We start from the raw sequence: 56,184 nt of genomic DNA on the forward strand, positions 1-56,184 counted from the left end.
TGTCGCGCGCCGCGCTCCACAGGGCCAGCGTCAGCAGCCCCAGGGCACGGACGGCCGCGTACCCCAGGAGGGCGGGGGCCGCCCGGCGCAGGGCCGTGGCGCGGGGCGTCGCGCGCGTCTCAAGATCGGTCACGGGCCCGATTATCGACCGCGGGGTGCACCGCCGGACCCGGCGGGGCGGGTCGGCGGGGGAGCGGAGTGGCGTACGCCACACGTGTTCCGTCGGAAGTCTGAGAGGTCCGCCACTCGGCTTTGGCGCGAACTCGCGTACGCTGACGTGTCACTCGCGTTTGCTGCGCGGGCCGGAGACCACCGCTCCTCTCCGGCCGAGTCGCGGGGAGTCCCCACCCCGTGAGCCCGCCGAACGCGAGGGAACATCTGGGAGGTACGTACATGTCCGGGACGACCACGGCCGCCGTCGGGCTGCGCCGTCGGGCGGCCGGGGCCGGTGCCAACCGCTGGGTCGTCCTCGTCGTCCTCTGTGTCAGCCTGCTCCTGGTCGCCGTGGACGCGACCGTGCTGCACGTCGCGGTGCCCGCCGTCACCGAGGACCTCAGGCCCGGCGCGATAGAGCTGCTCTGGATCGTCGACGTCTACCCCCTCGTCTGCGCCTCGCTGCTGATCCTGTTCGGCACGCTCGGCGACCGCGTCGGCCGCAGGCGCGTCCTGCTGCTGGGCTACGGCCTGTTCGGCGTCGCCTCCGCCCTGGCGGCGCTCGCCGAGACCGCCCAGGTGCTGATCGTGGCGCGGGCGCTGCTCGGTGTCGGCGGCGCGATGATCATGCCCGCGACGCTGTCCATCCTCCGCCAGGTCTTTCCCGACCGGCGTGAGCGGGCGCTCGCGATAGGCATCTGGAGCGCGGTGGCCGCGGTCGGCGCGGCCGTCGGACCACTGCTCGGCGGCTTCCTGCTGGAGCACTTCTGGTGGGGTGCGGTCTTCCTCGTCAACATCCCGCTCATGATCGTCAGCCTCCCCGTCGGGCGACTTCTGCTGCCCGAGTCGAAGGGTGACCGCAACGGCCCGTGGGACGTGGTCGGGGCGCTGCTGGCGGCGGCCGGCCTGTTCGCCCTGGTGCTGGGCGTGAAGCGGCTCGGCAGCGGCGACCTGGACGTGTACTCCGTGGTGCCGCTGCTGGCGGGCGCGCTGCTGGTCGTCCTCTTCGTACGGCGTCAGCGGCGGCTGAAGCATCCCCTGGTGGACCTGCGGATGTTCGCCCGGCCGGCCTTCAGTACCTCGGTGGGCTGCATCGTGCTGGCGATGCTCGCGCTGGTGGGCCTGGAGCTGATCGCGGCGCAGTACCTCCAGCTGGTGCTGGGACTGTCCCCGCTGGAGACCGGGCTGCGGCTGCTGCCGCTGACCGTCGCGGCGATGGCCGCCGGACTGGCGGGCGCGCGGATGCTGCGGCGGTTCGGGCCGCGCCGGATGGTGAGCCTCGGCTTCTGCCTGACCGCGGTGGCGGTGGTGCTGCTGACCGCGATGGGCGGCGAGGACAACACGGGCCTGCTGCTGTTCGGCTTCGTCCTGCTGGGCTTCGGCCTGGAGACGACCCTGTTCGGGGCCTACGAGTCGATGCTCAGCGAGGCCCCGCCGGAGCAGGCGGGCGGCGCGGCCGCGATCGGCGAGACCTCCTACCAGCTCGGTGCGGGCATCGGCATCGCCCTGCTCGGCAGCGTGATGAACGCGGCCTACGCGCCCGGACTCAGCTCCGTGCCCGGGGTGCCCGCGTCCGCGTCCGCGGCGGCGGGGCACTCACTGGGGGAGGCCTACGAGATCGCCGACCGGCTCGGCGGACCCGCCGGTGTCGCCCTGCGCCGCACCGCCCAGGAGTGCTTCGTGCACGGGCTGCACGTGACCCTGCTGGTGAGCGCGGGCCTGCTGCTCCTGGGCGCGGCGATGGCGCTGCGCCTGCCGCGCACCATGCAGTGCGGCGACGAGGAGCCCGGGACCGTGGAGCTGCCCTCGCCCAGGGAAGTCAGCGAATCCCGCGAATCGCGCGTCACCGCCTGACGCCCGGGACGGCCGGGTTCTTCGGGCGGCCGGGTCCTCTGGTGGACGGCCGGGTCCTCTGGACGTGCGGAGGACCGCGCCGTAACGTCGGCCCCAGAGTCGTAACTAGCGCTGCTAGTTTTGAGTTTCCTGCCGGAGGGTGCCCCATGTCCGCGTCCACCAAGCTGCCCCCCTTCGACCCCGCCGACCCCCTCGGGATCGACGACCTGCTGGAGCCGGAGGACCTGGCGATCCGGCAGACCGTGCGGGACTGGGCCGCGGACCGGGTCCTGCCGTATGTCGCCGAGTGGTACGAGCAGGGGGAGTTGCCCGGCATCGGGGAACTCGCCCGCGAACTCGGCGGGATCGGCGCGCTCGGCATGTCGCTCACCGGCTACGGCTGTGCCGGCGCCAGCGCGGTGCAGTACGGGCTGGCCTGTCTGGAGTTGGAGGCCGCCGACTCCGGGATCCGCTCGCTGGTCTCCGTGCAGGGCTCGCTCGCGATGTACGCCATCCACCGGTTCGGGAGCGAGGAGCAGAAGCAGACCTGGCTGCCCCGCATGGCCGCCGGTGAGGTCATCGGCTGCTTCGGGCTGACCGAGCCGGACCACGGCTCCGACCCCGCCGCCATGCGGACGTACGCCAAGAAGGACGGCACGGACTGGGTCCTGAACGGGCGCAAGATGTGGATCACCAACGGCTCCGTCGCCGGGGTGGCCGTCGTGTGGGCGCAGACCGACGAGGGCATCCGCGGCTTCGTCGTCCCCACCGACAGCCCCGGCTTCTCCGCACCGGAGATCAAGCACAAGTGGTCGCTGCGCGCGAGCGTCACCAGCGAGCTCGTGCTCGACGACGTACGGCTGCCCGCCGACGCGGTGCTGCCGGAGGTCGTCGGACTGAAGGGGCCGCTCAGCTGTCTCTCCCACGCCCGCTACGGAATCGTCTGGGGTGCGATGGGGGCGGCGCGGGCCTGTTTCGAGGCGGCGGTCGACTACGCGAAGTCGCGGGAGCAGTTCGGCCGGCCGATCGGCGGCTTCCAGCTCACCCAGGCCAAGCTCGCCGACATGGCGGTCGAGCTGCACAAGGGGATTCTGCTCGCCCACCATCTGGGGCGGCGCATGGACGCCGGCCGCCTGCGTCCCGAGCAGGTCAGCTTCGGCAAGCTCAACAACGTCCGCGAGGCCATCGACATCTGCCGCACGGCCCGGACGATCCTCGGTGCCAACGGGATCTCGCTCGAATACCCCGTGATGCGGCACGCGACCAACCTCGAATCGGTGCTCACCTACGAAGGCACCGTCGAGATGCACCAGCTGGTGCTGGGCAAGGCGCTCACCGGACTCGACGCGTTCCGGTAAAGCCTCTCGGTGGACCCTGCGTGCGGGGGCAGGGCCGGTGAGCGGCCCTGCCTCAGCTCTGGTTGAAGAAGCCGTCCGAGCGGTGCGCGGCCGGGTCGCCGTTCACGATCTCCGTGTTGGCGGGGGTCAGCAGGAACACCCGGGTGGAGACCCGCTCGATCGAACCGCGCAGGCCGAAGATCAGCCCGGCCGCGAAGTCGACGACCCGCTTGGCGTCGCCGGCCTCCATGGCCGTGAGGTTCATGATGACCGGGACACCGTCCCGGAACAGCTCGCCGATGGCACGGGCGTCCCGGAAGCTGTCCGGCGTGACCGTGCCGATCCGACGGCCCTTCTCCTCCGCCACGTCCGACGCCACCTTGACCCGCGGGTCGGTGACCCAGGCCTCCCCGGGCTCGGCCCCTTCGGAGTAGTCGTCGTCGTAGTAACGCTCGTCATCGTTGTCGTCAACGAGGCCCAGCCAGGCACTCGCCTTGCGCACCGATCCCATGGACGCCTCCTCTCACAGCGGTCTTTCTTGCTTTCCGCATCCCTATGGTCATCCATGATGCGGACGTCGCGCCAAGTGGATAGACGCCGCGCGGGGGGTTTGTGACGGTACTGGTGCACAGCGGATTCGTACAGAGTCCATGTGTCCCAAGGGTCGTGTCGTAAACGGCTGCTGACTGTGAGTGAAATATGATTCTTCACGGCGTATGGGTGAGGGACGGTGCGTATGGGTGAACCGAGCACCGGTACGATGCCGCAGCTCAGCGCGGTTCAACGTCGCACGCACCACGGGGGGATGTCGTGTTCGGAATGGTCAGACCCTGCTCGCACCGGCTGGGCCGGAGCCTGAAGGACCAGTGGATGGCGCATTTGTGCGGGCTGTGCCTCGCGCTGCGCACGGACCACGGGCAGTTCGCTCGGCTCGTGACGAACTATGACGGGCTGCTGATATCGGTTTTGACGGAGGCTCAGGCGGAGAAATCCGCCGGCGGACGTCGTACGGCGGGACCCTGCCCGTTGCGGGGAATGCGCACCGCCTCCGTCGCGCACGGCGAGGGGGCGCGGCTCGCGGCGGCCGTCTCGCTGGTGCTCGCCTCGGCCAAGGTGCGCGACCATGTCGCCGACGGGGACGGGCTGCTGGCCCGCAGGCCGGTGGCGGTCGCCGCCCGCCGGATCGCCACCAGCTGGGGGCGGGCAGGGGAGGCTTCCGGTCTCGGCGTCGGGTTCGACACCGCCGTCCTGGTCGACGCCGTGGACCGGCAGCTCGGCATCGAGACGCTCGCCGGGCCCGGAACGCCTCTGCTGACGGTCACCGAGCCGACCGAGACCGCGACCGCCGCGGCCTTCGCGCACACCGCGCTGCTGGCCGGGCGGCCGGGCAACGTCCAGCCGCTCGCTGAGGCCGGACGCCTCTTCGGGCGACTCGCGCACCTCCTGGACGCCGTGGAGGACCGGGAGGCCGACGCCGTGTCGGGTGCCTGGAACCCCCTCGCGGCGACCGGGACGTCCTTGGCGCAGGCCCGACGGCTCGCCGACGACGCCCTGCACGGGATCCGGCTCGCGCTGCGCGAGGTCGCGTTCACGGACGCGGGGCTCGCGCACCTGCTGCTCGTGCACGAGCTGCGGCGCTCGGTGGACCGGGCGTTCGGCACCGTGCCCGTGTGCGCCTCCCATCAGCACGGGCCGTCCGGGTCGTCCGGTCAGTCCGGCCCGCACGATCCGTACGGGCAGCGGTCGTCCGAGGGCGGGAATCCGTATGCCGGTGGGAACCCCTTCGCGGGCGGTGGGGGAGCGCCGGGCGATGGCGGGGGTGGAGGCTTCGGCGGGTTCGGGGGCGGGCCCGCGCCTCAGCCCCCGAGGGGGCGGCGCGGGTTCTGGGCCGGCTGCGGGATGTTCTGGCTGCTGTGCTGCACCTGCAAACTGTGCTGCGCCAAGGAGTACGAGGGCCCGTGGTCCCGCAAGAAGCGCGAGGGCGTCTGCCGTGACTGCGACGACGGGTGCGACTGCTGCTGCGACTGCTGTTAGGGCGGCCGGACGTCACTGGTCCTTCCGTTCCGGCAGTTCCGGCGGGGAGATCTCGGACTTGGTGAGGGCCGAGCCTGTCGTGTTCCACTTCTTCAGGATGTCGGCGTACGTGCCGTCCGCGATGAGTCTGTTCACGGCGGCCTGGAAGGCGGGGGCCAGCTTCGTGCCCTTCTTGAAGGCGAAGCCGACGTCGAGGCGGTGGAATTCGTTGAGGAACTTCAGGCCCTGCTGGTGGGCGACGGCGTAGCGCAGGCCGTTGATCGTGGACATCACGATGTCGCTGCGGCCCTGTTGGAGCGAGGACCAGATGGCGCTCTGCTCGCTGTAGGTCTGCACCTCGTAGGCCTTCTCGCCGGCGTCGGCGCACAGGTGCCTGTTCTTCTCCAGGGTGGCCTCGAAGGTGGTGCCCGCGCCGGTCGCCACCTTCAGGCCGCACAGCTGCTGGAGGTCGGTCACCGGGGAGAGCCTGCTGTCCCGGCGGGTGGCGAAGCCCTGGCCGTCGTTGATGTACGTGACGAAGTCGATCGCCCTGCGGCGCTCGTCGGTGACGCCGAAGTTGCCGACGCCGACGTCGTACTTGCCGCTGTCCAGGGCGGGCAGGATCGCCTCGAAGCTCGCCTGTTCCGTCCTGAGGCGGAGGCCGAGGACCTTGGCGACGGCGCGCGCGAAGTCGACGTCCTGGCCGGCCAGGGTCGTGCCGTCGTCCAGGATCGAGGTACCGGGCGGCTGGCCGGAGACGCTGACCGCGAGGGTGAGGGTTCTGGTGCCGGAGGGCAGCAGTCTCGCCGCCGCCCGGTCCTCCTTGACGGCGGAGACGACGTCCGTGGTGGGGATCGCCTCGGACCGCGCCGAGGCGTTGACGGCGTCGTCCGTGCCGGCACCGCACCCGGTCAGCAGCAGAGTGCCCGCGGTGATGAGAGCGAAGGGGATGAAGAGGGCGTTTCGGGCACGCGTGGGCGTACGCATGGCGTGGCGGTCTCCTGGGAGCGAGAAAGCGCTGAGTGAGGGGAGGGCGCTGAGTGAGGGGAGGGCGAGGGCGCGTGTGAAGGCGAAGCAGAAAGAGGTGCTGGAGAAAGCGAATGCGAAAGGCGCCCTACGGAATCAGGGCGCGCAGCGGGGTCGGCTCAACAGGAGGAGGACCACACGCGACCGAAGTCGATGTGGGAGCGCTTGACCAGCCACTGCTGTGGATGCATGGGCCAAGTGGAACAGGCATCCGGTGGTGCGTCAACCGAGTTGAGACGTACGGCTCACAGTTCGGACAGCCTTGACAGGCCCGGCGAACACACCCGTAGTCTCGAAGGGCGGCCCTGCTGAGGGGCTCGGCCGCATCCGTGTGAAGGCACCCGTCCGAGTTCTTCTTCTGACTCGATGTCACGGAGCCCCCGCATGTCCTCCGACACCCTCGCCAAAGCCTCCGCCGTACCGGATACACCGGAACACGCGGAGTCCCTGCGGATCGTCCCGCACCGCCGCCCCGGTCAGTGGGCGGCGGCCGTCGCCGTCCTGGCGCTCCTCGCTCTCGCCCTCACCTCCGTGCTGCGCAACGAGGCGTTCCAGTGGGACGTCGTCGCCGACTACTTCACCTCGGGCGCCGTCCTGCGCGGCCTGTGGCTCACCCTGTGGCTGACCGCGGTCGTGATGGTGCTCGGCTTCGCGCTGGGCACCCTCCTCGCGGCGGCCCGGCTCTCCTCCAACCCGGTGCTCAGAAGCGTCAGTTGGGGGTACGTCTGGCTGTTCCGGTCGATCCCGGTCCTGGTGCAGCTGCTGCTCTGGTTCAACATCGGGGCGCTGTACCCGCAGATCCTCGGGGTGCGGACGGTCGACCTGCTCGGGCCGGTCACCGTCGCGATCATCGGCCTGACCCTGCACGAGGCCGCGTACGCCGCCGAGGTCGTGCGCGGCGGGATCCTCTCCGTCGACCGGGGGCAGATCGAGGCCGCGCAGGCGCTGGGTCTGAGCCGGTGGCGGCGCTGGCGGCGGATCGTGCTGCCGCAGGCGATGCGCTCCATCGTGCCGCCCGCCGGGAACATGCTGGTCGGCACCCTGAAGGGCACCTCCATCGTCAGTGTCATCGCCGTGCAGGACCTGCTCTACTCGGTGCAACTGGTGTACCACCGCACCTACCAGGTCATCCCGCTGCTGATGGTGGCCACCGTCTGGTACACCGTCGTGACCTCGGTGCTCAGCGCCGGCCAGTACTACGTGGAGAAGCACTACGCGCGTGGCTTCGGGAGCACCCGATGAGGCCCTCCGTCGTCATCGTCGGGGCCGGCCCCCGGGGGACCGGACTGATCGAGCGGATCGCCGCCAACGCGCCGGAGCTGTACACCGGTTCGGGGCTCGACGTGCATCTGGTGGACCCGCACCGGCCCGGCTCCGGACGGATCTGGCGGCAGGCGCAGTCACCGCTGCTGTGGATGAACTCGCACGCCGAGGACGTCACCATGTTCACCGACGAGACCGTGGAGATGGCGGGGCCGGTGCGCGAAGGTCCCACGTTGCACGAGTGGGCCGGCATCGACGGCACCGCCTTCGCCGACCGGCAGCTCCAGGGCGCATATCTGCGCTGGGTGCACGAGCAGGCGGTGGCCGCGCTTCCGCCCGACGTGCGCGTGCACCATCACCCCCGCCGCGCCCTGCGCGTCAGCGGTCCCCGTGAGGGCCGCCAGCAGGTGTGGCTGGAGGGCCGTCCGCGTCCGCTCCTCGCCGACCTCGTCGTCCTCGCCCTCGGCCACCTGGACGCCGAACTCGACGAGCAGCAGACCCGGTTGGCCGCGTACGCCCGTGAGCACGGTCTCGTCCACCTGCCGCCGGACTTCACCGCCGACAGCGACCTGTCCGCGCTCGCTCCCGGCGAACCCGTCCTGGTCCGCGGCTTCGGGCTGGCCTTCGTGGACCTGATGGTGCTGCTCACCGAGGGGCGCGGCGGGCGGTACGAGGGGGACACCTATGTGCCCTCCGGCCGGGAACCGGTGCTGTACGTCGGATCGCGGCGCGGAGTGCCGTACCACTCGAAGATCGGCTACGACTGGACCGGTGAACGGCCGCCGCTGCCGCGGTACTTCGGGCCCGCCGAGGTCGACGCGCTGCTCGCCCGCGCGGAGGGGTTCGGTGGAGCCGGAGCCGGAGCCGGAGCCGGAGCCGGAGCCGGAGCCGGTGCCGGACTCGGGCGGCGGGACGTGTGGCCGCTGGTGGAGAAGGAGCTGGGGTTCGCGCACTACCACCGGCTGTTCACGGTCCACCCCGAGCGGACGACCCTGTCCTGGAGCGCCTTCGAGGAGAAGTACGCGGCCGTCGGGGATCCGGCCGGGCGGGCCGCCCTGGTCGCGTCCGCCGTGCCCGACCCCGCCGACCGGCTCGACCTCACCGCGCTCGACCGACCGCTGGACGGGGTGCGGTACGGCTCCTTCGAGGCGTTCCAGGAGGGGCTGCGCGGCTACATCGAACGGGATCTGGACCGACGCCATGATCCGTCCCACAGCCCTGACCTGGCGGTCTTCTTCGGGCTGCTGTCCGTCTACGGCCAGCTGGTCCGGCTCGGGGACGTCGGCCCCTGGTGGCACGGCTTCTTCAGCCATCTCGCCTCCGGGCCGCCCGGGCCCCGGCTGCGGCAGATGGCGGCGCTGTCCCGGGCGGGTCTGCTGAAGTTCGTCGGCGCCGACATGACCGTCACCGCCGAGGACGGCGTGTTCCGGGCGACGAGCGCCACCGTGCCGGGGTCGGTGATCGAGGCTCGGGCGCTGGTCGAGGCGCGGCTGCCGGAGCCCGCGGTCGGGCGGGCCCGCGACCCCCTGCTGCGGCGGCTGCACACCGAAGGGGCCGCCGAGACACCCGAGGGGCTGCTCAGGGTGGATCCCGGCGACGGGCGGATCCTCGACCGGTCGGGCCGGCCGCATCCCCGGCGGTTCGCGCTCGGGCCCTACACCGACGGCCGTACACCCGGCGCCTTCACCCGGCCGCGTACCGGCGGGCCCGCCTTCCGGCAGAACGACGCGACGGCACGGGCCGCGCTGGTCCTCATCAGCGCGCTCGCCGGTCGCGCGGCAGCCTGACCCCCCGCGCGGTCTCTACGGCCTTTACGGCCTCTACGGCAAGGAAGTCCATCGATGACTGTCATGGTCGACATCAGGTCCGTCCACAAGAGCTTCGGCTCACTGGAGGTGCTCAAGGGCATCGACCTCGCCGTCCGCACCGGCGAGGTCACCGTGATCCTCGGTCCCTCCGGCTCCGGCAAGTCCACCCTGCTGCGCACCGTCAACCACCTGGAGAAGGTGGACCGGGGCGCGATCAGTGTGGACGGCACGCTGATCGGCTACCGGCGCTCCGGCGACAAGCTGTACGAGCTGCCCGAGCGCGAGGTGCTCCGGCAGCGCACGCGGATCGGCTTCGTCTTCCAGAACTTCCACCTGTTCCCGCACCTCACCGTGCTGGACAACGTCATCGAGGCGCCGGTGTCCGCGCTCGGGCGGCCACGCCGGGAGGCCGTCGAGAGCGCGCGGCGGCTGCTGGCCCGGGTGGGGCTCGCCGACAAGGCCGACTCCCATCCGCGGCAGCTCTCCGGCGGACAGCAGCAACGGGTCGCGATCGCACGGGCGTTGGCGCTGGAGCCCCGCCTGCTGCTGTTCGACGAACCGACCTCCGCGCTCGACCCCGAGCTGGTGGGGGAGGTCCTCGACGTCATCAAGGACCTGGCCCACCAGGGCACCACGATGATCGTCGTCACCCACGAGATCGGCTTCGCCCGCGAGGTCGCCGACACCGTCGTGTTCATGGACGACGGGCGCATCGTCGAACAGGGCCCGCCGGCCGACGTACTGGACCGTCCGCGGCACGAGCGCACCCGGGCGTTTCTCTCGAAGGTGCTGTGATGCTGCATCTGGCCGCCGCCCTCGACCAGCCGTCCGCTCACGACGAGCCGTCCGCCCTCGACCAGCCGTCCGTCCACGACGCCTACACGGCCCTCGCGCGGCTCGCCGAACGCGGCGGCCTCGACTTCGTGACCCTGGACGACACCTTCGCCCGCCCGGGGCCCGACGCGCTGTCGGTGCTGTCGCGGATCGCGCCCGTCACCGGCCGGATCGGCCTGGTCCCCACCGTCACCACCACCCACACCGAGCCCTGCCACGCGCAGGCCGCCGTCGAGACCCTCGACCGGGTCAGCCGCGGCCGGGCCGGCTGGCGGATCGAGGTGTCGGGCACCGAGGGCGAGGCCCGCCTCTCCGACGTGGTCCGGGTGGTCGACGCCACCGACGGGCCCGCCCGGCGGACCGCGGGCCGTTACGCCGACGTGGTGCTCGTGCGGGCCGTGAGCCCCGCGCAGGTCATCGCCGTACGGGACCAACTGCGGCGGTACGCCGTCGAGTTCGGCCGGGACCCGGACGCGCTGCGCGTCCTCGCGAGCCTGGCTGTCGACCTCGGCGACGGGGAGTACGCGGCCGAGCCGGGTCACGGCGGGGGCGGCCCCCGGCCGACCGCGCGGGGCCCGCTGTACCGGGGCGGGCCCGTCGATCTCGCCGAGCTGATCACCGCCTGGTACCGGGACGGCACGGTCGACGGCTTCCATCTCGTCCCCACCGAACCCCGCCGTGACCTGGAACGCCTCGTCAACGGCACGGTGGCGCTGCTGCAACACCGGGGACTGTTCCGCACCTTCTACCCGGGCAGCACCCTCCGGGAGCATCTGGGCCTCACCCGGCCCGCCAACCGGTACGAGACGACCGAGGGGGCCTCATGACCGTAGGGGAAGCGTCCGACGCGTGGGAGCAGTGGAAGCGGTGGCACGAACACCGCGTGGAGGCGGTGTCCGCGCCCTACGGACCGCTCGCGCTCACCGGCACGCACTGGATCGAGGACCACCCGGACGGCCTACTGCCGGGCGTCCCCGGGACCTGGGACACGGACGGTGAGGCGGTCCTGCTCACGGCCGCCGCCGGGGACGGGCTGAGCGTGGACGGTCTGCCCTTCGCCGGGAAGGCGAGGCTGTCGGCCGATCCGGGGCCGGCGAGCGCGTCCCGGGTGGCGTACGGGGAGCGGCGGCTGGTGGTGCTGGTCCGCGAGGGCGTGTGGGGCGTGCGCGACTTCGACCCCGGCGCCGGGGCGCGCCGGGAGTTCCGGGGCATCGAGGCCACACCGTACGACCCGCGCTGGTCGGTGCCGGGGCGCTTCACGCCGTACGACGAGGACCGCACCGTACGCGTGGAGAACGCGGACGGACGGGCGCGCGGCCTCGGTCTCGGCGGGGAGCTGGCGTTCACCCTGGACGGGAAGGAACGCACCCTCCAGGTGGCGGTGCGGGGGGACGGCTCGCTGTGGGCGGTTTTCGGCGACCTCACGAGCGGCGACAGCAGTTACCGCTTCCGCTTCCTGCGGCCCGCCGCGCCCGACGGCGAAGGGCGCACCACGGTCGACCTCAACCGCGCGCTGCTGCCGCCGTGCGCGTTCGCCGACCATTTCGTCTGCCCCTTCCCGCCGCCGGGCAATACGCTGGGCATCGCGGTCGAGGCGGGGGAGCGGAACCTGCTCTGAGGGGACGTCACCTCGCCCGGACCGCAAGAACCGTGCACGGGCCGACGGCCGAAAGGCGCTCTTGCGCCGACCGGTCGTTCGGCCGAATACTCCCCCACAGCGCTTGTCAGGAACACGGCGTGTTCGGAATCCGGGCACCCGGGCCCCTGGCTGCGCCTCACGGGCCCCACCCCACGAGGGCCCCCTACTTCCCCTGTGGAGGAACGAAAAGTGAGGATCAAGCGCACCACTCCCCGTAGCGGCATTTCGAGACGGACCCGGCTGATCGCCGTTTCCACCGGCCTCGTGGCCGCCGCCGCGATCGCAGTCCCCCACGCGAACGCGGCCGACACCCCCAGCACCTTCAGCGCCGCCGAGCTCAAGAGCGTCAACGGCTCCGTGCTGAAGGCGGACGTCCCGGGTACCGCCTGGGCCGTCGACAGCAAGACCAACCGGGTCGTCGTGACCGCCGACAGCACGGTCTCCCAGGCCGAGATCGCGAAGATCAAGGAGCAGGCCGGCGCCAACGCCGACGCGCTCACGATCAAGCGCACGCCCGGCACGTTCCAGAAGTTCATCCAAGGCGGCGACGCCATCTATGCGAGTAGCTGGCGCTGCTCGCTCGGCTTCAACGTCCAGGACAGCAGCGGCAACCAGTACTTCCTGACCGCCGGTCACTGCACAGACGGCGCGGGTACCTGGTACTCCAACTCCGGCCGCACCACGGTCATCGGCTCGACGGCCGGCTCCAGCTTCCCGGGCAACGACTACGGCATCGTGCGCTACTCCGGCTCCGTCAGCCGGCCCGGCACCGCGAACGGCGTGGACATCACCCGCGCGGCCACGCCCAGCGTGGGCACCACCGTCATCCGCGACGGCTCCACCACCGGCACGCACAGCGGCCGGGTCACCGCTCTCAACGTGAGCGTCAACTACGGCGGCGGCGACGTCGTCGGCGGTCTGATCCAGACCACCGTCTGCGCCGAGCCCGGCGACTCCGGCGGTTCGCTCTACGGCAGCAACGGCACCGCCTACGGTCTGACCTCCGGCGGCAGCGGCAACTGCTCCTCCGGCGGTACGACCTTCTTCCAGCCGGTCACCGAGGCCCTGAGCGCCTACGGCGTCAGCGTCTACTGAGACCCGAGCCCAGGGCCGTATCCGCCCCACACGGACGGCCCGATCGGCCGGGCAGGCCCTGACCGCCGATGAACACGAGCCCCCGCACACAACCGTCGTGCGGGGGCTCGCCCTTGTCCGGACCACGGAGTTACCGTCATAAGAGGCCTTGATGCACCTCTGATGCGCCCACTTCGGACCCTGGGGGCCGTGATGGTCGAGGAGCTGGTGGCGGCGGGAGTGACGCTCGTGTCCGCCGGAGCGGTCTATGTGATGGCGGCGGCGCGGGTCGTCAAACAGTACGAACGGGGCGTGGTGTTCCGGCTCGGCAGGCTGCGGGACGACGTGCGCGGGCCGGGCTTCACGATGATCGTTCCGGGCATCGACAAGCTCCGCAAGGTGAACATGCAGATCGTCACGATGCCGGTGCCGGCCCAGGAGGGCATCACCCGGGACAACGTGACCGTGCGCGTGGACGCCGTCGTCTACTTCAAGGTGACCGCGCCGGCCGAGGCGGTCGTACGGGTGGAGGACTACCGGTTCGCTGTCTCGCAGATGGCCCAGACCTCGCTGCGGTCCATCATCGGCAAGAGCGACCTGGACGATCTGCTCTCCGACCGCGAGAAGCTCAACCAGGGCCTGGAGCTGATGATCGACAGCCCGGCCGTGGAGTGGGGCGTCACCATCGACCGCGTCGAGATCAAGGACGTGTCGCTGCCCGAGACGATGAAGCGTTCGATGGCCCGGCAGGCCGAGGCCGACCGGGAGCGGCGGGCCCGGGTCATCAACGCCGACGCCGAGCTCCAGGCGTCGAAGAAGCTCGCCGAGGCCGCCAAGGAGATGTCCGAGCAGCCCGCCGCGCTCCAGCTGCGGTTGCTCCAGACGGTGGTGGCGGTGGCCGCCGAGAAGAACTCGACGCTCGTTCTGCCGTTCCCGGTGGAGCTGCTGCGGTTCCTCGAGAAGGCGCAGCAGGGGTATCCAGCGGCACCACAGGGGCGCGCGGTGGCGCAGCAACCGGTGCAGGAGCAACTGTCTCCCGCCGAACCCCGGCCGGATCCGGACCCCGAAGGGTCGATTTCAAGACAGGACTAGACCGCTCGGGCTGACGGCCTGTTACTCGTGCGTAATGTTTGCAGCGCGAATGGCCTGGTGTGACCGTGGTCTGTCAAAAAGAAGGGGGAGTGCAACCGCGTTCTACGCGCGTCCGGAAGTCGACCTTGTGCGCCCCCTGTGGGTGAGGGAAGAGTGGTCCCTCGTCAACCAGCCTTCCGGTCCGTGAGGTCCCCACAACCGAACGGACCGACCCCCCACAGGAGGACGCGAGTTGAAGCACCGACGCATACCCAGGCGACGGGCGGCCATGGCAGGTGCGGGTGTCGCCGCACTGATCGCCGGGGCAGTCACTTTGCAGACTGCGAACGCGAGTGAGCCGGCCGCGACCCCGGCACTCAAGACTCTGTCGGTACAGGCGGCCGGAAACCTCGCCTCGACGCTCGGCAAGGAACTCGGCGCGGACGCGGCGGGTACGTTCTACGACGCGAAGGCCCGGAGTCTCGTGGTCAACGTGCTCGACGAGAGCGCGGCGAAGACCGTCGAGGCGGCCGGCGCCAAGGCCAGAATCGTCGAGAACTCCCTCGCCGAGCTGAAGAGCACCCGCGGCACGCTCAAGCAGGACGCCAGCATCCCGGGCACCGCCTGGGCGACCGACCCGACGACCAACAAGGTCGTCGTCACCGCCGACCGCACGGTCTCCGACGCCGAGTGGGCCAAGCTCACCAAGGTCGTCGACGGGCTCGGTGCCACGGCCGAACTCCAGCGCACCAAGGGGGAGTTCAAGCCCTTCGTGGCCGGCGGTGACGCGATCACCGGTGGCAGCGGGCGCTGCTCGCTCGGCTTCAACGTGGTCAAGGGCGGCGAGCCGTTCTTCCTGACCGCGGGCCACTGCACCGAGTCGATCTCCACCTGGTCGGCCGGCGGCACGGAGATCGGCACCAACGAGGTCTCCAGCTTCCCGGACAACGACTACGGGCTGGTCAAGTACACCGCGGACGTGGCCCACCCGAGCGAGGTGAACCTCTACAACGGGTCCACCCAGAAGATCACGGGCGCGGCGGCGGCCACCGTCGGTATGAAGGTGACCCGCAGTGGGTCCACGACCCAGGTGCACAGCGGGACGGTCACCGGCCTCGACGCCACCGTGAACTACGGCAACGGCGACATCGTCAACGGCCTGATCCAGACCGACGTCTGCGCCGAGCCCGGTGACAGTGGCGGGTCGCTCTTCTCGGGCAGCAGCGCGATCGGACTCACGTCCGGTGGTAGCGGTGACTGCACCTCCGGTGGGGAGACCTTCTTCCAGCCGGTGACCGAGGCGCTGTCGGCGACCGGTACGCAGATCGGCTGACGCGAGTACGGCTTTTGGGTTCTGCGAGATCCCGCCCCGCGCGCGAGGGGCGGGATTTTCGTTTTTTGCCCACCCGCCCACCCGTGCGGGTCTCGTGGTCGGGTGCGGGTGGCCCTGGTGGGGGGTTGGGGGGTCGTTGTGTGTCTGCGGGGCGGTGGGGGCTGGTGTTCTGCGCAGTTCCCCGCGCCCCTGGATGCCTGCGGCGCGCTGTGCGGCTTCGGTGGGGGCGGATGTAGCGCCTACGGTTGTGTGGTGGGTCGGGGACGGGGCGGGGGGTGTCCGTCCTCGGTCCGGCGGTGCTGTGGCTTTTGGCTGTGCTGCGTGTCGGACGCCGGCCGCTGCGGGCGGACACCCCCCGCCCCGTCCCCTCACCGCCGTCGGCGGCTATTCGCCCACGGTCCGGATCTGCTTGGCGCCTTGGGCGGCTGTCCGTCCAAGGGCCGGACGGTGCCTCATGTCCTACGGCGGCTGCGGGCCGGCAGGAGGGCGGCGCCGGTGACCAGGAGGATGGCGGAGGTTACGGGGTTCGGGGCGGTGGGGGCTCGTCCCGCTCCCCGTGGCGCGTGCGTAGTGTCGCCGCCAGCAGGGTGAGGGTGACGCCCGCGATCGCCCAGGCGGACAGGACCAGTAGGGAGCCGGTGATGTCGTTGCCCTTGAAGTAGGCGATGGAGCGGGCGGACCAGGTGCCGGCGCCGGGGGGCAGGGCGGGGCCGATGTCCTTCCAGAAGGTGGGGAGGAGGGGTGGGGGGAGGGCGCCGCCGGCGCTGGGGTTGCCGAGGATGACGACGAGCAGGATGACCAGGCCGATGCCGGCGAGTCCGAAGACGCCCTGGAAGGCGAGGGTGGCCGCGCCGACGGAGAAGACGATGAGGGCGCCCAGGCCCCAGTGGGCCAGGAGGCTGCCGGGGAGGGCGCCGAGGATCGGGCCGACGATCAGCGCGCCGCCGAGCCCGCCGACGACCGCGACGAGGGCCATGGCGATCAGGCGGATCACCGCGCGGCGGGGAGTGGAGCGGCCGGCGCCCGAGCTGATCGTCATGATCGAGGCGCAGAGATAGCCGCCGACGCACCAGCCCACGGTCACGTAGAAGGAGGAGAGGCCGTTGGCGTCGTGGGGGTCGGCCGGGACCACGTCGACGGTCCGTACCGTGCGCCCCTCGGACTTCTCCAGGGTGGTGGTGAGTGTCTCCAGCGTGGTGGCCAGCACCTTCCCGCCGCCGGTGGCGACCAGGAGCGTGTCGGTCGTGCCGGTCGGATCGATGACCAGGGCACCGTCGATCTCCCGGTCCATGATCTGCTTCCGCGCCGTGGCCGGGTCGGCCACCGCCCGCGGGTCCAGCGGCTCCCCGGGCAGCTTCTCCAGCCGGGCCACCGCCTGCTGGGCGGCGGCCTGGGGCGCGACCACCCCGAAGGGCACGTCCTTCGGCTTCGGATCGTGCAGCGCCCCCACATAGGAGGCGATGAAGAGCAGATGGAGGGCGATCACGCCGATGACCAGCAACGTGGCCCGCGGGGTGACGGCATCCTTCACCTCGTCGCGGAAGGAGGTCGGTGCCATGCCCTCACGGTCCGGGGCGGTGGACGTTTCCGCAGGTGGGAGGCGGCCGAATGGATGTCGTACAGAGGTTCGAAAATTGGTCTATGGTGGGGGTGGGGACGTTGGGAACTGATGTTCGATAATGGCGACGGCGGGAGGTGCGATGCCTGGCTTCACCCATCTGCACGCCGTCTCCGGGTTCTCCCTGCGCTACGGCGCCTCCCACCCGGAACGCCTCGCCGAGCGCGCCTCCGAGCGGGGCATGGACGCCCTCGCCCTCACCGACCGCGACACCCTCGCGGGTACCGTCCGCTTCGCCAAGGCCTGCGCGAAGGCGGGCGTCCGCCCGCTGTTCGGCGTGGACCTCGCGGTGGAGGTGCCCGGGGCGCCACGACAGGAGCGCCGCCGCACCCCCGTACGCGGCGGTGCCTTCATCGATGAGTCGACACCCCGGGTCACCTTCCTCGCCCGGGACGGGGCCCGCGGCTGGGCCGACCTGTGCCGGCTGGTCACCGCCGCCCACACCGCCGACGGCACCCCGCTGCTGCCCCGGTCCGACAACCACGCCGACGGTCTGACCGTCCTGCTCGGCCCCGCCTCCGACGTGGGCCGCGCCCTCGCCGCCGGCCGCCCCGACCGCGCCGCGAAACTCCTCGCCCCCTGGCGCGAGGTCTACGGCGACGCCCTGCGCCTGGAGGCCGTCTGGCACGGCCGTGAGGGCACCGGCCCCGGCTCGCTGCGCCTGGCCGCCCGTACCGTCGGCTTCGCCGCCGAGCAGCGGATCCGGCCCGTGCTCAGCAACGCCGTCCGGTACGCCGACCCCGGCCTCGGCCCGGTCGCCGACGTCCTGGACGCCGCCCGCCGCCTGGTCCCGATCGACGGGAGCGGGGAACTGGACTCCGGCGAGGCCTGGCTCAAGGACGCCGGCGCCATGCTGGGGGCCGCCGAGCGGATCGTCGAGGCCGCGGGCTACCGGCGCGAGGCCGCCCTCCGGCTGCTGGAGCAGACCCGGGCCACGGCCGCCGAGTGCCTGGTCGACCCCGAGGACGACCTCGGCATCGGCACCGTCCACTTCCCCGAACCGCACCTCGTCGGCGCCGGCCGTCGCACCGCTCAGCGGGTGCTGGCCTCACGGGCGGCGGCGGGGATGGTGCGCAAGGGGTACGCGGACAGGCGTACGTACTGGGAGCGGATGCACCGGGAGCTGGACATCATCGCCCACCACGGCTTCGCCTCCTACTTCCTGACGGTGGCTCACGTGGTGGACGACGTACGGGACATGGGCATCCGGGTCGCCGCCCGCGGCTCCGGCGCCGGCTCGCTGGTGAACCATCTGCTCGGCATCGCGCACGCCGACCCGGTCGAGCACGGGCTGCTGATGGAGCGGTTCCTGTCCAAGGAGCGGGTCGTGCTGCCCGACATCGACATCGACGTGGAGTCGGCACGCCGGCTGGAGGTCTACCGCGCGATCATCGGCCGGTTCGGCACCGAGCGGGTCGCCACGGTCGCGATGCCGGAGACCTACCGGGTGCGCCACGCGGTCCGTGACGTCGGCGCGGCCCTGTCCATGGACCCGGCCGACATCGACCGTATCGCCAAGTCCTTCCCGCACATCCGGGCCCGCGACGCCCGCGCGGCGCTGGCGGAACTGCCCGAACTCAGGCAGCTGGCGGGGGAGTTCCAGCGGGAGGGGAAGCGGTACGGCAGGTTCTGGGAGCTGGTCGAATCCCTCGACGCCCTGCCGCGCGGAGTCGCCATGCACCCCTGCGGAGTGCTCCTGTCGGACGCGTCCCTGCTGAGTCGTACGCCGGTCATGCCGACCAGTGGCGAGGGGTTCCCCATGGCGCAGTTCGACAAGGACGACGTCGAGGAGCTCGGGCTGCTCAAGCTCGACGTCCTGGGCGTGCGGATGCAGTCGGCGATGGCACACGCGGTCGCGGAGGTGGAGCGGGCGACGGGGGAGCGGATCGACCTGGACGCGCTGCAGGACGGCGATCCGGCGACGTACGAACTCATCCGGTCCACCGAGACCCTGGGCTGCTTCCAGATCGAGTCGCCGGGGCAGCGGGACCTGGTCGGGCGGCTCCAGCCGGCCACCTTCCACGACCTGGTCGTCGACATCTCGCTCTTCAGGCCGGGACCGGTCGCCGCCGACATGGTGCGGCCGTTCATCGAGGCGCGGCACGGGCGGGCGCCCGTCAGGTATCCGCACCGGGATCTGGAGCGGCCGTTGCGGGAGACGTACGGGGTCGTCGTCTTCCACGAGCAGATCATCGACATCGTCGCCGTCATGACCGGCTGCGGGCGGGGCGAGGCGGACCGGGTGCGGCGCGGGTTGTCCGACCCGGAGTCGCAGGGGCGGATCAAGGTCTGGTTCGCGCAGCGCGCGGCGGCGAACGGCTATCGCGCAGAAACGATTCAGCGGACCTGGGAGATCGTCGAGGCCTTCGGGTCGTACGGCTTCTGCAAGGCCCACGCGGTCGCCTTCGCCGTACCGACGTACCAGTCGGCGTGGCTCAAGGCACATCACCCGGCGGCCTTCTACGCGGGGCTGCTCACGCACGACCCGGGGATGTATCCGAAGCGGCTGCTGCTGGCGGACGCGCGGCGGCGCGGGGTGCCGATCCTGCCGTTGGACGTGAACGAGTCGGGAGTCGCCCACCGTATCGAACTGGTGTCTGATTCAGCTGAATCGGAAGGACCAAAGGAGTGGGGGCTTCGGCTGGCGCTCTCCGACGTGCACGGGATCAGCGAGGCCGAGGCGGCGCGGATCGCGGACGGGCAGCCGTACGCCTCGCTGGTCGACTTCTGGGAGCGGGCCCGGCCGAGCAGGCCGCTCGCCCAACGGCTGGCGCAGGTGGGGGCGTTGGACGCCTTTGGGGCCAACCGGCGTGATCTGCAACTGCACTTGACCGAGCTGCATCGCGGTGCCAGGGGCGCCGGGGGTGGCCAACTGCCGCTGAGCGGTGGGCGGAGGACCGCGCCCGCCGGGCTGCCCGACCTGTCCTCCGCCGAGCGGCTCAGCGCCGAGCTGGGCGTGCTGTCCATGGACGCCTCGCGCAACCTGATGGACGACCACCGGGCGTTCCTCGACGAACTGGGCGTGGTGTCGGCGCGGCGGCTGCGGGAGGCGCGGCACGGGGAGACGGTGCTGGTGGCGGGGGCCAAGGCGGCCACCCAGACCCCGCCGATCCGGTCCGGTAAACGGGTCATCTTCACCACCCTGGACGACGGCACCGGCCTGGTCGACCTCGCCTTCTTCGACGACTCGCACGACGCCTGCGCCCACACCGTCTTCCACTCCTGGCTGCTGCTGGTGCGCGGGGTGGTGCAGCGGCGCGGCCCGCGCAGCCTCAGCGTGGTCGGTGCCGCGGCCTGGAACCTCGCCGAACTGGTCGAACTGCGCGTCGAGGGCGGCCTGGACGAGGTGTCCGCACGGCTGGCGAGGCCTTCGCCGGAAGGGACCGGTGATTCCACCGGGGGCCGGCGAATCCAAATGCCGACGGGATACGAACTGCATCCGTGGGCCGATCTGCGGCCGGCGGGCCAAGAGCCTTCACAGGTACGGAAGTTGTGGCACCAGAGTCCGGGGAGTGCGGGATGACCATTCTGTGCGTACGTTTCCAGCTGCCGCCGACGGGCGAGACGGCCCTGCCGGGGCTGCTCGGGTTGCTGGGGGAGTTCACACCGGTTGTCGAGGCCTTGCCGCCGGACGGGGCGCTGGCCGATCTCCGGGGCGCCGAGCGCTACTTCGGGCGCGACGCGGTGGAGCTGGCGTCGGTGATCCGGGTCCGCGCCCTCGCGCTGTACGGGGTCGACTGTGTGATCGGCGCCGGGCCGGGCACGATGCTGGCCCGGATGGCGCTGCGGGACGCCGCTCCGGGGGCGACCTGCGCGGTGTCCGAGGAGGCCGCGGGGGAGTTCCTCGCCGGCAAGCCCGTCGCCGCGCTCCCCGGCGTCGGCGCCGCCACCGCCCGCACCCTGTGCGAGTACGGCCTCGACACCCTCGGCCGGGTCGCCGCCGCGCCCCTGTCCACGCTCCAGCGCCTGGTCGGCGCGAAGACCGGGCGGGAGGTGCACGAGAAGGCCGCCGGTGTGGACCGCGGCCGGGTGGTCCCCAACGGCGTCTCCCGTTCCCTGGCCACCGAACGCCCCTTCACCCGCGACGAGTTGGACCCGGCCCGGCACCGCAGGGCGCTCCTCTCCGCCGCCGAGGAGCTGGGCGCCCGGCTGCGCGCCCTCGACAAGGTCTGCCGCACCCTGACCCTCACCGTCCGCTATGCCGACCTCCCCCACTCTCGAACAGGCTCGAGCGGGGGGACCCCCACCTCCACGACCCGCACCCGCACCCTGGAGGAGCCGACCGCCCACTCCGCGGCCCTGACGCGGGTGGCCTACGGCATGTACGAGGCGCTCAGCCTCCAGCGCGCCCGGGTCCGCTCCCTCGCCCTGCGCGCCGAGGGGCTCGACCCCGCCGAGCACTCCTCCCACCAGCTCACCTTCGACCCCGCCGACGACAAGCTCCGCCGTATCGAGGAGGTCGCCGACCGTGCCCGGGAGAAGTTCGGCCCCCGAGCGGTGATGCCGGGGGCCCTGGCGGCGTGACTCCCTTCTTCCGAACTCCCTTCTTCCGAAGTTCAGTTGGCCCACGGCGGAGTGATCCTGGTGCCGTCGGCGAGTACCGCCTCCAGGCCGATGGAGGTGGTGACCCAGGTGAGCGCGGTGTGGTCGGTCGGGTTCTCGACGGCGAAGGCGGTGCCGGGATTGACGATCACGGTGTCGCCCGCTCTGATCCGCTCGGTGTGGCCGTCGAGGGTGACGATCAGTTCACCGACGAGCAGGAGGAGGATCTCCTCCCGGTTCACGGTGTGCACCGGGGCCTTGGTCCCCGCGGGGATCTCGCCGCGCCAGGCGCACAGCTCCTTGCTTCCGGTGAGGGGAGTGGCGTACGAGACGAAGCGGGCGCCGTGGATCTCGTGGGTGCGGGCGTCGGACGCGTGGATGACTGGCATGTGAGGACCCCTTCGATTTCGATAAATGGTCAAGTTGCTTGACTATGTGGCTCTATAGTCAAGCAGCTTGACCAACCCGTCAAGGGTGTTTCAATGCCCTCGTGCACACCTCCGAGGCCATGGCCCTGTCCGCAGCCCTGCTCTCCGTTGCCGGCGAGCTCACACACCGCATCAACGAGGGCGTGGTCGCCCGTGGCTTCGAGGGGGTCAGGCCCGCCCACGGCTTCGCCTTCGCGCGGCTCGCCCCGGACGGCGCCACCGTCACCGATCTCGCGGCCCACCTCGGGGTCACCAAGCAGGCCGCCAGCCAGCTCGTCGAGGAGATCGTGCGCAAGGGCTACGCCGAGCGGCGGCCGCACCCCGAGGACGCGCGGGCGCGACTGGTCGTGCTGACCGAGCGGGGATGGGCCTGTACGCGTGCGGCGGAGGAGGCGGCCGCGGAGGCGGTCGGCGCGTGGGTCGAGTTGCTCGGTGAGGGTGAAGTGCGGGTGTTGCGCCAGCAATTGGGACGCATTGCCCCCTATGGTCCCCTCAGGCCCGCCTGGTGATCCCCTATCAGATGCCGCAGTTGTCGGCAGTTACCACTGGAAGTTTTTACTGACACGTAACTTCACATGTGAACTACTCGTCCGTAACTTGACGAGTGAAACAGCATCCTCGTGATCCGGATCACAGGGCGTAGAGCCGTCGCACCTCCCTTGAGCCGCAAGGAGATCACACGATGCTGCCCTGGAAACGAGCGCTCAGACCGCTGGCCGCGCTGCTGCTGACCGCGACCGTCGCCGTCGTCCCCGCCACCACCGCTCAGGCCGCGCAGGCGCCCAGCAGTGGCTGGAACGACTACTCCTGCAAGCCGTCCGCCGCCCATCCCCGCCCCGTCGTCCTCGTGCACGGCACCTTCGCGAACTCCGTCGACAACTGGCTGGGCCTCGCCCCCTACCTGAAGAACCGCGACTACTGCGTCTTCTCCCTCGACTACGGGCAGCTCCCCGGCGTGCCCTTCTTCCACGGCCTCGGACCCATCGACAAGTCGGCGGAGCAGCTCAAGGCCTACGTCGACAAGGTGCTCTCCGCGACCGGCGCGGCCGAAGCCGATCTGGTCGGCCACTCGCAGGGCGGCATGATGCCCCGCTACTACCTGAAGTTCCTCGGCGGAGCCGCCAAGGTGAACGCCCTCGTGGGCATCGCGCCCAGCAACCACGGCACCACCCTGAACGGCCTCACCCACCTGCTGGCGTACTTCCCGGGCGCCGCCGACCTGCTCTCCACGAACACCCCCGCCCTCGCCGACCAGGTCGCCGGCTCCGCCTTCCTCACCAAGCTCAACGAGGGCGGCGACACCGTGCCCGGCGTCACGTACACGGTCCTCGCCACCCAGTACGACGAGGTGGTCACGCCGTACCGCAGCCAGTTCCTCGGCGGACCCGGCGTACGCAACGTCCTGATCCAGGACCTGTGTCCGCTCGACCTCTCCGAGCACGCGGCGATCGGGCTTCTCGACCGGATCGCCTTCCACGAGGTGACCAACGCGCTCGATCCGGTCCACGCCAGGCCCACCACCTGCGCGTCGGCGGCCGGCTGAGCCGCCGACGCGCCGCCGGGGCCTGTCCGGCCTGAGCCGCCGGTCAGGCCCCGGAGCGTCGGGGCGGCCTCAGCGACCGTGCCGGCCGCCGCTCGCCGCACGGCGGCGGACCGAGGCGAACAGCGCCGCCGAGCCCAGCGCCAGGGCGGCCGCCCCGCCCATGGCGAGGTACGCGGTGCCGCCGCTCCCGCCCGTCTCGGCGAGGTTCTCGGCGGCACCGGCCGCCTTCGGCGCGTGGGCCGCGGGGGCCGGTGACTTCACGGCGGCCCCCGCCACCGGTTCCGCCACCGGCTTTGCCGTCGGTTCCGCCGACGTACCGGCGTCCTGGTCGCCGTGCCCGCCGTGCTCGATCGTCGACTTGTCGGTACCGTTCTCTATCTGCTCCTTGGAAGGCGCGGAGGCACTGGGAGCCGGAGCCGAACCATCTCCGGCGCTGCCGAACGTGACGTCCGAGCAGGAGTAGAACGCCTCCGGGCTGTCCGAGCGCTGCCACACCGCGTACAGCAGCTGCCTGCCGGAGCGCTCGGGGAAGGTGCCGGAGAACGTGTAGAAGCCGCCCGAGGCGACCGGGTCGGTGGCCGTCGCCACCGGGTGCGCCAGGTCCAGGTCGTCCCAGGCCAGCGGCTGCGTCGGGTCGTAGCCGGCCTTGGTGACGTAGACCTTGAAGGTGCCCTTGTGCGGGGCCGTCACGCGGTACTTGAAGGTGTACGACCCCTGGCGCACGGCGGTCGCGGGCCAGTCGGCGCGGGCGAGGTCGAGGCCCTTGAACGCGTCGTTGTTCGCGCTGCACAGCTTCCCGTCCGGGATCAGCTCCTGATGCCGGCCGTTCGCGTCGCCGATGCGGACGCCGTTCCAGTCGTAGAGCGCCTGGGTGCCGCCGGCCGCGACCGCCGCCCGGCACGCGTTGGATCTCGGACTCTCCGGGCCCTCCGCGTAGCACTGCGCGACCCGGCTGACCGGATCGCCCATCGAGCCGTGGGCGGCGGCGGGCGCGCCGGCCAGGACGGTCAGGGCGAGCGGGGCCAGGCCGACGGCGGCGACGGTGGCGGCCTTGCGGCGTGCGGGCATGGGGGATCTCCTCGGAACCGGTGCTGATGGGTGCCGGGTCCAAGAAACCGTGAAAACCCCTGCTTGTGGCGGTCGCCGGCGATCTTTATGGCCCGCTTAAGGGAGTGCTGAGCCTGAGATCAGGTAGGTAGCGTGCGGACATGACGAACGAGGAGATCCGGCTTGCCGGCGCGGCAGATGTCCCGGCCGTGAAGGCCGTGACCGACGCGGCTTACCAGCACTACGTCGAGCGCATCGGACAGGTGCCGCAGCCCATGGAGCGGGACCACGCGGCGACCGTGGCGGAGGGGCGCGTGTTCGTCACCGGGGATCCCGTGGTCGGGCTGGTGGTGGTCGAGGTGCGCGCGGACCATCTCTACGTCGACAACATCGCCGTCCGTCCCGACGCCCAGGGCACCGGCGTGGGACGGCGGCTGCTGCACTTCGTGGACGCACACACCCGTGCGCTCGGCCTGCCCGAGATCAGGCTCTACACGAACGCGATGATGTGGGAGAACCAGAAGATCTACCCGAAGTACGGGTACGAGGTCGTGGAGCGGCGTGTCGACGGGCCGTACGACCGGGTTCACTATCGCAAGCGGCTGGAGTGAGGGCGGTGGGCGTCAGCCGTCCGGCCACCACGTGCGCGCGATGTCCTTTCGTACCTCCGGACGTCCCGCGGGGCGCTCGTCGGCCTCCTTGAGGACCTTGCGGGAGTCCGTCTTCTTCAGGGGCTTCTGCACGGTCACACGGCGCATGGCTGCCTCCTTGAGGATCTATCGAGTTCCGCGTTCTCACGGAGATAGACCCGTTGAGGGAGAGTTCCTCATCGGTTGCCGGTCTGTCAGTGGCCGCTGTCACGATTCGACTGTCAGTGGCGGGTGTCACTCTTGGGCGCATGACGAACGAAAGTGACGCCACGACCGCGCCGCGTGTCGACTGGGACGCCGAGGCCGCCTCCTTCGACGACGAGCCGGACCACGGGCTGCGCGACCCACGGGTGCGCCACGCCTGGGCCGAGCGGCTGGGCGACTGGCTGCCGGGGCCCGCGGCCGACGTCCTCGACCTCGGCTGCGGCACCGGCAGCCTGTCGCTCCTCGCCGCCGAACAGGGACACCGGGTCACCGGCGTGGACGCTTCCCCGGCCATGGTGAACCTCGCGCGTGCGAAGCTCGCCGGGCGTGACGCGGTGTTCCTCGTCGGTGACGCGGCGGAGCCCCCGGTGGGCGAGGAGCGCTTCGACGTCGTCCTCGTACGCCATGTGCTGTGGGCGCTGCCCGATCCCGGCCGCGCGCTGCGGCACTGGTGGCGGTTGCTGCGTCCCGGGGGACGGCTGGTGCTCGTCGAGGGGGTGTGGGGCACGGTCACCCCGGTCGGCATACCCGCCGACCGGCTGGCGGCGCTCCTGGCACCCCTCACCGAGCACGTGCGGGTGGTCCCGCTGTCGCGGGACGCGCTGCTGTGGGGCAAGGAAGTGACCGACGAGCGGTACGCGGTCGTGGCGTCCGCCGAGGGCTAGCCGAACAGCTCGGCGACTCCGCCCCCGCGGGCCCGGCTCTCCAACTCGTCGAGGGCGGCCACTGCCGCGGCCGCCGCCTCGGGGTCCCGCTCCGCCAGACCGCTCTCGGCGAACTCGTCCTCGTCCAGGCGCAGGACCTCCGTGCCGTCGCCCGAGACCCACAGGTCCAGGTCGAGGTCCTCCACGACCAGGTCCGTGCCGGAGAGCGTGGCCGGCCGGGTGACGTCGCAGTACCAGCCCTTCAGCGCGCCCGTGGCGTCGCGGACCTCCTTCACCGCGTACCAGCGGTCCCGCCAGTAGTACTCGGTGAAGACGTCGCCCGGCTCGAAGCGGACGAAGCCGAAGTCGCGGACGCCCTCGCCGGCCCAGGGGGCGCGGACGGCGACCCGTGTGCCGTCGTCGGCGAGCAGCTCGGCCGCGTAACGGATCTTCGTACGGCCCGCCTTGACGAGGACGACGTCCACCTGACGTGCCTGATCGGCCGAGTCCTGCCGTGCCTGTTCAGCCCAGTTCGCGGACATAACGCATCTCCGTCGCGCAGATCTCGTAGCCGAACCACTTGTTGATCGCGATCATCGGGCCGTTGCCGGTGTCGTTGCCCGTGAACGCCTCGGTGAGTCCGGCGGCGCGGGCGCGGTGCAGGGAGTCGTTCTTGGCGAGCTTGGCCAGGCCCCGGCCGCGGAAGGCGCGGGCGGTGCCGGTCATGACGGTGCCGTAGCGGGTGCCGCCGTCCGTACGGGCCGCGCTGAAGGCGGCGGGGCGGCCGTCGACCAGCGCGATCGTGGTCAGTTCGGCGCTGAAGAGAGGGTGGTTCCAGGTCTCCTGCAGCCAGGCCTCGTAGTCGGTGAACTCGTAGGCGATGTCGCTCGGCTCGTCCGACATCGTCTCCGAGTCCAGCTCGAAGAAGGGGCGCGGGTCGTCCGCGAAGTCGGCGCCGGTGCGCAGTTCGACGCCCGGGGGCGGGTCCTGGAGCGCGGGCAGCTCGCCGCCGGCCAGGTCCAGGCGGAGGAAGTGGGCGGAACGGCTGCCGCGGTAGCCGTGCCGTTCGGCGAAGGCGCGGTTGCCGGGACTGTCCAGCACCCAGGCGTAGAGCTTGGTCGCGCCCTTGGCGGCGAGGTACTCCTCGGCCGCCCGCACCAGGCCCGAGCCGGCGCCGCGGCCCGTGCGCTCCGGGTGCACGTACACGTTGAGGTAGCCCTGCCCGGGGTCCGGGCTGTCGTGGACGAGTCCCACCTGGGCGGTGCCGATCACCTCGCCGTCCTCCTCCGCCACCAGGGGGCGGTAGTGGGAGTCGGGGTGGGCGTGGGAGGCGTCGTAGGCCAGGGAGTCGGCGGTGACGAGATAGAAGGGCAGCGCGAGGTGGCGGACGCGGGCGAAACCCTCGACGTCGGCTCGTACCTCGGGGCGGAGATCGCGCACAGTCATGGTCATATGGGCGCACGTTATGCGGGAGATGCCTCCCGGTGCCTCTCATTTTCGCGCGGGTGCGGGACAATCGCCTGCGTGACCTTGAAGATCCACATCGACGAGAGCGCCCCGCCGTACGAGCAGGTGCGGGCGCAGATCTCCGAGCAGGCGCGGTCGGGAGTGCTGCCGGTGGGATACCGGCTGCCCACGGTGCGGGGGCTGGCCGAGTCGCTGGGGCTCGCCGCGAACACCGTCGCCAAGGCGTACCGGGCGCTGGAGGCGGACGGGGTGATCGAGACGCGGGGGCGCAACGGCACGTACGTGGCGGCCGCCGGCTCGGCCGCGGAGCGGGAATTGGCATCGGCCGCCCAGGCGTACGTGGAGCGGGCTCGCCGGTTGGGCGTGGGCGAGGACGTGGCGCTCGGCGCCGTGCGGGACGCGGTGCGGGCTGCCTACGGGGCGGGCTGAGCGAAGTTCGGCACCGCCGGAACCCACCGCCGCGGCTGAGCGCCGTCGCGGCGGAAGAAGAAGGTGCCGGAAGGAGAAGGGCGCCGACAGGGAAAGGGCGCCGGAGACAGGGGTGCTGGAAGCGGCGGGGCCGAAGTCTCACGGTGTGCGCGTCGGGCTCAGGCCCGCCCTGTCCGCCGCCCTCGCGAACACCGCCGCGTCCTGCACCGCCGCCGCGTTCGGGTCGTTGTTGAAGTACGCGTACACGGTCTCGTCGTCGGACCAGGTGTCGGCGAGCCGCTTCGCCCAGGTGCGCAGGGACTGCCGGCCGTAGTGCGGCCAGGCCCTGGCGCGGCCGACGTGGAAGCGGACGTAACCCCAGTCGGTGGTGCGCCACAGAGGTGTCGCGGGGCGGGAGTGGGCGTCGGCCCAGCACAGGGCGGCGCCGCGGGACTGAAGGACCTCGCGGACCTCGGGTGTCCACCAGCTGTCGTGGCGGGGCTCGACCGTGACCCTGGTGCCGGACGGGAAGCGGGCCAGGCAGGCGTCCAGGAGACCGGGGTCGGCGCGCAGGGTGGGAGGCAGCTGGAGCAGGACCGGGCCCAGGCGGTCCCCGAGGCCCTCCGCGTGGGTCATCAGGCGGTGCACCGGTTCCTCGGGGTCGCGCAGCCGCTTGATGTGGGTCAGGAAGCGGCTGGCCTTGACCGCGACGACGAAGTCCGGCGGAACCCGCTCCCGCCACGCCTCGAAGGTCTCCCGGGACGGCAGACGGTAGAACGCGTTGTTGATCTCGACCGTCCGGAAGCGCGTCGCGTACTCCTCCAGCCACAACCGGGTGGGGCACCCCTCCGGGTAGAAGGCGCCGCGCCAGTCCTTGTACTGCCACCCCGACGTACCGACGAACAGGGTCATACCTCCATCAAAGCATCACAGGTACAGCGCATCACAGGTACAGCCCCGCGTCCGCCCCCGTCCGCGGCTCCGGCAGTGCCGTCGGAGAGGTGCCCCGGCGCAGTGCGTACAGCTCGGCCAGGGTGGCGCCCTCGCGGCCGACGCCCTCCTCCGTGCCCAGCCAGGTCACCGCCTCCCCGCGGGTCAGGGGACCCACCTCGATACGGGCCAGGCAGCGGCCGGGGCGGACGACGGCGGGGTGCAGGCGCTCCAGGTCCTCGTTGGTCGTCACGCCGACCAGGACGTTGCGGCCCTGGCCCAGCAGGCCGTCGGTCAGGTTCAGCAGCCGCGACAGGGCCTGCCCCGCCGTGTGCTTGGCCTCGCCGCGGATCAGTTCGTCACAGTCCTCCAGGAGCAGCAGCCGCCAGCGGTCCTGGCCGGCGCCGTCCTCCTCGCCGATCGCGATGTCCATGAGGTAGCCGACGTCGTTGAACAGCCGCTCCGGGTCCAGGACGCAGTCCACCTGGCACCACTCCCGCCAGGAGCGGGCGAGCGTCCTGAGCGCCGAGGTCTTGCCGGTGCCGGGCGGGCCGTGCAGCAGGAGCAGCCGGCCGGCGATGTCCTCCGGTGTCGTCCTCATCAGGCGGTCCATCGCGTCCGCGACGGGTGCCGTGTAGTTCCCCCGCACCTCGTCCCAGGTACCGGCGGAGATCTGCCGGGTGGTGCGGTGCGGGCCGCGCCTGGGGGAGACGTACCAGAAGCCCATGGTCACGTTCTCCGGCTGCGGTTCGGGCTCGTCCGCGGCGCCCTCGGTGGCCTGGTCGAGGATCTTCCGGGCCAGCTCGGCGCTGGTCGCGGTGACGGTGACGTCGGCGCCCCGGTTCCAGCGGGAGACCAGCAGGGTCCAGCCCTCGCCCTCGGCCAGGGTCGCGCTGCGGTCGCCGTCCCGGGCCACGCGCAGCACCCGGGAGTCCGGCGGCAGCAGGGTCGCGCCGGAGCGAACCCGGTCGACGTTGGCCGCGTGCGAGTACGGCTGCTCGCCCGTCGCGAAGCGGCCGAGGAACAGCGCGTCGACGACGTCGGACGGTGAGTCGCTGTCATCGACGTTGAGCCGGATCGGCAGAGCCTCGTGAGGGTGGGCAGACCGGATCGGCGGAGCCTCGTGAGGGTTGGCAGACATGACCGCCATGATCCGTCACGAGGGCCCCGCCCGCACCCGGTTTCCGCGGCGCGCGGCCCGTGTCGACCAGGATCCCCACCACCCGGTGTATCCCCTCCGTCCTGTTACAGAGCTGTGCGCCGACGACCTCTGCCCCGCGGGGGGCCTCCCGGATACCGTTGTCCTCGATGGGACGTCATGGGTGGAATTCGGGGGCACGGCGGTGGCGGCTCACCGCGTTGCTCGGTGTGGGCCTGGCCGCTCTGGCCCTGGTGGTGACCCTGCTCAACACGCTGCCCGGGGGCGGCGGTACGGCGGGCACCTCGCCCGACGGCGACAAGGTGCACGGCACGCCCGCGACGCCCGGGAAGTCGACGGCACCGGACGTGGGCTGGGGTTTCACACACACCCAGTTCAGCGCCGACGAGGGCAGCGCGGCCGCCGTACGACGTGTCGAGGGACGGCTGTCGGACGCCGGGGGGCTGGCACAGAACCAGCACATCATGGGCTGGGGGGCCGACAACCCCGAGCCGGTGAAGGGCCGTTACGACTTCGAGGCGCTGGACCGCCGCGTCGACTTCATGCGTGCCTCCGGTTCCACCCCGGTCATCACCCTGTGCTGCTCCCCGGACTGGATGAAGGGCGGCAGGCCGGGCGTCGACAGCACCGACTGGAGCCAGGCCGCCCTGGAGACCGCGCCGACGCCCGGGCACTACCAGGACTTCGCCGACCTGGCCGCCACCGTCGCCAAGCGCTACCCGGACGTACGCCACTTCATCGTCTGGAACGAGTTCAAGGGCTTCTGGAACGACGCCGAGGCCCGCTGGGACTACGAGGGGTACACCAAGCTCTACAACCTGGTGTATCGGGCGTTGAAGAAGGTCGACCCCGACATCATGGTCGGCGGGCCCTACCTCGTGATGGACAGCGTCGACCCCCGCTCCCCGGACGCCTCCGCCACTTTCAGGGGCGCGTGGGGCGCCATGGACCAGCGCGTCCTGGACGCCTTCTCCTACTGGAACAGGAACAAGGCCGGCGCCGACTTCGTGGTCGTGGACGGTTCCAGCTACACCAAGGACGACGAACTGCTGCCGGACGAGTTCGCGGCCACCGACAAGTTCACGGCGGTGAGCCGGTGGGTGCGGCAGCGGACCGGCGAACTGCCGCTGTGGTGGGCCGAGTACTACGTCGAGCCCGCCGACGGCGACGACGACCGCGACGGCTGGTCCGAGGCCCGCCGTACCGCCGTCCAGGCCACCGGCATGATCGCCATGGTCAGGGGCGGCGCCACCTCCGGCTTCTACTGGAACCCGGAGAAGGAGAAGGGCGGCTCCTGCGCGGGCTGCCTGTGGACCACGACCGACAAGGCCACCGGCGGCGCCGAACTGCCCATGTACGACCTGGTCTCCCGCTTCGCCGAGGCCTTCCCGCCCGGCACCGCCCACCGGACGGTGTCCGTGGCGAAGGACGATGTGCCAGGCGTCCGGGTCCTGGCCAGCGACAGGACGGTCCTGGTCGTGAACACTCTGGACCGGCGGATCAGCGCCCAGGTCGACGGCAGGCGCTTCGACATGCAGGCCTACGAGGTCAGGTGGCTCACCCGCTGAGCCACCTGTTTCCCACGTTCCTCACTTCATCGTCAGGAACCGCTGCACCAGCGAGGCGAACAGCACCGCCAGCAGCGGAAGCGAGAACCAGAAGCTGCTCTGGAGCCAGCGCAGCTGCCGCACGCTCGGCCGCACCGCGACCCGCACGACCTCCCGCGCCGTCAGCAGCACGATCAGCGCGAGCGCGGCCAGGGCGCCGACGACCGACCAGGGCGTCCAGGTGATCTGCGGCCCGATCGGGCCCGGGTCGGCGGCCGGGACCTTGCCCTCGGGCTGCCGGCCGAGCGCGTACATCGTCACGTCCTCGTTGACGAAGACCTTCTTCAGCTCCTTGCGGGCGTCGAGGTTCTGGACCAGCCGGGGTTCCCAGGTCCTGGAGTAGCCCGCGTCCATCTGCAGGGAGACGACCTGGCTGCGGTTGATCATCAGATACGAGTTCGGGCCCGCGTCCTTGAGCGCCTTCACCAGGCCCGACACCAGCACCGGGTCGGCCGGCGCGAGCGTCGGCAGGTACTGGACCTTCTCCATGTCCTGCGCGCCCCACGGCATCGCCGGCGTCACGTTGTTCACCGTGTCGTCGGTCATCCACAGCAGCCGTACCGTCGGATCGTCGTGCGCGTAGACGTAGTCCATGGCCGCGACCTCGCCGGGCCGGATCCGCTCGAACGGCTCGTTGCCCCACCGGGCCACCAGGAAGCCGCCCATGAGCACCAGGCCCGCCATCAGGGCGGCCAGCGGTGCCAGGCTCACCCGGTCCTTGTCGCGTTCCTCCGTGGTGACGCCGGTGCGCGGGAACAGGGCGAGGGCGGCGAGCAGGGCCGCGCCCGGCAGGGCGAACATGAAGACCCGCAGCGCCATCTCACCGCCGTAGGACTGCATGCCGAAGCCCAGGAACGGGACGAAGGTCAGGACCAGCAGGGAGCGTTCGCGGTAGCGGTGCCAGCGGCGGCGCCACCAGCCCCAGCAGGCGAAGGCCATCACACCGCCGGCCAGCAGCACCCGCACGTACAGCACCAGCTTGTGCGTCGAACTGCCGCCCTCGATACGGCCCGACACGGACGAGGACACGTTGCCGCCGACCCCGCCGACCCCGCCGAACAGCTCGTCGAAGTGTCCCGACCAGTACGGCTCGGCCATGAAGCCGATCCAGACGGCCACCAGGACACCGAACAGGATGGGCAGGCCGCGCAGTTCGCTGCGGCCGATCAGGACGAGCACCGTCAGGACGCCCAGCATCACGAACGGAGTCAGCTGGTGCGCCGGCACGCTCGCCGCGAACAGGCCGATCACCACGGCCAGCAGGACGGCTCGTTGGCGGCGGTCGGTCGGCTCGACCTCGATCTCGCCCGGTCGCCGCCTGGTCCAGATCACGCCGGGTGCCCGGAACCAGACGAGCAGGATCGCCACGAAGACCAGGTACAGCAGATAGGTGAAGCCCTGCGGGGAGAAGTAGTCCTGGCCGACCCAGCCGCTGAGCACGAAGACCCAGATGCCGGTCCACTTGGCCCGCCAGCTCGCCCGCATGTGCCGGACCAGCAGGAACATCGGTGCCAGATAGAGGAGTTGGATGGCGGTCGGCCACCAGCGGATGACCTCGGTGAAGTCCGAGACCCCGCAGGCCCTGAGGACGAACGCGGCCACCGCGAAGAACCCCGGCCAGCTCCAGCGCGCGTCCAGGTCGGGCACGGCCGACCCGGTCCGGTCGATGTAGTCGAGGAACCCGAGGTGCTGCCAGGCCGTCGCGAACCGCGGTTCCGTCTCGATCACGGCCGGCAGCGCGTGCAGCGAGACCACCGTCGCCAGCAGCGTCACCATCAGCAGCGCCCGGTGCTCGCGGCCCAGCCACAGCAGCGAGGCGAAGACCACCACCAGCAGCGCGGCGCCCAGGAGCGTCGTGGCCGGCAGGACCGAGATCAGCCCGAGCCCGCCCATCGCGTCCAGATCGGCGTCACCGAGGCGCAGCGCCGGGATCCAGTAGAGCAGGAGCGCGGCGGTCAGCAGACAGCCCAGGATCACCCCGAGCCGGGTGGGCAGCAGCCGGGCGGGCCCCGAGGGCGGCGGCTCCTCGGACACGGGCGGCTCGTCCCGTACGGCGGCCTCCTCCGCGTCCGGCTCCTCCCGTACGACGTCCTCGTCCTCGTCCTCGTCGGCGTCCACGGCGGCCTCGAACGGTGAGTCCGCCTCGAACGGCGCGTCCACCTCGGTCTCCGCCGGGCCCAGCGACGCCTCCGATCCCGGTTCGCGCCTCTCCACCGGCAGCCCCAGCCCCAGCTCCGGCTTCAGCGCCCAGGTCGGCCGGTGCCTGGAGAGCTCGGGCGGGATCGCCGTACCGGTGGGCGGGGTGCCGGGCCCCGGGCGGACGTCGGGCCGGCGTTCCAGGTGGTCGAAGTCGACGTGGATGCCGAGGGCCAGGGTGTCCTGGTCGAGCGCCCAGGCGGGCCGCTTCGGCGCCGGGGCCGGCGTCTCGCGCGCCCCCAGGTCGGCGAGGTCCCCGTCGGGTGCCGCGTCCTCGGGCGGCCCGGGGTCCGAGACGCTCCGCACGGTCCTGTACAGCTTGGGCGCGGCGATGGCGACGATCACCGCGAGCGCGGAGATCTCGGCGACGCCCGCGCCGGTCAGGCCCATCCGGGGGAGCAGCAGCAGCGTGAGGCCGAGCACCAGCACGCACAACAGGCCCTGGAGCCAGGCGAGTCCGGCCGTACGGCTCTGGGCGCGCAGCACCGCGAAGTACGTCTCCATGACGACCCTGAGGACCGCGCCGACCGCGAACCAGCGCAGCAGCGGGGTGGCCGCGTCCGCGTAGCCCGCGCCGAAGACACCGAGGATCCAGGGCGCCCCGAAGAACAGCACACCGGCCACCGGCAGCATGATCCGGGCCATCCTCCTGAGCGCGGCCCGGGTGTTGGCGGCCAGCCGCCGGGGGTCGTGCGAGCCCTCGACGGTCAGCGAGGCACCCATGTTGATGGCGAGCAGGTTGACCGTGCCGCCGATCGTGGTGGTGATGTAGAAGTACGCGTTGTCCGCGGCGCTCACCTGCGAGGCGATGATCACGGGGATCAGGTAGACCGCGGCCAGGGAGAACAGCGAGCCGGTGTAGTCGCCCGCCAGGAACCGTCCGATCTCCCTCAGCGTCGGCGGACGGGCGTGCTCGTCGGTCGCCTCCACGTGCCGGGGCGCCAGCCGCCGGAAGACCAGCCAGCCCAGCGGCAGCACGGAGAACGCGATCGCCGCGACCCAGGAGACGAACACACCGGTCGTCGGGATCGCCACCGCGAACGCGACCAGCAGCCCCAGCTTGACGGCCGAGAACACCGTGTTGCCGACCGGCACCCACAGCGCGCTGCGCAGCCCGGTGAGCACCCCGTCCTGGAGGGTGAGCAGGTTCCAGGCGACGACGGCCACCACGAAGCCCAGCGCCGGCACCGGCCCGTGCAGGAAGCGGTACGACGGCCCCCACATGTCCAGGGTCAGCAGGAACACCGCCGCGGCCAGCGCCACGATCGCCGAACTGCCCACGTACGTACGGAGGATGAACCGGCCCGTGGCACGCCCCGCGACCGGGATGAAGCGGGCCAGCGCACCGGTGAGCGTCACCGCGGTCAGACCCGCCAGGAACTTCATGGCGGCGATCGCGGCGGAGCCCTGGCCGACCGCCGACTCGGAGTAGTAGCGGGCGGCGGCGAGCCAGAAACCGAGGCCGAGCACCGCCGAGATGCCGGTGTTCAGCATCAGGGCGTAGGCGTTGCGGAACAGCTGGCTGCCCCCGCCGGACCGGCCGAGGCCGGGCAGCCTCAAGCGGCGCCCCGACTGCTCGGGCGCCTTGGGCGCGGTCGACTCGGCCTCGGTCGTGGTCGTCGTGTCAGACACGGGAACGGATGGCCTTCCGGCGGACCTGTCGTGCTCTGCGGACCACTGCGTACCCCTTGGTGAGGGCGCGGTCCCTGGCGAAGTTCCGGGTGAGCGCACGGCCTTCGACGAGCCGCGCGAACTCCTCCGCGTCCGTGGCGCGGCGCACGGTGACGCGACGCAGGGCGTACGGCCCCTGCCGGCGCCGGGCGAGGCCGTTGCCGACGGCGAGCGCCTGGGCGTACCCCGTCTCGCGCACAGCCTGCCGCACCCGGCGGCTGGAGTAGCCGTAGGGGTAGGCGAACGAGGCCGGGACGGTGCCGAGTTCGTCGGTGACGATCTCCTTGCAGTGGATCAGCTCGTGGCGCAAGGAGGCGTCGTCGAGCTGGTCGAGCTGCGGGTGGCTGTGGCTGTGCCCGCCGATCTCGACGCCGGCCGCGGCCAGGTCGCGGACCTGGTCCCAGTCCAGCATGGTGTCGAGGCCGCCGCCGGTGTCGTGGGCGCCCCGGATCCAGCCCGTCGAGACGAACAGGGTGGCGGCGAAGCCGTGCTTGGCGAGCACGGGCAGGGCGTGCCGGTGCACGCCCTCGTAGCCGTCGTCGAAGGTGATCAGGACGGGCCGTCCGGGCAGTGCGCGGCCGTGGCGCCAACGGGCGGCGAGATCGGCGGTGGTGAGCGGGGTCAGACCCGACTCCCCGAGGGCCGCCATCTGTTCCGCGAAGGCGTCCGGGGTCACCGACAGCTCCCGGGTCGCCTCGTTCGGGTCGGTCGCCACCGAGTGGTACATGAGGATCGGCACGGGTGTGTCGGTCATCTGCGGCCCCCCTCGATCTCGGCGACCGTGAAGACCGTTCCGGCGCGGCGCGCCCGGACGCTCCCCATGACGTACCCACCGGCCGCCGTCAGCACCCCGGCGACGATCGCCCCCGCCCGTCCGGCGCCGCCGGGCCGGGCCAGCAGGGCGTCCCGCAGCCCGCGCGCCACCCCGGCGGGCAGCACCCGGGTCGCGTACCGGCGCTCGGACTCAAGGCCCTTGTCCGTCCCGACACTTCGGGCCACCAGGGCCTTCGACAGGCCCTCGGCGTAGGCGCGCGTGCGGAAGTACCCGAAGTGCTCGCGCGCCTCGGGCACCCGGTGATGGATGACCGCACGGTCGTCGATCAGCAGGATCGCGTCCGGTCTGGCCCGGGTGAGCCGGATGCACAGCTCCGTCTCCTCGCAGCCCAGCGGACGCTTGTCGCCGTCGCGTCCGATGCCGGTGGCGAAGCCGCCCGCCGCGTCGAAGGCCGTACGACGGAAGGAGGCGTTGCCGCCGAGCACGTTGCGGACCCTCACCAGCCCGGTGGGCAGGCCCTTGTACGTGCAGCCCACGATCCAGTCGAACTCCTCCGGGAACCAGGCCGGCCGGCGCCCCGAGGCCCAGACGGGCTCGGTACGGCCGCCGACGGCCATGACCCGCGGATCGGCGTAGCCCTCGGCGAAGTGCCGGAGCCAGTCCCGTTCGGCGACGGCGTCGTCGTCCAGGAAGGCGATCACGTCGCCGCGCGCGGCGGCGATCCCGGTGTTGCGGCCGGCGGACAGGCCACGGGGGCCCGCGTTGGCGAGCACCCGCACGTCCCCGGCTGCCGTGTACTCCTTGAACTCCTTGGCGAGCCGGTCCAGGAGCGCCGCGTTGTGGTCGACGACCAGCAGCGTCTCCAGGGCCGGCCGTGACTGCGCCCGTACCGAGGCGACCGCCGCGAGGATGTCCTCCCAGCGGTCCTCGGTGTAGACGCAGATCACGACGGAGATGTCGGGACCGCTCAAGACACCTCTCCCCGGACCGTGTCGAGCATCGGGGAGGGCTGTGTACGGCGGCGCAGGGCCCGCCGGTTGGAGCGCTCCTTGAGGATCACCCGGAGCACCCGGAGCCCGTCCCGCACGGCCCGCAGATTGCTGGTGCCGTGGATGCGGAGGTACTCGTGGCTCGGTATCTCCTGCACCTTGAGCCCCGCCTTGACCACCCGGATGTTCATCAGGGTCTCGACCTCGAAGCCGGTGCAGTCCAGGTCGATCTTGTCCAGGCAGTGCCGCCAGAACGCGTTGTAGCCGTAGCACAGGTCCGTGTAGCGGGCGCCGAACTTGCGGTTGACGACCGTGCACAGGGCCCAGTTGCCCAGCTTGCGGATGAAGGTCATGTCGTCGGTGCCGCCGCCGTTGGCGAAGCGGGAGCCCTTGGCGAAGTCCGCGCCCGAGACCAGGGCGGAGACGTAACTGACGATCTCGTTGCCGTCGGCCGAGCCGTCCGCGTCGACCATCACGATGATGTCGCCGCTGCACGCCTGGAAGCCGGTGATCAGGGCATCCCCCTTGCCCTTGCCGCGCTGCGGCACGACCTTGACGTCCGGCCACAGCGAGCGCGCCACCTCGACGGTGTCGTCGCTGGAGTTGCCGTCGACCAGGACCACTTCGTGGATCCAGTCCGGCAGCGTCTTGAAGACGTACGGAAGGTTCTCCGCCTCGTTCATGGCGGGGATCACCACGCTCACCGGCGGTGTGATCGCCAAGTGGGAGGAGATCGGTCGGTAGTTGGCGGATATGAACGTTTCCTGGCCCGTACTGGCCGGGCGCAGAACAGAACTCATGAGTCTGGTCCCTCTCGTCCGGTGGACCGCCCGCCCCTGGGCGGCCCGCTCTTTGTCCGGTTCGAAAGGGGGGTTTTCACACACGGCACGACGGCACGGAACTCCGTACCTGCCGAGTGAGCTGGCAAAGCTGGCCGGCCCCGCACAGTGGCGGCCGACCGCGCGGCACGACTCGGTCACAGTTGCGGTCACCGAGCACGGCACCCCCCTACCGCGCCCCGCGCCGGGATCCATCGCGGTCCCTGAGCCCTCCCCTGGAGCCGCTGGCTGATGGGGCCGATGCGGGTGAGATGTACGACGGTATTGACGATTGAGCCTGTATGGCAAGACCTGGAACTAGGCCTCACGTTTTTGATGGTTTGACCGTTACCGATCGACTTACGTACGGCCCGAGCGGATCTTTCCGACCCTTTTGAGCAGTTTGTCGGCGGGTTCGAACAGTTCCGGCCGGGACACCACCACGTTGCGCAGTGCCCGGACCGGGGCCCGACGGGCCCGATGCCCGACCGCCACCGGGTGACGGCGGGTCACCCACCCCTCGGACACGTTCAGCTCGCGTGTCTTCAGGGAGTCCTTGTATTCCTTCTGGCCCCGGCCGAGATCCAGATAGGCGATGCCGTCGGCGGCGGCCGCCTCGGCCATCCGCAGATGCAGCACCAGGCCGGGGGAGTACTTCGAGTACGCCGTGTCGTACGCCGGGAACCAGCACGCGAGCACCCGCTCGGTGCGCAGCCCGAAGTGCGCGGCGATCGGCTTGTCGCCCGCGTACAGCACGGACAGGATCCCGGCGAACGGCTCGGAGCGGGTGTGGAACAGCTGCTGCACGAGCCGGGTGATCCAGTCGTGCGCGAAACGGTCGCTGCGCCCGGTCCTGCGGTACTGCGCGGACTTCCAGTTCATCAGGGCGCGCAGGGCGGCCGGGTCCCGCTCGTCGTGCACGTAGCGCACCTCGCCCGCGTCCCGGCCGAGCTTGCGCTCCTTGGCCAGCGTGGTGCGGGTGAACTTGGGCGAGCGCTCACGCAGCTGGGCCAGATAGACCTCGTAGCCCTGGTCGACGTCCATGACCGGGGACGGGAAGGTGCCGGAGGCCTCCGCCTCGAACGGCCGCTGTCCCTCGATGAGATGATCGAACTCGAAGACCGCCAGTCCACAGGCCCGCAGCAGCTCCCGGGCCTCGAAGGCGAATCCGGGCCGGTGCACCAGGCCCTGGGCGTCCGAGACGCCGAGACCGATCGCCCGGCCGACGCCGGCGGCGCTTCTCTGGTACGGCAGGAACGCGGCCGGTTCGCCGCCCTCCCGGACGACGGCGATCCGTACGCCGCGTCTGCACCGCCCCACCGCGAGCGCGAACTCGGGGGAGAGGAAAGGGTTCGCCAGCTCGGGCGAACCGTGCAGATGGGCCTTGGACTGCATCGCCGTCCAGGCCGCCCGGTCGGCCGCGCTCAGCTCGCCGGGCCGGTACACGCTGAGGTCCACGTCAGTCGCCCTGTCTTCTCGCGGTACGGCTCCGCAGGCGCCGTACCGAGGCCGGCAGAAGGATGAGGGCGCTGAGCGCGGTCACGGCCACGATCCCGCCGCTCACCGACCAGCGGTGCGTGGCCAGCATGCCCTGGGCCACCAGCATGTTCAGGACGACCGAACCCGCAACCGCGGTGAGCAGCCGGCCGAACGGATCCAGCCCCCGCAGCGCGGCGGCGATGGCGGCGGCGGGCGCCGCGAGCAGGAAGAACAGGGTGAGCGGGGCGCGCAGGGGTGAGTCCGAGTCGGCGAGCGCGAGCAGTGCGCCGCATCCCCCTATGGCCGTCGCGGCCCCCGCGAGCAGCGCTGCCAGGTCCCTCCCCGGTCCTGGCCGTGCCCGTTCGGTGCCGTTCGTCCGCGCTGTTGAAGATGTCTTGATGCGTATGGTCTGCATTGGCGACTTTGCCCCCCGACGCGCCGGATGCCGGGCTTCAATGTCGCGCAGGCCGCGGGGGCCAGTCAAGACCGGGGTGCTGAGAGGTACTTGTTCGGCTGCGGGTCCGATGTGGCTGGTCGCGCCCACGCGGCGGAGCCGCACATGTAAGGGGCCCCGCGCCCCTGAGGTGGGGCGCGGGGAACGCGTGTTGTTCCGTTACGGGACGATCTTCAGCAGCCTGTTCGGGGAGCTGGTGCCCGGGCTGGTGACCTTGCCGGTGGTGGAGCCGTTGATCAGGGCCGTGGCGACCTGGGCCGGGGTGGCCGAGGTGTGGTTCGCCAGGTAGACCGCGGCCGCGCCCGCCACGTGCGGTGTCGCCATCGACGTACCGGAGATGGTGTTCGTCGCGGTGTCGCTGGTGTACCAGCCGGCCGTGATGGAGGAGCCGGGGGCGAAGATGTCCAGCGCCGAGCCGTAGTTGGAGTAACTGGCGCGGGCGTCGGTGCTGGTGGTGGCGCCGACCGTGATCGCCGAGGCGACGCGGGCCGGGGAGGACGAGGAGGCGGTGGTGTTGCTGTTGCCGGCCGCGACCGCGTAGGTCACGCCGCTGGCGATGGAGTTCGCCACCGCGTTGTCCAGGGTGGTGGAGGCGCCGCCGCCGAGTGACATGTTGGCCACCGAGGGACCGCTGTGGTTCTGGGTCACCCAGTTGACGCCGGCGATGACGCCCGCGGTGGTGCCGGAGCCGGCGTTGTCGAGCACCCGGACCGCCACGATCTTGGCCTTCTTGGCGATGCCGTAGGTCGAGCCGGCGATGGTGGTGGCCACGTGGGTGCCGTGGCCGTTGCCGTCGGAGGCGGTGGTGTCGCCGTCGACGGCGTCGTAGCCGTAGCTGGCCCGGCCGCTGATCTGGGCGTGCGTGATGCGGACGCCGGTGTCGATGACGTACGCCGTCACGCCGCTGCCCGCGCTGTCCGGGTAGGTGTAGGTGCCCGAGAGCGGCAGGGAGGTCTGGTCGGAGCGGTCCAGACCCCAGGGGGCGCTGGACTGGGTGACGTCGGTGACGTGCACCTTCTGGTTCTGCTCGACCGTGGCCACCGACGGGTCGGCCGCGAGTCTGCGGGCCTCGGCCGCGGAGAGGGTGGCGGTGTAGCCGTTCAGCGCGGCGCCGAACGTCTTGTTCACCGAGCCGCCGTACTCCTTGATCAGGCTGCGGCCCTCGGTCGAGGCGGCCTTGAAGTCCACGCTCTTCTTCAGCGTGACGATGTAGCTGTCCTTGATCGCCGTGGGGGAGCCGGCGGCCAGGACGGTGCCCTCGGCGGGGGCGGCGTGGGCGGGGAGGGCGGTGAGTCCGCCCACGAGGGCGGCGGACGCCAGGCTGGTTATCGCGGCGATCCGGAGCTTCTTGCTACGCAGTTGTGCCATTACGAGGGAGTCCTCCTCATAGGCGACGGCGCCTGGGTGGGGCGCCGTCCGTGGGGGGTGCCCGCGTCGTCGCGGGCACGGCCGTGGAGCGTCGCGTTCCGCCCTACGGCTGAGTAAAGAATCAGTGGTCTACGGGTGTAGATCAAGGGACTTGAAGGCATGTCACATATTTGTCATGGACGCGTAATCGAACGCGCCGTCAACGCGCCGGGACGATCCCGTAAACGGCTGGAAAGTCTTGGCATGAACACTTCCCGTCAACCCGCGTAGTTGCTACGAAAGTTGTGGCAGAGATCCTGCTAAGGGAGGTTCCATGAGACGTTCCCGACTTGCCGTATACGTCAGCTCACTCCTCCTCGCCGCCGGCACCGCCCTCACCGGAGCGGCCACCGCGCAGGCGTCCCAACTCGCCGCCCCCGGCGGCTATGTGGCCCTCGGCGACTCCTACTCCTCCGGGGTCGGCGCGGGCAGCTACCTCTCCGCGAGCGGCGACTGCAAGCGCAGCACGAAGGCCTATCCCTACCTCTGGGCCGCCGCCAACTCACCCTCGTCCTTCGACTTCACCGCCTGCTCCGGCGCTCGAACGGGTGATGTTCTCGCCGGTCAACTCGCCCCGCTCAGCGCCTCCACCGCCCTCGTCTCGATCACCGTCGGCGGCAACGACGCCGGGTTCGCCGACGTCATGACGACCTGTGTCCTGCAGTCCGACAGCTCCTGTCTGTCCCGGATCAACACCGCCAGGGCGTACGTCGACTCCACGTTGCCCGGCAAGCTCGACAGCGTGTACTCGGCGATCCGCTCCAAGGCACCGAACGCCCGCGTGGTCGTGCTCGGCTACCCCCGCTTCTACAAGCTCGGCACCACCTGCGTCGGCCTCTCCGAGACCAAGCGGAAGGCGATCAACGACGCGGCCGACTACCTCGACACGGCGATCGCCAAGCGCGCCGCGAACCACGGCTTCGCCTTCGGCGACGTCCGGCCCCCGTTCACCGGCCACGAGCTCTGCTCGGGCAGCCCCTGGCTGCACAGCCTGAACCTGCTCAACGTCGGGGAGTCGTACCACCCGAAGGCGGCCGGCCAGTCCGGCGGCTACCTGCCGGTGTTCGACAGCACCGCCTGACCGTCACTCCTCCGGCGACACGGAAGCGGAGGCCCCGTCCGACGGGGTCTCCGTCACGCAGGTCACCGAGAACGGCACCGCGTTGGACTCCGTCTCCACCGGGTCGCGCACCTCGACGCTGATCTCGTTCTCGAAGCTCCCGCTGTCGTCGTTCGTGGTCACGAACGCCGTGTCCTGCTTGGTGGTCGCGCCGCCCTCCGGGAACGAGAGCGTCTTCCACCCCGGATCCATGATCTCGCCGTCCCGCGACACCCAGCGGTAGCTCACCTGCGCCGGCAGGCTGCCCACCGTGAACGTCGCCGTGAAACCGGGTGCCCGGCCCTGCGGCGGCGGACAGGTGCCGGAGTACTCCGTGTTGGAGCCCGCGAGCGAGACCCGTACCGACTGCGGCGGCGGCGCCGACGTGGTGGTCTCGTCGCTCGGGCCGGGCGTCTCCTCGGGCTGCGAGGTGTCCTGCGGGGCGGTGTCGCTCGGCGAGGGTGAACTCAGCCCCGACGTCTGGTTCTTGGGGCCGCCGCCTTCCGCCTGCTTGCCGTCGTCGCCGTTCAGCAGCGCGTACGTCAGACCGGCGATCGCCAGCGCCAGGACGGCGATGCCCGCGACCAGGACCACGGCGGCGCGGCGGTTGCGGCGCGGGCCCGTGTCCGGGGGTGCTCCCGTGGGGGTCGTCGGACCCGTCGCGGGGGACGGCTGCGTCCAGGGCTGCGGGGGCGGCGGAACCGGCGCCGCGGTCGTCCGGGGCTGCGTCTGCGGGGAGGGGGCGGCGATCGTCGGCGCGTACGGCCCCGCGGCCATGTCGTCCGTACGGGGCGTGCCGCCCGCCCCGATCACCCGCAGGTCCGCCTCGGCCCGCTCGGCCGGCAGCCGCTCGGCCGGGTCCTTGCGCAGCAGCCCCTCGATCACCGGGGCCAGCGGACCGGCCCGGTGCGGCGGCGGCAGTTCCTCGTCCACGATCGCGCGCAGGGTGCTGAGCGGGGTGTCCTGCCGGAAGGGGGAGTGGCCCTCGACGGAGGCGTAGAGGAGGACACCGAGCGACCACAGGTCGGACTCGGGACCCGGCGTACGCCCCAGCGCCCGCTCCGGTGCCAGGAACTCCGGCGAACCGATGACCTCACCGGTCATCGTCAGCGCGGAACTGCCCTCGACCATGGCGATGCCGAAGTCGGTGAGCACCACGCGTCCGTCGTTCGACAGCAGGACGTTGGCCGGCTTCACGTCCCGGTGCAGCACACCCGCCGCGTGCGCGCCCCGCAGCGCGGACAGCACCTCGGCGCCGATGTGCGCGGCGCGCTGCGGGGAGAGCGGGCCCTCGGCGTCCAGCAGCTCGGCGAGCGAGATGCCGCGCACCAGCTCCATGACGATCCACGGGCGGTTGTCCTGCATGGCCACGTCGTAGACCGTCACCACGTTGCGGTTCGCGACCCGGGCCGCGGCCCATGCCTCGCGCTCCAGCCGGGCGTACATCCGCTCGACCTCCGAGGCCGGCAGCCCGTGCGGCGCGCGTACCTCCTTGACGGCGACCTCGCGGTGCAGCAGCTCGTCGCGGGCCCGCCACACCGTGCCCATACCGCCCTCGCCGAGCGGGGACAGCAGCCGGTAGCGGCCCGCGATCAGCCGTTCACTGCCCGGTTCTTCGGACACGGGCTCCCCCTCTGCGCATCCGAGTGATTTCTCCCCAAAAGTAGCTCAGCCGAGTGCGGATGCCGCCCCCTTGAGCACCAATCCGGCCCCAAGGGCCACGACCATGAGCGCGGATCCCAGGGGTACGGCCCTGCGGACCAGGCGCGTCAGCCGGCCCGCCGCCAGCCGCGGACGCCGGTCCAGCATCCGGGTGACACCGGTACCCAGCTTGACGACGGCGAAGCCCGCCGCGGTCAATGTCAGCGCCAGGCCGACGCCGTACGCCACGACGAGCAGCAGACCGAACCAGGCCTGCCCGAGCGCCGCCGCGCCCACCAGGACGACGACCGCGGACGGACTCGGCACGAGGCCTCCGGCGAAGCCGAGGAGGATCGTGCCGCGGAGGGTGGGGGCGACGGCGTGGGTGTGGGTGAAGCCGCCGTGGGAGTGCTCGATGGTGTGGTCGTGCTTGTGATCGTGTGTGTGGTGGTGATGGTGGTCGTGGTCGCCGTGCGGGTGGCTGTGGTCGTGATCGGGCGCGTGCTCGTGCTCTTGCTCGTGGTGGTGCGGGGGATGCGGGTGCTCGTGGGTGTGTCCCGTGGTGGCGGTGGAGTCGGCGGCGCCCGCGCTCACGGACGCCAGGACCAGGGCGCGCTCGGGGGCCTTGGCCGGTTCGTGGGGGTGCGGGTGCTCGTGCTCGTGGGCGCGCGCGTGGGCTCGGTGGTGCCAGGCCCGGCGTACGAGGGTGAGGCCCGCGAGCGTGACCAGGAGGCCGCTGGAGATGCCGAGCCAGGCGATCACCGAGGGGGCCGCCGCGGATCCGGCCGTGACGAGGAGGCCGAGGGCGACCACGCCCAGGGTGTGGGTGACGGTGACCGAGGCGGCCAGCGGGAGGACGTCCTTCATCCGGGCCCTGCCGCCGCGCGCGGCGGCCACCGCGGCCATCAGCGTCTTGCCGTGGCCCGGGGCGAGCGCGTGCATGGCGCCGAGGACCACGGCGATGAGGACGGCCAGCGCGGCGAAACCGACGGTGAGGTCGTGGCGGGCGACCAGCGAGTCCAGGGCGCGGGTCCAGCGGTCCGCGCCGCGCGGGAGGACGGAGGCGGCGGGCGCGTCCCCTGCGGCCCCCTCGGACCCGTCGGCGAGCGCCGGGCCGCCGGGGCGCACCCGGAGCGACGCGGACGTGGTGTCGGCGGGGGAGGACAGCAACTCGGCCGGGTACGTGGTCAGTTCACGGGAGAGCGACTCCTCCGGTACGTCCGAAGCGGTGAGCGTCGTCCGGTCGCCGCGCGCGGTGATCTCCCGCCAGCCGGGGCCGGAGGACGCGCCCGCGCTGCGGAAGCCGAGGGCCACCGTGTCGCCCTCGGGCAGCGGTGCCCTCAGGTCGCATTCCACGCGGAGGGTGTCCAGCCCGGCCTGGCCGGGACGCACCCGCACGACACCGCTCTGCGCGGTGAGGGCGACCGTACGGCCGTCGACGGTGGCCTCGCTGTCCCGCGCGGCCGTCGCACACCGCTGCCGGGCCCACTCGGTGGTGCCCAGCCGTTCCAGGTCCCCCTTCGCCTGGGTCGCCGGGATCTCGGCGAGGTCCTCGACGTGGTCGACGCGCAGTTCGCCCGGGGCGGTGACCAGGCCGTCGTAGTGGTTGACGGTGAAGTTGCCGAGGGGGTGCGCGCTCGCGGTCGCCGACGGGACGAGCACCAGCGCGCAGGCCGCGGTGAGGACGGCCGCGCCGGAGGCGAGCAGGCGACGGGGGTTCATTCGGCGGCCTCCAGTGCCTTACGGGCCTCGCGGGCGCCCAGCGGCGAGAAGCCGGGGTTCAGCTCCAGGGCCGCGGTGAGGTGGGTGCGGGCGTCGTCCGGGTGGCCGGTGGCCCGCTCGATGATGCCGCGGTGGTAGAGGAAGGCGGCGTTGCGGTAGCCGGTGGCGGTGGCCTTGCGGGCGTACGGCAGGGCCTCCTTGTCGCGGCCGTTGACGTGCAGCGCCCAGGCGAGGGCGTCCGCCGTGTGCACGGTGTGGCGGCGGGCCCACTCGGCGCGGGCGGCGCGCAGGGCCGCGGCCTTGTCGCCGTGGTCGGCGGCGGCGAGCGCGGTGTCGAGGTCGGCGTTGACCTTGTTGGCGCGGGCCAGCGCCGTCCAGGCGTCCACCAGGGCGTACAGGTCGCGGGCCTTCGCCGGGTCGCCCTCGGCACCGCGGTCCTCGTACAGCTCACCGAGTTCGACGAGCGGGCCGGGCAGCGGGTAGCGGGCGACGACGTCCTCCATGCCCTTGATCGCCGCCGCCCGGTCCCCGCTCGCGGCCTGCGCCCGGGCGCGGCCCTCCAGCGCCGGGACGTAGGTGTCGTCGGCGGCGAGGGCACGGGCGTAGTGGGTGAGGGCCGCCTTGTGGTCGCCCTGGTTCCAGGCGAGCTGGCCGAGCGCTGTGGACACGTAGGAGATGTCTCCCGGGGTGGTCGCGGAGGCCAGCGCCTGGTCCAGCACGCGCTGTGCGGTGCGTACGTCGCCGCGCAGTTCGCGCACGTACGCGTACCGCGTGAAGACGGGGACGCCGGGGCGCCTGCTGTCCGCGGTGTCGGCGGCCTTCGACGCCTCGTCGTAGCGGCCGAGTTCGACGAGGGCGTCGATGCGGGAGGACAGGGCGCGTTCGTTGTAGGGGTTCTGCTCCAGGGCGCTGTCCGCGTACTTCAGGGCGTCCTCGAAGTCGTGCCGGGCGGCGGCGAGCGCGGCGCGGCCGGCCAGGGCCTGGTCGTACTCCGGCTTCAGGTCGAGCGAGCGCTTCAGGGCCTCCTCGGCCTGCGGGTAGCGCGAGGGGTCGCCCTTCGTCCTGGCCTGCTCCACGTAGGCCAGCCCGAGCGTCGCCCAGCCGCCGAAGTCCCTCGGCTGGTCCCGGAGATGCGCCTGCAACGCGCCGATGCCCGTGTCCAGGTCCCCGCTCGACAACAGCTCCGGCGACAGCGCGGCCGACGCGGCCGTCGCCGCCTTCGCGCCGTTCCCGTCCCGCACCGCCCCGAACGCGATCGCCCCCGCGGTCATCGCGACGGCCAACAGGGCCGCGCAGCCCGCCAGTTGCGCGGCTCGCCACCGTCGCCCGGCTGCCGCGACCCGCCGCACGGCGGCGACGCGTTGGTCGGGGGTGGGGAGTCCGTCCGTGGTGAGGGAGGGCTTGTGGGCCGGGGCGGGTGTGGGCGTGCCGCCCGGATGCGCCGAGTTGGGCGGCTCGTCGGCGCTTGCCCGAGAGGGGCGCTCGCTCGCCTCGGGGGTGGGCCGGTGGTCCGAGTCCGGGGCCGGGGAGGCTGAGGGCCTGGTCTCGTCGGTGGTGCGCTCGTCCGGAGCCGGAGCCGGAGCCGGAGCCGGAGCCGGAGCCGGGCCGGCGTCCCCGGTCGGCGGGCTCGGCGGTTCCTGGCCGGCCGGAGTGGCCCGCTCGTCCTCGGGCGTGGTGGCTCGGGCCACCGGATCCCCGGTGCTCCGGCCGCCCCCGCGTGCGGTGACCCCTTCCTCCGTGTCCGCGGTGGCCCGCTCACTCGCCTCCGCGCTCGGCTCCGGGGTGATCTGGGCCCCCGCCCTCGCGGGGGGTGGGGCCTCGGTGGGCTCGGTGTCGTCGGTGCGCGGGGACATGCCCTCTCCTCGGTCGGGTTGGTGCGTGGGGCGGCGCGGCCCGCGCCGTGGGGGATGGGTTACGAGCGGGCCGCGCCGGTCGGTGGGGTGCGTCGGCCCGTCCGGGAGGGGGGTGGGCTCCCGGACGGTGAGCCGACCGGCACCGCTCTAGTACGCCCGGTCCCGCATCCGGCGCCACCACAGCAGCGCGCCGCCGATCAGCAGGATGCCCAGCGCGCCCGCGCCCGCCGAGCCGGCGATCAGGGTGGTGTCGTCCATACCGCTCGCGCCGGCCGGCTGGAGGGCGTCACCGAGCTGGCTGCGGACGTCGTTGCCCTCGGACGTGCCCTTGGCGAGCGGACCGCGCGAGCCCTCCGTCGGCAGCGCGACGTACGGGAAGGCCTTCTCGAAGTCCTTGTCGTTCTTGTCGACCGCGTCGCCGAGGTCGTTCTTCGCGCCGACCAGTTCACCCTCGACGACCTGGAGCGAGGCGTCGATCACGTCGTCGGTCAGCCGACGCCCGTTCGGGAAGCCCGCGTTGTCGCCGTCCAGTACACCGAGCCGCTTGGGTTCGGCGGCCGGCTTGATCGAGGTGTTCAGGCGCAGCTGCTCCGACGGTGTCACGTGCGGCGGCTGGTTGAGCCCCTCGACGCCCTTGAGGAAGACGTCGACGAGGTCGTTGCGCGGCTCCTTGGGAGCCGGGATCTTGTAGATCGCCTCGATGAGCTTGGGCAGCTCGGGGTTGGTGACGTTCTTCAGGAACTGGGCGTCCTCCCACGGCGAGGACGCGTTGAACTTGTCCTTGTCCTTGAGCGGGTTGACCACCTCGTTGACCAGCGGCATGCCCAGACGCGACACCTGGGAGAAGTAGCCCTGCGCGTTCTTGCGCTGCGTGGTCGACCAGATGCCGACGACCGGCTGGTCCTTCGACTCGGCGATCATGTCCGTCGGGACCTGGAGGGCGATCGAGTTGACGTTGTAGCCCTTGAGGGTGTCGTTGCCGACCTCGGTGAGGTTCCCGCCGTACAGCAGGTCGAAGACCCGCAGGTCCAGGAAGAACGGGTCGTCCGCCTGGCCGGCGAAGGTCTTGGAGCCGTTGCTGAGCTTGTGGACCGCCTGGTTGCGCAGCGTGGCGTAGTCCGGCATCGACGCCTTGCCGACGTTCGAGGGGGCCACCGGGACGTCGTCGGCGATCTTCGTCTTGTACGTGACCTTCTGCTTGCGCAGCTTGATCATCTCGATGTCGTACGTCTGCGTGATGTTGAGGTCCGGGTCGTCCAGGCTGGTGACCGGACCGGTGTTGTAGAGGAACGTCTTGTCGTTCTTCGTGTGCGTCTTGAACGTGTAGCGGAAGAGCAGATCGCCCTGCGCGTCACCGTCGTTGTCGATGTGCAGGTCGTACTGCGCGTCCTCGGCGAACGTGAAGAAGTTCGGTCCGCCCGCCGGTTCCTCGAAGGGGATCCAGTTCGCGACGACCGTCGTCGTGTCCGGGTGGTCCGGGCTGACGAACGCGTACACGTCCGTGTTGTCGTACTGGGGCTGCCCCGAGATCAACGGGGCCTCCCGGTGGCTGGAGGCGGAGGCCGCCCCCGGTTCCAGCGTGGCCACGCCGGCGGCTGCGAGGCCGCCGGCGGCCAGCGCACCACATACGAGCGTCGCGACGCTCCTGCGTCCCGAGCCGCTCCTGGAGATAGGTGTCATGCCGTCCGTCCTCAGTCCCAACTTGCCTGACGAACGCGATTCGGAGCGGTCGGCAGGGCGGATTGGTCGAATGCCAAACGTTCTTACGGCGCGGCACCGAAGTTGTTTCATCGTCCTGCGACCCGCGTTTTGCGCTCCGCGATCCGTAACCCCATCCGGAGGTGGGTTCGTTGCGAATGTCTCGTGGGGCGGGACGGCCCCGATGCGGCCTGGCCGGAGGGGGCGACGAGGTGGAGGCGGACGAGCTGCTGGTGCGGGTGGCCGGTGGTGATCAGAAGGCGTTCGAGGATCTGTACGGGCTGGTGTCCGGACCGGTCTTCGGACTGGTCAGACGGGTCGTACGCGACCCGGCGCAGTCGGAGGAGGTGGCGCAGGAGGTGCTCCTGGAGCTGTGGCGGTCCGCGGCCCGGTTCGACCCCGGGCGGGGCAGCGCCCTGTCCTGGGTCCTCACGCTCGCCCACCGCCGGGCCGTGGACCGGGTGCGCAGCGCCCGCGCGGCCGGCGAACGCGAGCAGCGCGAGGCGCGGCGGTCCCACCACCCCGCCTTCGACCAGGTCACCGAGGAGGTCGAGGCCGGACTGGAACGCGAGTGGGTGCGCCGCTGCCTGGACCGCCTCACCGCCCTCCAGCGCCAGTCCGTCACCCTCGCCTACTACGACGGCTATACGTACCGTGAAGTGGCCGAGCGGCTCTCGCTGCCGCTGGGCACGGTGAAGACGAGGATGCGGGACGGACTGACCCGTCTGCGCGAGTGCCTGGGAGGTGCGGCGTGAGTCTCTTCCGACGGGAGGACATCCACTCCCTGGCCGCGCCCTACGCCCTGGACGCCCTCGAACCCGACGAGCGGCGCCGCTTCGAGAAGCATCTGAAGAAGTGCGCCGCCTGCGCCGCCGAGGTGCGCACCCTGTCCGAGGACGCCGTCCGGCTCGCCTGGTCCACGGCCGCCCCGCCGCCGCTCGCGATGCGCGACCGCGTGCTGGCCGCCGTACGCACCACACCGCAGGAGCCCTCCCCGCAGGCCGCGGCGCGTCCGCGGGCGACCCAGCTGCCGCCGCACGTGTGGGGCACCCAGCCACCGCCGGCCCGTGCCCGCGCGGCCCGCTCGCGCCCGCTGTTCGTCCCGTTCGCCACCGCGACGGCCGCCGCGGCGCTCGTCGTCGCCTCACTGTTCGCCGTCCAGGCGAACGAGGCCCAGGACGAGCTGAACGCCCAGCAGGCCCAGGCGCGTGAGATCGCCCACGTTCTGGGAGCCCCCGACGCCCGGGCGACGACCGCACGGGACGCCCGGGGCCGGAGTATCGGCGCGATCGCCTCGGCGGCGGAGGGGCGTGCGGTGGTCACCCTCAGCGGATACGGGGGGCTGCCGAGCGACCGGGTGCACCAGCTGTGGCTCATGCGCCCCGACGCGCAACCGCGCTCCCTGGGCCTCTTCGACGGCGACACGCCCTTGGTCACATCCGGCCTGGACAAGTCGGCGACATCACTCGCTGTGACCGTCGAGCCGGGCGGGGGCTCACCGCAGCCCACTACCCAGCCGATTGTCCAACTCGCCCTGAAATCGGTTGGATTCGGAGAGTAACCGCCGATGGGTCGTCAACCCCCTTATGGGGAAGGTGAATCCTGTGACCGCGATACACGAGTGCCCCGGGGGAGCGATAGGGTTACTCTGCCCGGGCCGGGTGGACTCGTACGGGTGGGGAGTGACATGGAGCAGATAACAGTGCGCAGCAGGGCCAGGGTCCCTGCGATCACTTGCGGGAGCAGCGCGACCAGTTCGCGTCTCGACCGCCATCTTTCGGTGCTGGCGGGACCTGCCGTCCCGCAGCGGGAGACGGCCGAGGCGACCTCGCTGATGCGTGAGCTGACCACACGTGACACCGCGAAGGACCGCAGTGCCAGGGGGACGCGGGTGAGCCGTGTCTCGCTCTTCGCACCGCTGCGTCGCCTGCGGCGTTCGCTGTTCGGCGGGCGCTGAGCGACACCGTCGTACCTCGGGACCTGCCCGAGGGCTCTCGCTCGGGTCGCCACACCGTCCCGGCATGTCGCCGCGCTCCCGTCCCCGTCACCCCCACGGCGCGCAGCGGCGCACCGGTGTGGCCCCGGGCGCGGGCGAGACCCCCGTCCCCGCCCACGCCCCGCCGTCCCCCGTCGTCCGGCACGCTCCCACCCCGCGTGCCCGACAGTGCCGTCATATGCGGAGGCCGACCACCCGGCGGTGGTGCCTCACCGCTCGCCCCGCGCGTACCGCCGCACCGCCGCCGGCACGAACACCGCCAGCAGGACCGCACACCAGGCCAGTGACCCGGCGATCGGATGCGCCACCGGCCAGGCCGCGTCCTCCGGCACCGGCGCGTTCCCGAACAGGTCCCGCAGGGCCGCCGTCACCGCGCTGATCGGATTCCACTCGGCGACCGTCCGCAGCCAGCCCGGCAGCCCCTCGGTGGGGATGTACGCGTTGGACAGCAGCGGCAGCAGGAAGGTCGCGCCGCCCAGCTGGCCCGCCGCCTCCTCGTTGCGGGTGGCCAGGCCGAGGAAGATCCCGATCCAGGTCATGGTGAACCGGAACAGCAGCAACAGGGCGAAGGCGCCCAGTGCCTCCCCCGCGCCGCCCTCGACCCGCCAGCCCACCGCGAGCCCGACCAGCAGGAAGGGCACCGTCCCGGCCGCCGTCACCACCAGGTCCGCGCCCGCCTGCCCCAGCGGCACCGCCGCCCGGCTCATCGGCAGCGTCCGGAAGCGGTCCATCACACCCCGGTGCGTGTCCTGGGCGGCCTGGAACATCCCGGCCATGATCCCGCCCGAGGCGGTCGCCACGAGCAGGCCGGGCACCAGGAACGCCCGGTACTCCTCGCCCGGCATCGCCAGCGCGCTGCCGAAGACGTAGCCGAAGAACAGCAGCATGCTGACCGGCATGGTCTGGGTCAGGATCAGCAGCCCCGGGTTGTTCCGCAGCCGCCGCAGCTGGCGGCCCAGCATCGCGGTCCCGTCGTACGCCAGTGTGCTCATGCCGCGGTCTCCTTCTGTCCCAGGTCCTCCGTCAGCCGGAGGAACACGTCGTCGAGGGTCGGTGGGCGCAGGCTCGCGTCCAGCAACGGGACGCCGGCCGCGTCCAGTTCGCGCACCAGGCGCGGGAGGGTGAGCGTCGTGTCGCGGGTGACCGCGCCGACCGCGTTGCGGTCGTGGTCGAACGAGGGCTGCCCGCCGGTGAATTGATCGAGGACGCCCGCCGCCCGCACCATCACGTCCGGGTGCGCGACGACGACCTCGACATGCGCCCCGATGAGTCCCTTCAGCTCGGCCGGGGAGCCCGTGTGCGCGACCCGTCCCCGGTCCACCAGGGCGATGTCGTCGGCGAGTTGGTCGGCCTCCTCCAGGTACTGCGTGGTCAGCAGCACCGTCGTGCCCTCCGCGGTGAGATCGCGCACCGCGCCCCAGATCAGGTTGCGGCTGGCCGGGTCGAGGCCGGTGGTCGGCTCGTCCAGGAACAGCACCTCGGGGCGGCGGATCAGGCTCGCCGCCAGGTCCAGGCGGCGGCGCATCCCGCCGGAGTAGGTGGACACGGCCCGGTCGGCGGCCTCGGTCAGACCGAAGCGGTCGAGCAGTTCGCCGGCCCGCTCGGCAGGGCCCCGCACCCGGTGCAGCCGGGCGAACAGCCGGAGGTTCTGGCGGCCGCTGAGGTCCCCGTCGACCGAGGCGTACTGCCCGGTGACACCGATCCGGGTCCGGACCGCCGCGGCCTCGCCGACCAGGTCGTACCCGGCGATCCGGGCCGAGCCCGCGTCGGGCCGCAGCAGCGTGGTGAGCAGTCGGATGGCCGTGGTCTTGCCGGCCCCGTTCGGACCGAGCACTCCGCAGACCGTGCCCCGCGCCACCGCGAGATCGAGCCCGCGCAGCGCGTGGACGGCGCCGAAGCGCTTCTCCAGACCTTCACTAAGTACGGCGTACGTAGAAGTCATGGGTCGACCATAGCGCACTACGTACGGTGTACGTAACTAGGATGGTGGACGAGGTGATGATCGATGGCGGGCCGAGCGGCCGTACCCGAAGTGATCTGGGCCCGTCCCGAGCGGACGGGCCGCGGGCCCAAACCGGCGTTCACGCGCGCGGACATCGCGGCGGCGGCTGTCCGGATCGCCGACGCGCAGGGGCTGGACGCGGTGTCGATGCGGCATGTCGCGGCCGAACTGGGCTGCGGCACCATGTCGCTGTACAACTACGTCCCCCGCAAGGAGGACCTGTACGAGCTGATGGTGGACGCGGCCAGCGGCGAGCACGAGCTGTGGGAACCGACGGGGGACTGGCGGGCCGACATGCTCCACGTCGCCCACCAGACCCGCGAGCTGATGCACCGCCATCCGTGGATGCCGCGCCTGATGTCAGGGGTCTACGGCTTCAGCCCCAACGCCCTGCGGTATCTGGAGCACTGCCTGGCCTGCCTCGATCCGCTGGACGCGCCCTCCGGCACCAAGGTGGAGCTCATCGCGATGCTCAACGGATGCGTGACGGTCTACGTCTCCAACGAGCTGGCCACGGCCGAGCGCGCGCGGTCGCTGCCCTGGTCGCAGGAGCAGGAGACGGCGGTGCGGATCGCGTACCTGGGAAGCCAGGTGGCCTCCGGCGCCTATCCGAGGCTCGCCGCGTCCTTCATGGAGGACGCGGGGCCGATCGATCTGGAGGCGGTGTTCCAGCGGATGCTGGGCAGGGTGCTCGACGGCTTCGACCCCGGGCCGCGCCCCGGGCCGCGCCCCGGGCCGCGTTAGATCAGCGCGAGCTGTCCCTCCGGTCCCTCCTCGTGCCCGTCCAGTACCGACGCCGGCCTGCGGGCCGCGTCCGGTACCGGCAGGACACCCGCCTCGCGCAGCTCCGCCGCCGTGATCGGCGCGGTCACGGCCGGCTCCTCGCGCGGCTCCGCCAGGAGCGCCAGCACGGTGATCAGCTCCAGCAGTTCCGACGTCCACCCCTGCGTCCAGCCCGCCGGGCGGATCGCCGCCAGCGTGCCGGGCTCGGCCTCCGCGGTGCGGGCCGTGAACCACTGCTCCAGCACCCGCACCCCGCCCACCTCGAAGTCCCAGGCCTCGGGCGGCACGGGCGAGACGCGGCCCCCGTCGAGGTGCAGGCTCTCCTCCTCGCGGTCGTAGTGCAGGGTCAGCGGCCGGGACGGCAGCGGAGCGCGGACGTAGGGACGGCGGCCGCCGGGGAGCCTGGGGCGCTCGCCGTCGCGGCGCATCAGCCACAGGGCGCGGCGGCCCGACTCGACGCCCCGCGCCCACAGTTCGGGGTCCTCGGTCAGCGGGACGGCCAGGCCGGGGCGTACCGCCGCCACCGTCCAGGCGAGCACGTCCAGCGGCTCGGGCGGGTGGCCGAGACGGGTGCCCAGATGCTCCAGCAGGCCGGGCGCGAGGTTGGGCTCCGTGCCGCCGGGGCGGCGGAAGAGCGGGCGGATCCGGCCCGGCCGGAGCAGCGGCAGCAGGGAGGACGCCAGCAGAAGGGGGCCCGTCGGCTCGGCGGCGGCCGGGATCTCGGTGACGAAGACCTGCCGCTCGTCGGCCACCCGCCACAGTTCCGGCCGGGCCGCGTCGATCAGCCGGTGGTCGGGGATCAGCCACTGTTCGTCGAACGGGGCGGCCAGCACGCGGACGGGCTCCGGGCAGGGGCCCGAGGTGCGGGCCAGCTTCTCCGTGCCGCCGCTCTGCCCCGGCAGCTGCCCGACCGCCGAGCGCAGGGTGCGCGAACGCGTCGGCTCGAACAGGGCCTCGCGGTCGGGCCCCTCGGCCTTCATCAGCGCGTCCCAGCGGGCCTTCAGGGATGCCGCGTCGGGTCCCGTCGGCCACCCCCGGCCGAGCCGCGGCGGTGCGACGGACCACGGCATGAGGTCCGCCAGCAGCGGAGCGTCGTCGTGCGTCACGCTGGGCATCGTACGACTTGGTGCCGACAGCCGGGTCAGGTGGCGTCGAGCGTCACCGTGAAGGAGAAGCGGTCGCCCCGGTAGTGGATCACCGCCGCGTCCAGCACGCGGCCCCTCGCGTCGTACGTCACGCCCGTGTAGTGCAGGATCGGGCTGAGCAGCGGGACTTGGAGCAGCCGGGCCGTCTCCGGATCGGCCAATCGCGCCTCCACCGTGTCCGTGATGCGGCTGATGTCCGCGCCCACGGCGTCCCTGAGTACCTTGGTCATCGGCCAGCGCAGCAGGTCGTCGAGGTCGATGCGCGCGGCCAGTTCGGGACGGACGTAGTTGCGGGCGTGGTTGGTGGGCTCGCCGGTCTTCTCGTCGCCGCGCAGTCGGTGGTACGTCGCCACCTCGCCGAGATCCGGGAAGTGCTCGGCGAGTTCGGCCGGCACCGGCCGCGTGCCGTGCTCCAGCAGCTCGGTCGTCATGCCGGACTGCTGGGCCACGATGGCGTCCACCGAGCCGAGCAACCGCACGGGGGCGCCCCGGCGGGCGTCCGGCTCGATGAAGGTGCCGCGCCTGCGGTGCCGGCTGATCAGGCCCTCGTCCTCCAACTCCTTCAGCGCCTGCCGCATGGTCAGCACGCTCACCCCGTAGTGCCCAGCGAGCTGCTCCTCGGTGGGCAGCCGCAGCGGGTCCCGGGGGGAGCGGCCCAGTATCGAGGCACGCAGCGACTGCGACACCTGGTACCAGAGCGGCAGCTTGCGGTTCAGGACGATCGAGTCCGGAGCGAAGGAGGTCACGGGCTATCCGTACCTTTCGCGGTTCGGTCAGTGCAACGGGCGGAAGTGACGTTCGAGGCCCGACCACACGTCGTCGTAG

General features: G+C 71.9%; 51 protein-coding genes (2 of these 51 only partly in view). 24 read left to right on the forward strand and 27 right to left on the reverse strand.

Annotated elements, in window-relative coordinates; all coding sequences use genetic code 11:
* Positions 1-133, reverse strand: partial view of a mannosyltransferase family protein gene (locus K4B79_RS26735; RefSeq protein WP_232029479.1) — the 5' portion only. The gene continues 1,022 nt to the left of window position 1, outside the view; 133 of the gene's 1,155 nt are visible here — the first part of the coding sequence; its start codon is at positions 131-133; its stop codon lies beyond the left edge, outside the window.
* A gap of 260 nt (positions 134-393) precedes the next feature.
* Between K4B79_RS26735 and K4B79_RS26740 the strand changes: the two genes are divergently transcribed.
* Together K4B79_RS26740 and K4B79_RS26745 are read left to right on the forward strand one after the other, a co-directional pair.
* Positions 394-2,007 (forward strand): MFS transporter, encoded by a 1,614-nt coding sequence (locus K4B79_RS26740; protein ID WP_232029480.1) that lies wholly within the window; start codon positions 394-396, stop codon positions 2,005-2,007.
* A gap of 146 nt (positions 2,008-2,153) precedes the next feature.
* Complete coding sequence (locus K4B79_RS26745) at positions 2,154-3,344, forward strand: acyl-CoA dehydrogenase family protein (RefSeq protein WP_232029481.1); 1,191 nt, start codon at positions 2,154-2,156, stop codon at positions 3,342-3,344.
* A gap of 52 nt (positions 3,345-3,396) precedes the next feature.
* On the opposite strand, the gene K4B79_RS26750 is transcribed toward K4B79_RS26745, so the two are convergent.
* Positions 3,397-3,834 (reverse strand): cell division protein SepF, encoded by a 438-nt coding sequence (locus K4B79_RS26750; RefSeq protein ID WP_232029482.1) that lies wholly within the window; start codon positions 3,832-3,834, stop codon positions 3,397-3,399.
* Positions 3,835-4,133: 299 nt separating this feature from the next.
* Between K4B79_RS26750 and K4B79_RS26755 the strand changes: the two genes are divergently transcribed.
* Positions 4,134-5,357 carry a DUF5685 family protein gene (locus K4B79_RS26755; protein WP_232029483.1) on the forward strand — a complete coding sequence of 408 codons (1,224 nt, stop codon included), beginning with the start codon at positions 4,134-4,136 and terminating at the stop codon, positions 5,355-5,357.
* A gap of 12 nt (positions 5,358-5,369) precedes the next feature.
* On the opposite strand, the gene K4B79_RS26760 is transcribed toward K4B79_RS26755, so the two are convergent.
* On the reverse strand, positions 5,370-6,323 hold the full coding sequence (locus K4B79_RS26760) for an ABC transporter substrate-binding protein (protein WP_232029484.1): 954 nt from the start codon (positions 6,321-6,323) through the stop codon (positions 5,370-5,372).
* Positions 6,324-6,746: 423 nt separating this feature from the next.
* Here K4B79_RS26760 and K4B79_RS26765 point away from each other — a divergent pair, with 423 nt between their 5' ends.
* The 8 genes from K4B79_RS26765 (at position 6,747) to K4B79_RS26800 (ending at position 15,384) form a co-directional block, all read left to right on the forward strand.
* Positions 6,747-7,604 carry an amino acid ABC transporter permease gene (locus tag K4B79_RS26765; RefSeq protein ID WP_232029485.1) on the forward strand — a complete coding sequence of 286 codons (858 nt, stop codon included), beginning with the start codon at positions 6,747-6,749 and terminating at the stop codon, positions 7,602-7,604.
* Positions 7,601-9,412, forward strand: coding sequence for an FAD/NAD(P)-binding protein (locus K4B79_RS26770; protein ID WP_232029486.1), 1,812 nt, complete (start codon positions 7,601-7,603; stop codon positions 9,410-9,412). The genes K4B79_RS26765 and K4B79_RS26770 overlap by 4 nt, the downstream gene beginning before the upstream one ends.
* 54 nt (positions 9,413-9,466) lie before the next feature.
* Positions 9,467-10,228 carry an amino acid ABC transporter ATP-binding protein gene (locus K4B79_RS26775; protein WP_269464002.1) on the forward strand — a complete coding sequence of 254 codons (762 nt, stop codon included), beginning with the start codon at positions 9,467-9,469 and terminating at the stop codon, positions 10,226-10,228.
* Positions 10,228-11,094 (forward strand): LLM class flavin-dependent oxidoreductase, encoded by an 867-nt coding sequence (locus tag K4B79_RS26780; protein WP_232029487.1) that lies wholly within the window; start codon positions 10,228-10,230, stop codon positions 11,092-11,094. Before K4B79_RS26775 ends, K4B79_RS26780 begins: the two co-directional genes overlap by 1 nt.
* Positions 11,091-11,885 carry a DUF1684 domain-containing protein gene (locus K4B79_RS26785; RefSeq protein ID WP_232029488.1) on the forward strand — a complete coding sequence of 265 codons (795 nt, stop codon included), beginning with the start codon at positions 11,091-11,093 and terminating at the stop codon, positions 11,883-11,885. The genes K4B79_RS26780 and K4B79_RS26785 overlap by 4 nt, the downstream gene beginning before the upstream one ends.
* 210 nt (positions 11,886-12,095) lie before the next feature.
* Complete coding sequence (locus K4B79_RS26790) at positions 12,096-13,001, forward strand: S1 family peptidase (RefSeq protein ID WP_232029489.1); 906 nt, start codon at positions 12,096-12,098, stop codon at positions 12,999-13,001.
* Between the two features lie 192 nt (positions 13,002-13,193).
* Positions 13,194-14,072 carry a slipin family protein gene (locus K4B79_RS26795; protein WP_232029882.1) on the forward strand — a complete coding sequence of 293 codons (879 nt, stop codon included), beginning with the start codon at positions 13,194-13,196 and terminating at the stop codon, positions 14,070-14,072.
* A 232-nt stretch (positions 14,073-14,304) separates the two neighbouring features.
* Complete coding sequence (locus K4B79_RS26800; RefSeq protein WP_232029490.1) at positions 14,305-15,384, forward strand: S1 family peptidase; 1,080 nt, start codon at positions 14,305-14,307, stop codon at positions 15,382-15,384.
* A 517-nt stretch (positions 15,385-15,901) separates the two neighbouring features.
* On the opposite strand, the gene K4B79_RS26805 is transcribed toward K4B79_RS26800, so the two are convergent.
* Complete coding sequence (locus K4B79_RS26805) at positions 15,902-16,942, reverse strand: DUF3533 domain-containing protein (protein ID WP_232029491.1); 1,041 nt, start codon at positions 16,940-16,942, stop codon at positions 15,902-15,904.
* 142 nt (positions 16,943-17,084) lie between these two features.
* Here K4B79_RS26805 and K4B79_RS26810 point away from each other — a divergent pair, with 142 nt between their 5' ends.
* A complete protein-coding gene (locus tag K4B79_RS26810; protein WP_232029492.1) occupies positions 17,085-20,525 on the forward strand; it encodes a DNA polymerase III subunit alpha in 3,441 nt (1,146 codons plus the stop codon).
* Positions 20,522-21,526 carry a DNA polymerase Y family protein gene (locus K4B79_RS26815; protein WP_232029493.1) on the forward strand — a complete coding sequence of 335 codons (1,005 nt, stop codon included), beginning with the start codon at positions 20,522-20,524 and terminating at the stop codon, positions 21,524-21,526. Before K4B79_RS26810 ends, K4B79_RS26815 begins: the two co-directional genes overlap by 4 nt.
* Positions 21,527-21,558: 32 nt before the next feature.
* On the opposite strand, the gene K4B79_RS26820 is transcribed toward K4B79_RS26815, so the two are convergent.
* A complete protein-coding gene (locus tag K4B79_RS26820) occupies positions 21,559-21,933 on the reverse strand; it encodes a cupin domain-containing protein (protein WP_232029494.1) in 375 nt (124 codons plus the stop codon).
* A 101-nt stretch (positions 21,934-22,034) separates the two neighbouring features.
* Between K4B79_RS26820 and K4B79_RS26825 the strand changes: the two genes are divergently transcribed.
* Together K4B79_RS26825 and K4B79_RS26830 are read left to right on the forward strand one after the other, a co-directional pair.
* The gene (locus K4B79_RS26825) at positions 22,035-22,481 is read left to right on the forward strand and encodes a MarR family winged helix-turn-helix transcriptional regulator (RefSeq protein WP_232029495.1); all 447 of its coding nucleotides are present in this window, start codon (positions 22,035-22,037) and stop codon (positions 22,479-22,481) included.
* A gap of 173 nt (positions 22,482-22,654) precedes the next feature.
* A complete protein-coding gene (locus tag K4B79_RS26830) occupies positions 22,655-23,515 on the forward strand; it encodes an esterase/lipase family protein (RefSeq protein WP_232029496.1) in 861 nt (286 codons plus the stop codon).
* A gap of 69 nt (positions 23,516-23,584) precedes the next feature.
* Here the strand turns inward: K4B79_RS26830 and K4B79_RS26835 are convergent, their stop codons facing one another.
* Complete coding sequence (locus K4B79_RS26835) at positions 23,585-24,583, reverse strand: lytic polysaccharide monooxygenase auxiliary activity family 9 protein (RefSeq protein ID WP_232029497.1); 999 nt, start codon at positions 24,581-24,583, stop codon at positions 23,585-23,587.
* Between the two features lie 140 nt (positions 24,584-24,723).
* On the opposite strand from K4B79_RS26835, the gene K4B79_RS26840 reads away from it, so the two are divergent.
* Positions 24,724-25,173 carry a GNAT family N-acetyltransferase gene (locus tag K4B79_RS26840; protein ID WP_232029498.1) on the forward strand — a complete coding sequence of 150 codons (450 nt, stop codon included), beginning with the start codon at positions 24,724-24,726 and terminating at the stop codon, positions 25,171-25,173.
* Positions 25,174-25,185: 12 nt separating this feature from the next.
* Here K4B79_RS26840 and K4B79_RS47925 read toward each other — a convergent pair whose 3' ends face one another.
* The gene (locus K4B79_RS47925; protein ID WP_269464003.1) at positions 25,186-25,320 is read right to left on the reverse strand and encodes a hypothetical protein; all 135 of its coding nucleotides are present in this window, start codon (positions 25,318-25,320) and stop codon (positions 25,186-25,188) included.
* 140 nt (positions 25,321-25,460) lie between these two features.
* Here K4B79_RS47925 and K4B79_RS26845 point away from each other — a divergent pair, with 140 nt between their 5' ends.
* Entirely contained in the window at positions 25,461-26,081 is a 621-nt protein-coding gene (locus tag K4B79_RS26845) for a class I SAM-dependent methyltransferase (protein ID WP_232029499.1), read from the forward strand.
* Here K4B79_RS26845 and K4B79_RS26850 read toward each other — a convergent pair.
* Complete coding sequence (locus tag K4B79_RS26850; protein ID WP_232029500.1) at positions 26,078-26,602, reverse strand: DUF402 domain-containing protein; 525 nt, start codon at positions 26,600-26,602, stop codon at positions 26,078-26,080. The genes K4B79_RS26845 and K4B79_RS26850 overlap by 4 nt on opposite strands.
* Complete coding sequence (locus tag K4B79_RS26855) at positions 26,583-27,512, reverse strand: GNAT family N-acetyltransferase (RefSeq protein ID WP_232029501.1); 930 nt, start codon at positions 27,510-27,512, stop codon at positions 26,583-26,585. The genes K4B79_RS26850 and K4B79_RS26855 overlap by 20 nt, the downstream gene beginning before the upstream one ends.
* A gap of 72 nt (positions 27,513-27,584) precedes the next feature.
* On the opposite strand from K4B79_RS26855, the gene K4B79_RS26860 reads away from it, so the two are divergent.
* Entirely contained in the window at positions 27,585-27,956 is a 372-nt protein-coding gene (locus K4B79_RS26860; RefSeq protein ID WP_232029502.1) for a GntR family transcriptional regulator, read from the forward strand.
* Positions 27,957-28,094: 138 nt separating this feature from the next.
* Here the strand turns inward: K4B79_RS26860 and K4B79_RS26865 are convergent, their stop codons facing one another.
* Together K4B79_RS26865 and K4B79_RS26870 are read right to left on the reverse strand one after the other, a co-directional pair.
* Complete coding sequence (locus K4B79_RS26865) at positions 28,095-28,847, reverse strand: DUF72 domain-containing protein (protein ID WP_232029503.1); 753 nt, start codon at positions 28,845-28,847, stop codon at positions 28,095-28,097.
* A 31-nt stretch (positions 28,848-28,878) separates the two neighbouring features.
* Positions 28,879-30,006: a DUF5925 domain-containing protein gene (locus K4B79_RS26870; RefSeq protein ID WP_232029504.1), complete on the reverse strand. Its 1,128-nt coding sequence runs from the start codon at positions 30,004-30,006 to the stop codon at positions 28,879-28,881.
* Between the two features lie 167 nt (positions 30,007-30,173).
* On the opposite strand from K4B79_RS26870, the gene K4B79_RS26875 reads away from it, so the two are divergent.
* The gene (locus K4B79_RS26875) at positions 30,174-31,592 is read left to right on the forward strand and encodes a GH39 family glycosyl hydrolase (RefSeq protein WP_232029505.1); all 1,419 of its coding nucleotides are present in this window, start codon (positions 30,174-30,176) and stop codon (positions 31,590-31,592) included.
* A gap of 21 nt (positions 31,593-31,613) precedes the next feature.
* On the opposite strand, the gene K4B79_RS26880 is transcribed toward K4B79_RS26875, so the two are convergent.
* The 7 genes from K4B79_RS26880 to K4B79_RS26910 all read right to left on the reverse strand — a co-directional run bounded on the left by K4B79_RS26880 (position 31,614) and on the right by K4B79_RS26910 (position 41,381).
* A complete protein-coding gene (locus K4B79_RS26880) occupies positions 31,614-35,459 on the reverse strand; it encodes a lipopolysaccharide biosynthesis protein (protein WP_232029506.1) in 3,846 nt (1,281 codons plus the stop codon).
* Positions 35,452-36,252, reverse strand: coding sequence for a polysaccharide deacetylase family protein (locus K4B79_RS26885; protein WP_232029507.1), 801 nt, complete (start codon positions 36,250-36,252; stop codon positions 35,452-35,454). Before K4B79_RS26885 ends, K4B79_RS26880 begins: the two co-directional genes overlap by 8 nt.
* Positions 36,249-37,244, reverse strand: coding sequence for a glycosyltransferase family 2 protein (locus K4B79_RS26890; RefSeq protein WP_232029508.1), 996 nt, complete (start codon positions 37,242-37,244; stop codon positions 36,249-36,251). The genes K4B79_RS26885 and K4B79_RS26890 overlap by 4 nt, the downstream gene beginning before the upstream one ends.
* The gene (locus tag K4B79_RS26895; RefSeq protein WP_232029509.1) at positions 37,241-38,062 is read right to left on the reverse strand and encodes a glycosyltransferase family 2 protein; all 822 of its coding nucleotides are present in this window, start codon (positions 38,060-38,062) and stop codon (positions 37,241-37,243) included. Before K4B79_RS26895 ends, K4B79_RS26890 begins: the two co-directional genes overlap by 4 nt.
* Positions 38,063-38,440: 378 nt before the next feature.
* Complete coding sequence (locus K4B79_RS26900; protein WP_232029510.1) at positions 38,441-39,538, reverse strand: GNAT family N-acetyltransferase; 1,098 nt, start codon at positions 39,536-39,538, stop codon at positions 38,441-38,443.
* 1 nt (position 39,539) lies between these two features.
* On the reverse strand, positions 39,540-39,974 hold the full coding sequence (locus K4B79_RS26905; protein ID WP_232029511.1) for a hypothetical protein: 435 nt from the start codon (positions 39,972-39,974) through the stop codon (positions 39,540-39,542).
* A gap of 198 nt (positions 39,975-40,172) precedes the next feature.
* Entirely contained in the window at positions 40,173-41,381 is a 1,209-nt protein-coding gene (locus K4B79_RS26910; protein WP_232029512.1) for a S8 family peptidase, read from the reverse strand.
* Between the two features lie 313 nt (positions 41,382-41,694).
* Here K4B79_RS26910 and K4B79_RS26915 point away from each other — a divergent pair, with 313 nt between their 5' ends.
* Positions 41,695-42,501, forward strand: coding sequence for an SGNH/GDSL hydrolase family protein (locus tag K4B79_RS26915; RefSeq protein WP_232029513.1), 807 nt, complete (start codon positions 41,695-41,697; stop codon positions 42,499-42,501).
* A 3-nt stretch (positions 42,502-42,504) separates the two neighbouring features.
* Here K4B79_RS26915 and K4B79_RS26920 read toward each other — a convergent pair whose 3' ends face one another.
* From K4B79_RS26920 to K4B79_RS26935, 4 genes are all read right to left on the reverse strand, one after another.
* The gene (locus tag K4B79_RS26920) at positions 42,505-44,142 is read right to left on the reverse strand and encodes a serine/threonine-protein kinase (protein WP_232029514.1); all 1,638 of its coding nucleotides are present in this window, start codon (positions 44,140-44,142) and stop codon (positions 42,505-42,507) included.
* A 45-nt stretch (positions 44,143-44,187) separates the two neighbouring features.
* Entirely contained in the window at positions 44,188-45,882 is a 1,695-nt protein-coding gene (locus K4B79_RS26925; RefSeq protein WP_232029515.1) for a nickel transporter, read from the reverse strand.
* Positions 45,879-47,735, reverse strand: a complete 1,857-nt coding sequence (locus K4B79_RS26930) for a tetratricopeptide repeat protein (RefSeq protein ID WP_232029516.1) — start codon at positions 47,733-47,735, stop codon at positions 45,879-45,881. The genes K4B79_RS26925 and K4B79_RS26930 overlap by 4 nt, the downstream gene beginning before the upstream one ends.
* Positions 47,736-47,882: 147 nt before the next feature.
* Complete coding sequence (locus K4B79_RS26935) at positions 47,883-49,415, reverse strand: DUF4331 domain-containing protein (protein ID WP_232029517.1); 1,533 nt, start codon at positions 49,413-49,415, stop codon at positions 47,883-47,885.
* Between the two features lie 230 nt (positions 49,416-49,645).
* On the opposite strand from K4B79_RS26935, the gene K4B79_RS26940 reads away from it, so the two are divergent.
* The 3 genes from K4B79_RS26940 to K4B79_RS26950 all read left to right on the forward strand — a co-directional run bounded on the left by K4B79_RS26940 (position 49,646) and on the right by K4B79_RS26950 (position 51,390).
* Complete coding sequence (locus K4B79_RS26940) at positions 49,646-50,188, forward strand: sigma-70 family RNA polymerase sigma factor (protein WP_232029518.1); 543 nt, start codon at positions 49,646-49,648, stop codon at positions 50,186-50,188.
* Positions 50,185-50,994 (forward strand): anti-sigma factor, encoded by an 810-nt coding sequence (locus tag K4B79_RS26945; RefSeq protein WP_232029519.1) that lies wholly within the window; start codon positions 50,185-50,187, stop codon positions 50,992-50,994. The genes K4B79_RS26940 and K4B79_RS26945 overlap by 4 nt, the downstream gene beginning before the upstream one ends.
* A gap of 126 nt (positions 50,995-51,120) precedes the next feature.
* Positions 51,121-51,390, forward strand: a complete 270-nt coding sequence (locus K4B79_RS26950; RefSeq protein ID WP_232029520.1) for a hypothetical protein — start codon at positions 51,121-51,123, stop codon at positions 51,388-51,390.
* 248 nt (positions 51,391-51,638) lie between these two features.
* On the opposite strand, the gene K4B79_RS26955 is transcribed toward K4B79_RS26950, so the two are convergent.
* Positions 51,639-52,421 carry an ABC transporter permease gene (locus tag K4B79_RS26955; RefSeq protein WP_232029521.1) on the reverse strand — a complete coding sequence of 261 codons (783 nt, stop codon included), beginning with the start codon at positions 52,419-52,421 and terminating at the stop codon, positions 51,639-51,641.
* Positions 52,418-53,371, reverse strand: coding sequence for an ATP-binding cassette domain-containing protein (locus K4B79_RS26960; protein ID WP_232029522.1), 954 nt, complete (start codon positions 53,369-53,371; stop codon positions 52,418-52,420). The genes K4B79_RS26955 and K4B79_RS26960 overlap by 4 nt, the downstream gene beginning before the upstream one ends.
* A 63-nt stretch (positions 53,372-53,434) precedes the next feature.
* On the opposite strand from K4B79_RS26960, the gene K4B79_RS26965 reads away from it, so the two are divergent.
* Positions 53,435-54,175 (forward strand): TetR/AcrR family transcriptional regulator, encoded by a 741-nt coding sequence (locus K4B79_RS26965; RefSeq protein ID WP_232029523.1) that lies wholly within the window; start codon positions 53,435-53,437, stop codon positions 54,173-54,175.
* Here the strand turns inward: K4B79_RS26965 and K4B79_RS26970 are convergent.
* The 3 genes in view from K4B79_RS26970 to hmgA are tightly spaced (at most 27 nt apart) and all read right to left on the reverse strand, a layout consistent with a single transcriptional unit that may run on beyond the window.
* Positions 54,172-55,329: a type ISP restriction/modification enzyme gene (locus K4B79_RS26970; protein WP_232029524.1), complete on the reverse strand. Its 1,158-nt coding sequence runs from the start codon at positions 55,327-55,329 to the stop codon at positions 54,172-54,174. The two genes, K4B79_RS26965 and K4B79_RS26970, sit on opposite strands and share 4 nt — an antisense overlap.
* Positions 55,330-55,355: 26 nt before the next feature.
* Positions 55,356-56,105 (reverse strand): GntR family transcriptional regulator, encoded by a 750-nt coding sequence (locus K4B79_RS26975; protein WP_232029525.1) that lies wholly within the window; start codon positions 56,103-56,105, stop codon positions 55,356-55,358.
* Between the two features lie 27 nt (positions 56,106-56,132).
* A protein-coding gene (gene hmgA, locus K4B79_RS26980; RefSeq protein WP_232029526.1) for a homogentisate 1,2-dioxygenase crosses the window boundary here: on the reverse strand, positions 56,133-56,184 show its final stretch. It continues 1,274 nt past the right edge of the window; 52 of the gene's 1,326 nt are visible here — the last part of the coding sequence; the start codon falls outside the window, past its right edge — the gene reads right to left on this strand; the stop codon is at positions 56,133-56,135.

It is taken from the genome of Streptomyces lincolnensis (assembly GCF_021173675.1).
Taxonomy (GTDB): Bacteria; Actinomycetota; Actinomycetes; order Streptomycetales; family Streptomycetaceae; genus Streptomyces; species Streptomyces lincolnensis_B.

Bases quoted from the DNA above. Each gene is read 5' to 3' on its own strand.
- K4B79_RS26740 (WP_232029480.1), top strand. From the start codon at position 394: ATGTCCGGGACGACCACGGCCGCCGTCGGGCTGCGCCGTCGGGCGGCC.
- K4B79_RS26745 (WP_232029481.1), top strand. From the start codon at position 2,154: ATGTCCGCGTCCACCAAGCTGCCCCCCTTCGACCCCGCCGACCCCCTC.
- K4B79_RS26750 (WP_232029482.1), bottom strand. From the start codon at position 3,834: ATGGGATCGGTGCGCAAGGCGAGTGCCTGGCTGGGCCTCGTTGACGAC.
- K4B79_RS26760 (WP_232029484.1), bottom strand. From the start codon at position 6,323: ATGCGTACGCCCACGCGTGCCCGAAACGCCCTCTTCATCCCCTTCGCT.
- K4B79_RS26765 (WP_232029485.1), top strand. From the start codon at position 6,747: ATGTCCTCCGACACCCTCGCCAAAGCCTCCGCCGTACCGGATACACCG.
- K4B79_RS26770 (WP_232029486.1), top strand. From the start codon at position 7,601: ATGAGGCCCTCCGTCGTCATCGTCGGGGCCGGCCCCCGGGGGACCGGA.
- K4B79_RS26775 (WP_269464002.1), top strand. From the start codon at position 9,467: ATGACTGTCATGGTCGACATCAGGTCCGTCCACAAGAGCTTCGGCTCA.
- K4B79_RS26780 (WP_232029487.1), top strand. From the start codon at position 10,228: ATGCTGCATCTGGCCGCCGCCCTCGACCAGCCGTCCGCTCACGACGAG.
- K4B79_RS26785 (WP_232029488.1), top strand. From the start codon at position 11,091: ATGACCGTAGGGGAAGCGTCCGACGCGTGGGAGCAGTGGAAGCGGTGG.
- K4B79_RS26795 (WP_232029882.1), top strand. From the start codon at position 13,194: ATGGTCGAGGAGCTGGTGGCGGCGGGAGTGACGCTCGTGTCCGCCGGA.
- K4B79_RS26805 (WP_232029491.1), bottom strand. From the start codon at position 16,942: ATGGCACCGACCTCCTTCCGCGACGAGGTGAAGGATGCCGTCACCCCG.
- K4B79_RS26810 (WP_232029492.1), top strand. From the start codon at position 17,085: ATGCCTGGCTTCACCCATCTGCACGCCGTCTCCGGGTTCTCCCTGCGC.
- K4B79_RS26815 (WP_232029493.1), top strand. From the start codon at position 20,522: ATGACCATTCTGTGCGTACGTTTCCAGCTGCCGCCGACGGGCGAGACG.
- K4B79_RS26820 (WP_232029494.1), bottom strand. From the start codon at position 21,933: ATGCCAGTCATCCACGCGTCCGACGCCCGCACCCACGAGATCCACGGC.
- K4B79_RS26830 (WP_232029496.1), top strand. From the start codon at position 22,655: ATGCTGCCCTGGAAACGAGCGCTCAGACCGCTGGCCGCGCTGCTGCTG.
- K4B79_RS26835 (WP_232029497.1), bottom strand. From the start codon at position 24,583: ATGCCCGCACGCCGCAAGGCCGCCACCGTCGCCGCCGTCGGCCTGGCC.
- K4B79_RS26840 (WP_232029498.1), top strand. From the start codon at position 24,724: ATGACGAACGAGGAGATCCGGCTTGCCGGCGCGGCAGATGTCCCGGCC.
- K4B79_RS47925 (WP_269464003.1), bottom strand. From the start codon at position 25,320: ATGCGCCGTGTGACCGTGCAGAAGCCCCTGAAGAAGACGGACTCCCGC.
- K4B79_RS26845 (WP_232029499.1), top strand. From the start codon at position 25,461: ATGACGAACGAAAGTGACGCCACGACCGCGCCGCGTGTCGACTGGGAC.
- K4B79_RS26850 (WP_232029500.1), bottom strand. From the start codon at position 26,602: ATGTCCGCGAACTGGGCTGAACAGGCACGGCAGGACTCGGCCGATCAG.
- K4B79_RS26855 (WP_232029501.1), bottom strand. From the start codon at position 27,512: ATGACCATGACTGTGCGCGATCTCCGCCCCGAGGTACGAGCCGACGTC.
- K4B79_RS26865 (WP_232029503.1), bottom strand. From the start codon at position 28,847: ATGACCCTGTTCGTCGGTACGTCGGGGTGGCAGTACAAGGACTGGCGC.
- K4B79_RS26870 (WP_232029504.1), bottom strand. From the start codon at position 30,006: ATGTCTGCCAACCCTCACGAGGCTCCGCCGATCCGGTCTGCCCACCCT.
- K4B79_RS26875 (WP_232029505.1), top strand. From the start codon at position 30,174: ATGGGACGTCATGGGTGGAATTCGGGGGCACGGCGGTGGCGGCTCACC.
- K4B79_RS26885 (WP_232029507.1), bottom strand. From the start codon at position 36,252: ATGACCGACACACCCGTGCCGATCCTCATGTACCACTCGGTGGCGACC.
- K4B79_RS26895 (WP_232029509.1), bottom strand. From the start codon at position 38,062: ATGAGTTCTGTTCTGCGCCCGGCCAGTACGGGCCAGGAAACGTTCATA.
- K4B79_RS26905 (WP_232029511.1), bottom strand. From the start codon at position 39,974: ATGCAGACCATACGCATCAAGACATCTTCAACAGCGCGGACGAACGGC.
- K4B79_RS26910 (WP_232029512.1), bottom strand. From the start codon at position 41,381: ATGGCACAACTGCGTAGCAAGAAGCTCCGGATCGCCGCGATAACCAGC.
- K4B79_RS26915 (WP_232029513.1), top strand. From the start codon at position 41,695: ATGAGACGTTCCCGACTTGCCGTATACGTCAGCTCACTCCTCCTCGCC.
- K4B79_RS26925 (WP_232029515.1), bottom strand. From the start codon at position 45,882: ATGAACCCCCGTCGCCTGCTCGCCTCCGGCGCGGCCGTCCTCACCGCG.
- K4B79_RS26930 (WP_232029516.1), bottom strand. From the start codon at position 47,735: ATGTCCCCGCGCACCGACGACACCGAGCCCACCGAGGCCCCACCCCCC.
- K4B79_RS26935 (WP_232029517.1), bottom strand. From the start codon at position 49,415: ATGACACCTATCTCCAGGAGCGGCTCGGGACGCAGGAGCGTCGCGACG.
- K4B79_RS26950 (WP_232029520.1), top strand. From the start codon at position 51,121: ATGGAGCAGATAACAGTGCGCAGCAGGGCCAGGGTCCCTGCGATCACT.
- K4B79_RS26955 (WP_232029521.1), bottom strand. From the start codon at position 52,421: ATGAGCACACTGGCGTACGACGGGACCGCGATGCTGGGCCGCCAGCTG.
- K4B79_RS26960 (WP_232029522.1), bottom strand. From the start codon at position 53,371: ATGACTTCTACGTACGCCGTACTTAGTGAAGGTCTGGAGAAGCGCTTC.
- K4B79_RS26965 (WP_232029523.1), top strand. From the start codon at position 53,435: ATGGCGGGCCGAGCGGCCGTACCCGAAGTGATCTGGGCCCGTCCCGAG.
- K4B79_RS26970 (WP_232029524.1), bottom strand. From the start codon at position 55,329: ATGCCCAGCGTGACGCACGACGACGCTCCGCTGCTGGCGGACCTCATG.